The 57,047-nt window shown below is 68.1% G+C and carries 51 protein-coding genes and 3 pseudogenes (2 of these 54 cut by a window edge); 26 read left to right on the top strand and 28 right to left on the bottom strand.

The genetic code is table 11. The features are described from left to right. The 7 genes from ACWGIH_RS09730 to ACWGIH_RS09700 all read left to right on the top strand — a co-directional run. On the top strand, positions 1-255 hold the 3' portion of the coding sequence (locus ACWGIH_RS09730) for a VOC family protein (RefSeq protein ID WP_453446875.1). 123 nt of this gene lie to the left of the window's left edge; 255 of the gene's 378 nt are visible here — the last part of the coding sequence; its start codon lies off the left edge, out of view; it ends in the stop codon at positions 253-255. Next, the gene (locus ACWGIH_RS09725; protein ID WP_453446877.1) at positions 252-413 is read left to right on the top strand and encodes a hypothetical protein; all 162 of its coding nucleotides are present in this window, start codon (positions 252-254) and stop codon (positions 411-413) included. The genes ACWGIH_RS09730 and ACWGIH_RS09725 overlap by 4 nt, the downstream gene beginning before the upstream one ends. 169 nt (positions 414-582) lie before the next feature. Continuing rightward, positions 583-960, top strand: coding sequence for a GNAT family N-acetyltransferase (locus ACWGIH_RS09720; RefSeq protein WP_453446879.1), 378 nt, complete (start codon positions 583-585; stop codon positions 958-960). A 378-nt stretch (positions 961-1,338) separates the two neighbouring features. Further along, the gene (locus ACWGIH_RS09715; RefSeq protein WP_453446880.1) at positions 1,339-1,962 is read left to right on the top strand and encodes a DUF2975 domain-containing protein; all 624 of its coding nucleotides are present in this window, start codon (positions 1,339-1,341) and stop codon (positions 1,960-1,962) included. Further along, positions 1,962-2,189 carry a helix-turn-helix domain-containing protein gene (locus ACWGIH_RS09710; protein WP_453446882.1) on the top strand — a complete coding sequence of 76 codons (228 nt, stop codon included), beginning with the start codon at positions 1,962-1,964 and terminating at the stop codon, positions 2,187-2,189. The genes ACWGIH_RS09715 and ACWGIH_RS09710 overlap by 1 nt, the downstream gene beginning before the upstream one ends. 320 nt (positions 2,190-2,509) lie before the next feature. Beyond that, complete coding sequence (locus ACWGIH_RS09705) at positions 2,510-3,013, top strand: hypothetical protein (RefSeq protein WP_453446884.1); 504 nt, start codon at positions 2,510-2,512, stop codon at positions 3,011-3,013. 191 nt (positions 3,014-3,204) lie between these two features. After that, on the top strand, positions 3,205-4,014 hold the full coding sequence (locus ACWGIH_RS09700) for a leucine-rich repeat domain-containing protein (protein ID WP_453446885.1): 810 nt from the start codon (positions 3,205-3,207) through the stop codon (positions 4,012-4,014). A 139-nt stretch (positions 4,015-4,153) separates the two neighbouring features. Here the strand turns inward: ACWGIH_RS09700 and ACWGIH_RS09695 are convergent, their stop codons facing one another. After that, positions 4,154-4,579, bottom strand: coding sequence for a hypothetical protein (locus ACWGIH_RS09695; protein ID WP_453446886.1), 426 nt, complete (start codon positions 4,577-4,579; stop codon positions 4,154-4,156). Between the two features lie 65 nt (positions 4,580-4,644). Here ACWGIH_RS09695 and ACWGIH_RS09690 point away from each other — a divergent pair. Then, positions 4,645-4,799 (top strand): annotated as a pseudogene (locus ACWGIH_RS09690) (IS5 family transposase); the annotation flags it as partial. A 105-nt stretch (positions 4,800-4,904) separates the two neighbouring features. On the opposite strand, the pseudogene ACWGIH_RS09685 reads toward ACWGIH_RS09690, so the two are convergent. Then, positions 4,905-5,676 (bottom strand): annotated as a pseudogene (locus ACWGIH_RS09685) (transposase). Positions 5,677-5,721: 45 nt separating this feature from the next. Between ACWGIH_RS09685 and ACWGIH_RS09680 the strand changes: the two are divergent. The 3 genes from ACWGIH_RS09680 (at position 5,722) to ACWGIH_RS09670 (ending at position 8,211) form a co-directional block, all read left to right on the top strand. Further along, the gene (locus ACWGIH_RS09680) at positions 5,722-6,039 is read left to right on the top strand and encodes a DUF6221 family protein (RefSeq protein ID WP_453446888.1); all 318 of its coding nucleotides are present in this window, start codon (positions 5,722-5,724) and stop codon (positions 6,037-6,039) included. Between the two features lie 321 nt (positions 6,040-6,360). Continuing rightward, the gene (locus ACWGIH_RS09675) at positions 6,361-6,585 is read left to right on the top strand and encodes a hypothetical protein (protein WP_453446890.1); all 225 of its coding nucleotides are present in this window, start codon (positions 6,361-6,363) and stop codon (positions 6,583-6,585) included. Between the two features lie 165 nt (positions 6,586-6,750). After that, positions 6,751-8,211: an MFS transporter gene (locus tag ACWGIH_RS09670; RefSeq protein WP_453446892.1), complete on the top strand. Its 1,461-nt coding sequence runs from the start codon at positions 6,751-6,753 to the stop codon at positions 8,209-8,211. 37 nt (positions 8,212-8,248) lie between these two features. Here the strand turns inward: ACWGIH_RS09670 and mhpA are convergent, their stop codons facing one another. The 7 genes from mhpA to ACWGIH_RS09635 form a co-directional block, all read right to left on the bottom strand. Further along, positions 8,249-9,865, bottom strand: a complete 1,617-nt coding sequence (mhpA, locus tag ACWGIH_RS09665; RefSeq protein WP_453446893.1) for a bifunctional 3-(3-hydroxy-phenyl)propionate/3-hydroxycinnamic acid hydroxylase MhpA — start codon at positions 9,863-9,865, stop codon at positions 8,249-8,251. Further along, on the bottom strand, positions 9,862-10,998 hold the full coding sequence (locus ACWGIH_RS09660; protein WP_453446894.1) for a VOC family protein: 1,137 nt from the start codon (positions 10,996-10,998) through the stop codon (positions 9,862-9,864). The genes mhpA and ACWGIH_RS09660 overlap by 4 nt, the downstream gene beginning before the upstream one ends. Before the next feature lie 23 nt (positions 10,999-11,021). Then, positions 11,022-12,938, bottom strand: coding sequence for an acyl-CoA synthetase (locus ACWGIH_RS09655; RefSeq protein WP_453446896.1), 1,917 nt, complete (start codon positions 12,936-12,938; stop codon positions 11,022-11,024). Further along, on the bottom strand, positions 12,935-13,894 hold the full coding sequence (locus ACWGIH_RS09650) for a fumarylacetoacetate hydrolase family protein (protein WP_453446897.1): 960 nt from the start codon (positions 13,892-13,894) through the stop codon (positions 12,935-12,937). Before ACWGIH_RS09650 ends, ACWGIH_RS09655 begins: the two co-directional genes overlap by 4 nt. A 147-nt stretch (positions 13,895-14,041) precedes the next feature. Next, positions 14,042-15,454, bottom strand: coding sequence for an AMP-binding protein (locus ACWGIH_RS09645; protein ID WP_453446899.1), 1,413 nt, complete (start codon positions 15,452-15,454; stop codon positions 14,042-14,044). Next, complete coding sequence (locus tag ACWGIH_RS09640) at positions 15,451-17,091, bottom strand: MFS transporter (protein ID WP_453446900.1); 1,641 nt, start codon at positions 17,089-17,091, stop codon at positions 15,451-15,453. Before ACWGIH_RS09640 ends, ACWGIH_RS09645 begins: the two co-directional genes overlap by 4 nt. Positions 17,092-17,396: 305 nt before the next feature. Further along, on the bottom strand, positions 17,397-18,032 hold the full coding sequence (locus ACWGIH_RS09635) for a TetR/AcrR family transcriptional regulator (RefSeq protein WP_453446902.1): 636 nt from the start codon (positions 18,030-18,032) through the stop codon (positions 17,397-17,399). 159 nt (positions 18,033-18,191) lie between these two features. Here ACWGIH_RS09635 and ACWGIH_RS09630 point away from each other — a divergent pair, with 159 nt between their 5' ends. From ACWGIH_RS09630 to ACWGIH_RS09615, 4 genes are all read left to right on the top strand, one after another. After that, the gene (locus tag ACWGIH_RS09630) at positions 18,192-18,908 is read left to right on the top strand and encodes an LmeA family phospholipid-binding protein (RefSeq protein WP_453446904.1); all 717 of its coding nucleotides are present in this window, start codon (positions 18,192-18,194) and stop codon (positions 18,906-18,908) included. A gap of 65 nt (positions 18,909-18,973) precedes the next feature. Continuing rightward, positions 18,974-19,327 (top strand): DoxX family protein, encoded by a 354-nt coding sequence (locus tag ACWGIH_RS09625; protein WP_453446906.1) that lies wholly within the window; start codon positions 18,974-18,976, stop codon positions 19,325-19,327. 129 nt (positions 19,328-19,456) lie between these two features. Further along, positions 19,457-20,464 (top strand): alpha/beta fold hydrolase, encoded by a 1,008-nt coding sequence (locus tag ACWGIH_RS09620; RefSeq protein WP_453446908.1) that lies wholly within the window; start codon positions 19,457-19,459, stop codon positions 20,462-20,464. A gap of 367 nt (positions 20,465-20,831) precedes the next feature. After that, on the top strand, positions 20,832-21,605 hold the full coding sequence (locus tag ACWGIH_RS09615) for an ATP-dependent DNA ligase (protein ID WP_453446909.1): 774 nt from the start codon (positions 20,832-20,834) through the stop codon (positions 21,603-21,605). A gap of 367 nt (positions 21,606-21,972) precedes the next feature. Here ACWGIH_RS09615 and ACWGIH_RS09610 read toward each other — a convergent pair whose 3' ends face one another. Further along, positions 21,973-22,095: a DUF6233 domain-containing protein gene (locus tag ACWGIH_RS09610; protein WP_453446911.1), complete on the bottom strand. Its 123-nt coding sequence runs from the start codon at positions 22,093-22,095 to the stop codon at positions 21,973-21,975. A 485-nt stretch (positions 22,096-22,580) separates the two neighbouring features. Between ACWGIH_RS09610 and ACWGIH_RS09605 the strand changes: the two genes are divergently transcribed. The 4 genes from ACWGIH_RS09605 to ACWGIH_RS09590 all read left to right on the top strand — a co-directional run bounded on the left by ACWGIH_RS09605 (position 22,581) and on the right by ACWGIH_RS09590 (position 26,270). Next, the gene (locus ACWGIH_RS09605) at positions 22,581-22,913 is read left to right on the top strand and encodes a hypothetical protein (RefSeq protein WP_453446913.1); all 333 of its coding nucleotides are present in this window, start codon (positions 22,581-22,583) and stop codon (positions 22,911-22,913) included. Positions 22,914-22,926: 13 nt separating this feature from the next. Beyond that, a complete protein-coding gene (locus ACWGIH_RS09600; protein ID WP_453446915.1) occupies positions 22,927-25,275 on the top strand; it encodes a DnaB-like helicase C-terminal domain-containing protein in 2,349 nt (782 codons plus the stop codon). Next, on the top strand, positions 25,275-25,847 hold the full coding sequence (locus tag ACWGIH_RS09595; RefSeq protein WP_453446917.1) for a hypothetical protein: 573 nt from the start codon (positions 25,275-25,277) through the stop codon (positions 25,845-25,847). The genes ACWGIH_RS09600 and ACWGIH_RS09595 overlap by 1 nt, the downstream gene beginning before the upstream one ends. Positions 25,848-25,949: 102 nt before the next feature. Next, positions 25,950-26,270, top strand: coding sequence for a hypothetical protein (locus tag ACWGIH_RS09590; RefSeq protein ID WP_453446919.1), 321 nt, complete (start codon positions 25,950-25,952; stop codon positions 26,268-26,270). Between the two features lie 214 nt (positions 26,271-26,484). Here ACWGIH_RS09590 and ACWGIH_RS09585 read toward each other — a convergent pair whose 3' ends face one another. Next, entirely contained in the window at positions 26,485-27,648 is a 1,164-nt protein-coding gene (locus ACWGIH_RS09585; protein WP_453446921.1) for an outer membrane protein assembly factor BamB family protein, read from the bottom strand. Between the two features lie 528 nt (positions 27,649-28,176). Beyond that, a complete protein-coding gene (locus tag ACWGIH_RS09580) occupies positions 28,177-28,860 on the bottom strand; it encodes an HNH endonuclease family protein (protein WP_453446942.1) in 684 nt (227 codons plus the stop codon). A 186-nt stretch (positions 28,861-29,046) separates the two neighbouring features. Here ACWGIH_RS09580 and ACWGIH_RS09575 point away from each other — a divergent pair, with 186 nt between their 5' ends. Further along, positions 29,047-29,709, top strand: a complete 663-nt coding sequence (locus ACWGIH_RS09575) for a hypothetical protein (RefSeq protein ID WP_453691621.1) — start codon at positions 29,047-29,049, stop codon at positions 29,707-29,709. A 118-nt stretch (positions 29,710-29,827) separates the two neighbouring features. After that, positions 29,828-30,238 carry an ankyrin repeat domain-containing protein gene (locus tag ACWGIH_RS09570; protein WP_453448198.1) on the top strand — a complete coding sequence of 137 codons (411 nt, stop codon included), beginning with the start codon at positions 29,828-29,830 and terminating at the stop codon, positions 30,236-30,238. A gap of 243 nt (positions 30,239-30,481) precedes the next feature. Here ACWGIH_RS09570 and ACWGIH_RS09565 read toward each other — a convergent pair whose 3' ends face one another. Then, the gene (locus ACWGIH_RS09565) at positions 30,482-31,414 is read right to left on the bottom strand and encodes a hypothetical protein (protein ID WP_453448197.1); all 933 of its coding nucleotides are present in this window, start codon (positions 31,412-31,414) and stop codon (positions 30,482-30,484) included. 452 nt (positions 31,415-31,866) lie between these two features. After that, positions 31,867-32,862 (bottom strand): competence protein CoiA family protein, encoded by a 996-nt coding sequence (locus tag ACWGIH_RS09560; RefSeq protein WP_453448196.1) that lies wholly within the window; start codon positions 32,860-32,862, stop codon positions 31,867-31,869. Between the two features lie 804 nt (positions 32,863-33,666). Here ACWGIH_RS09560 and ACWGIH_RS09555 point away from each other — a divergent pair. The 5 genes and pseudogenes from ACWGIH_RS09555 to ACWGIH_RS09535 form a co-directional block, all read left to right on the top strand. Beyond that, positions 33,667-34,383 (top strand): annotated as a pseudogene (locus ACWGIH_RS09555) (NB-ARC domain-containing protein); the annotation flags it as partial. 69 nt (positions 34,384-34,452) lie between these two features. Beyond that, positions 34,453-36,843 (top strand): tetratricopeptide repeat protein, encoded by a 2,391-nt coding sequence (locus ACWGIH_RS09550; protein ID WP_453448200.1) that lies wholly within the window; start codon positions 34,453-34,455, stop codon positions 36,841-36,843. A gap of 594 nt (positions 36,844-37,437) precedes the next feature. After that, positions 37,438-37,989: a hypothetical protein gene (locus ACWGIH_RS09545; RefSeq protein WP_453448195.1), complete on the top strand. Its 552-nt coding sequence runs from the start codon at positions 37,438-37,440 to the stop codon at positions 37,987-37,989. 11 nt (positions 37,990-38,000) lie between these two features. After that, the gene (locus tag ACWGIH_RS09540; RefSeq protein ID WP_453448194.1) at positions 38,001-38,534 is read left to right on the top strand and encodes a hypothetical protein; all 534 of its coding nucleotides are present in this window, start codon (positions 38,001-38,003) and stop codon (positions 38,532-38,534) included. 857 nt (positions 38,535-39,391) lie between these two features. Continuing rightward, positions 39,392-41,233 (top strand): DUF2637 domain-containing protein, encoded by a 1,842-nt coding sequence (locus ACWGIH_RS09535; protein ID WP_453448193.1) that lies wholly within the window; start codon positions 39,392-39,394, stop codon positions 41,231-41,233. A 1,092-nt stretch (positions 41,234-42,325) separates the two neighbouring features. Here ACWGIH_RS09535 and ACWGIH_RS09530 read toward each other — a convergent pair. The 14 genes from ACWGIH_RS09530 to ACWGIH_RS09465 form a co-directional block, all read right to left on the bottom strand. Beyond that, on the bottom strand, positions 42,326-43,273 hold the full coding sequence (locus ACWGIH_RS09530) for a hypothetical protein (protein ID WP_453448192.1): 948 nt from the start codon (positions 43,271-43,273) through the stop codon (positions 42,326-42,328). A 230-nt stretch (positions 43,274-43,503) separates the two neighbouring features. Further along, positions 43,504-46,968 (bottom strand): LysM peptidoglycan-binding domain-containing protein, encoded by a 3,465-nt coding sequence (locus tag ACWGIH_RS09525; RefSeq protein ID WP_453448191.1) that lies wholly within the window; start codon positions 46,966-46,968, stop codon positions 43,504-43,506. Between the two features lie 2 nt (positions 46,969-46,970). After that, positions 46,971-47,423, bottom strand: a complete 453-nt coding sequence (locus tag ACWGIH_RS09520) for a TadE/TadG family type IV pilus assembly protein (RefSeq protein ID WP_453448190.1) — start codon at positions 47,421-47,423, stop codon at positions 46,971-46,973. After that, positions 47,420-47,956, bottom strand: a complete 537-nt coding sequence (locus ACWGIH_RS09515; protein ID WP_453448189.1) for a hypothetical protein — start codon at positions 47,954-47,956, stop codon at positions 47,420-47,422. Before ACWGIH_RS09515 ends, ACWGIH_RS09520 begins: the two co-directional genes overlap by 4 nt. Further along, positions 47,953-48,354, bottom strand: coding sequence for a TadE/TadG family type IV pilus assembly protein (locus tag ACWGIH_RS09510; protein WP_453448188.1), 402 nt, complete (start codon positions 48,352-48,354; stop codon positions 47,953-47,955). Before ACWGIH_RS09510 ends, ACWGIH_RS09515 begins: the two co-directional genes overlap by 4 nt. A gap of 8 nt (positions 48,355-48,362) precedes the next feature. After that, positions 48,363-48,584 carry a hypothetical protein gene (locus tag ACWGIH_RS09505; protein ID WP_453448187.1) on the bottom strand — a complete coding sequence of 74 codons (222 nt, stop codon included), beginning with the start codon at positions 48,582-48,584 and terminating at the stop codon, positions 48,363-48,365. A 53-nt stretch (positions 48,585-48,637) separates the two neighbouring features. Continuing rightward, positions 48,638-49,552: a hypothetical protein gene (locus ACWGIH_RS09500; protein ID WP_453448186.1), complete on the bottom strand. Its 915-nt coding sequence runs from the start codon at positions 49,550-49,552 to the stop codon at positions 48,638-48,640. Continuing rightward, positions 49,549-50,523 (bottom strand): type II secretion system F family protein, encoded by a 975-nt coding sequence (locus ACWGIH_RS09495; protein WP_453448185.1) that lies wholly within the window; start codon positions 50,521-50,523, stop codon positions 49,549-49,551. Before ACWGIH_RS09495 ends, ACWGIH_RS09500 begins: the two co-directional genes overlap by 4 nt. Continuing rightward, positions 50,520-52,046 (bottom strand): CpaF family protein, encoded by a 1,527-nt coding sequence (locus tag ACWGIH_RS09490; RefSeq protein ID WP_453448184.1) that lies wholly within the window; start codon positions 52,044-52,046, stop codon positions 50,520-50,522. Before ACWGIH_RS09490 ends, ACWGIH_RS09495 begins: the two co-directional genes overlap by 4 nt. Further along, on the bottom strand, positions 52,039-52,959 hold the full coding sequence (locus tag ACWGIH_RS09485) for a hypothetical protein (protein ID WP_453448183.1): 921 nt from the start codon (positions 52,957-52,959) through the stop codon (positions 52,039-52,041). Before ACWGIH_RS09485 ends, ACWGIH_RS09490 begins: the two co-directional genes overlap by 8 nt. 7 nt (positions 52,960-52,966) lie before the next feature. Beyond that, positions 52,967-53,599 (bottom strand): SAF domain-containing protein, encoded by a 633-nt coding sequence (locus ACWGIH_RS09480; protein WP_453510454.1) that lies wholly within the window; start codon positions 53,597-53,599, stop codon positions 52,967-52,969. A 75-nt stretch (positions 53,600-53,674) separates the two neighbouring features. Next, on the bottom strand, positions 53,675-54,331 hold the full coding sequence (locus ACWGIH_RS09475) for an ATP/GTP-binding protein (RefSeq protein WP_453448181.1): 657 nt from the start codon (positions 54,329-54,331) through the stop codon (positions 53,675-53,677). A gap of 245 nt (positions 54,332-54,576) precedes the next feature. Next, positions 54,577-55,032: a hypothetical protein gene (locus tag ACWGIH_RS09470; protein ID WP_453448180.1), complete on the bottom strand. Its 456-nt coding sequence runs from the start codon at positions 55,030-55,032 to the stop codon at positions 54,577-54,579. 1,400 nt (positions 55,033-56,432) lie between these two features. Continuing rightward, positions 56,433-57,047: the 3' portion of a bifunctional class I SAM-dependent methyltransferase/NUDIX hydrolase gene (locus ACWGIH_RS09465; RefSeq protein ID WP_453448179.1), read on the bottom strand. Its footprint extends 588 nt past the window's final position; 615 of the gene's 1,203 nt are visible here — the last part of the coding sequence; its start codon lies beyond the right edge, outside the window — the gene reads right to left on this strand; it ends in the stop codon at positions 56,433-56,435.

Genomic DNA, 57,047 nt, shown 5'->3' with positions numbered 1-57,047 from the left:
TACGCGTGGCTCGACGTCGCCGGCGTCGAGTTCGGCTTCCACCCGCTGGACGAGGAGAACAACCGCCGTGGTGGCAGTCCGGTTCCGTACTGGTCCGTCGACGACGTCGACGCCGTACGCCAACGTCTGCTCGACGCAGGATGCGCTCACCACCGTGGCCCCCTCGACTTTGTCGAGGGCCCTAGTGGACGGACGAGACGGATTGCCCAACTGACCGATCCCTTCGGAAATGTGATCGGAATTGACGGATCATGACCTTCTGGAGGCATCCGGTGCGCCACTGGCCGCTCGCCCAACTCACCCTCACCGCCACCGACCTTGTCCTGCGCGCCCCCGATGATGGCCAGCTCGACGAACTCGCACAGGTGGCGGCCGACGGCGTCGTCCCAGCCGGGGCCGCGTACTTCTCCTAGCCGTGGGCCTCCGGTACCCCCTAGGAGACCGCCCGCAATGTGGTGCAGAACTACTGGTGGGCCCGCGGCGACTGGCGCGAAGACAACTGGCGCCTCCTGCTCGCGGTCTTCCATAACGGGCAGGTGATCGGCCAGCAGAACCTCTCCGCCAGAGCCTTCGCCCTCACCCGTGACGCGGAGCGGACTTCAGCTCGGCCAGCGGTATCAGGGGCGAGGCTTCGGCGCACAGATGCGCGCCGCCGCACTGCACTTGGCCTTCGACTGCCCTGGGGCCCAGCGAGCCATGTCCACCACCTTCGCGGACAGCGCCGCGTCCCGCCGCGTCTCCCAGAAGTTCGGCTACGAACCCAACGGTGTACGTCTCCTCGCTGTGGACCAGCGCCTTGTCGAGGCGCACGACGACGTCCTCACCCCCCCGGCTGGCTTCGCTCGTCTCAGCAGCCCATTACGGTCGATGGCGTTGAGGAGTGTCGGCCCTTGTTTGGAGTCCCTGCCCCGCCCCCGCCTGTCGATGTCCTGCTCGACGTGTAGTGCCGACGGCCGGTAGTTCTGCGGCAGTTGCAGGACCACACCCCGCAACGCTTCGGACTTCCCTGCTCACGCTGGTGGATGCGAAGGGTCACGGCTGTCACCGGGCTAGGGAGCCGGCGGGCAGGAAGCCGCCGATGTGGTTACGGGGGTAGACCACTGTGCCGGGCCCGATCAGGGCGCCCGGCGAGAGCACGGTCCCGAACGCCGGCTGGCCGGTTGAGCGCAGTGGCCGGCGAGCCCGTAGAGCTGGGGTCGAACGGTTGGTAGAAGCCCGATGACCAGGAATTTGTCAACTCACCACTCCAGCTATATCGTTTCTCGATAGCATCGATAAACGATATAGAGCTGACGTGGGGGATCTGTGATGGCGACAACGCGTAGTCCGCTGGGGCCGATGTCGATAGCGGTCAAGTCGATCGTGACGCTGGTGGCGGTACTCATGATCGGGGGACTGTTCGGCCTGCTCTTCACCGACAATGTGTCCGTCCTCGGTGTCGGTGAGCAGTCCGTGTGCGTCACGGATACGACCACAGAAACCAGCACGGGAAATGGCGGTCCGGATGCGGACATCAAGGCCGCGCCCGGGGCCGCGCTCGTCCTGGACGCTCACCCGCAATACTGCACGAAGGACGCACCCAGCGCGATGCAGAGCCTGCTCAACATTCAATCCAAGCTGGCACCCTTCGCCTTCACTGGCGGAGCACTGCTGCTCGTCCTGCGGCTGATCAAAGGTGCGGAACGCGACGGCCTCTACACCACACGAACCGCGGGGCGGCTGCGCGGATTGGGCTGGTGGATGCTGGCCGGCAGCGTGCTCGCCGCGATCCTCACTTCCGTCGCCGAGCGGGCACTGGTCGCCTCACTGAGTGCCGGCAACTGGAGCTCCAACGCCTGGTCCGGACTGCTGCTCTGGGACATCCCCTACATGGCGATCCTCACCGGCCTCGGCATCCTCTCCTTCGCCCGGATCATGCGCATCGGCATCCGCATGCGTGAAGACCTCGATGGAACAGTCTGATGCCTGAGGAGAAGGACGAGCACGCCATCGAGGTCCACCTCGACCGGCTGCTCGAAGAGCGCGGAATGACACTGACCGAACTCGCTGACCGAGTCGGCGTCACCCATGCGAACCTCTCCATCCTCAAGAACGGCAGGGCGCGGGCCATGCGATTCACCACCCTGACCCGTCTGTGTGAAGTCCTTGGCTGCCAGCCCGGCGACCTACTCAGCCACCGCCCCCGCTGAGCACGCCGCCAACGATGCGTGCAGGAAGCGTTTTTGGAGGCCTCCGCGAGCCGGCAGGCCGGCGAGGGCCATCAGGCAGCAGTTGTTGATGCAGAACCTCGCAGTTGCGCTGAATAAGACTGGCAGTGTTGACGGTGCGATTGAGGCCATTGAGGCAGGCCATCCGGCCCGGTCCGAGATCATGATCCGCTGGGCGATGATCGGCATCATGGTCCGTCGACTCACTCGTGGCCGGCCGGCCACACGCCCAGGAGCCTGTCCACTCTCGTCGAAGCCTGGTCTGTGACTGCTCCCGTCTAGGTGTCTGGTTGGATTCGGACATGGGCAACGGCAGCCACGAGGATTCAGGTCTCTCCAAGAGCACCTGGAGCGACGCAGATTTCGAAGGCATGGGGTGGCATGACGCCACCATCCACGGCTTGTCCATCCAGCCGACCAACGACATCCTGCCGCGTCTTCTCCTTGACCTCGACTACATCGTCCGCTGGGTCCACCCAGTTCCGCCCGCAACACACTTTTCGTTCTGGGTCTCTCCGGCGACGCTCGTCTTCGAAGATGTCTTCGACCTTGAGGGCGATCTCGACTTCAAAGGTTTCGCTGTGGACTTGGAGGTCGACAGGGTGCACCGGCTGGTGACGAACGATGCCCGTCCGAACTTTGCACACTGCCCGCTCTGGCATATCGAAGGCCGCGCGTTTGATGTGAAGTTCCGGGCCTCGGGGTTCAATCAGTACTTTCGGCAGGCCCCGAGGCTCGTATCCCGGCAGGCATTGCCCTATGCCGAACGCGGGGGTTGCGCCTTCACCGAACTTGGCTTCAGCTGATTGGCGACCTGCCGAGGAATCGGCCCACAGTGAGCACAGCGAGCGCATCGACACAACCTGGCCAGATCTCGAACGCGGTCTGACAGGACGACGGATCCGTTCTTCTGCCCACCTTGGAGGCGGAGTGGAAAGCGGGTTCCACTGGCCGTTAAGCACTGGGACGGACAGATGACAATCCGTATCTTGGCCACATGGTGGATGAGGGGGAGCCGAGACTCTTTGTGAACCGGTGGGGCGACACACCGGACCCGGCATCGGTAGGACGCGCCTCCTATCGAGATGAGTGTGTGTGCTTCGACCAGGCCAAGCCGCATCCGCGAGCCCGTGTCGGTTTCCACGCCGAGCGCCAGGACACTTTGACCGCTGGCTGGCGACGTCTGCTGGAGTTGGTCGCAGAGGCGGCGGAAGATGGGCGGGAGGAGTTCCGACCTCTAGTCGAACTCAGTGCCGGGGAGCGTCGCCAGGTCATCACCCTGCCGCCGAGCATCGCCAGACTGACGTCGGTCAAGCGCTTTGTGCTCTACGGCAGCAACCTGGTCCGAATACCGCCCGAGATTGGTGCAATGAGCAGCCTGGAGGAGTTCACCCCCTATACCTCGCACCGGCTGCACTGGTTCCCCTACGAGATCACCAGATGCTCAAAGCTGGCCCGGAGCACGGTGAGCACCCGCGCGCTCTTCGGGAACTACAGGGTCCGTCCTCCCTTCCCCCGGCTCCAGCCCTGGCAGAACTCAGTCGCTGATCTCGACCTGACACAGCTCGATGCCCGGCGCTGGGGCACTACCGCCATCCGCGGATGCAGTGTCTGCGACCGGCCGATCGAGCAGGGTGGGCTCCACCAAATGTGGATCTCGCTGCGGGTGGCCACCGATGTCCTGCCTCTCTTGGCCAATGCCTGCTCGGCAGCTTGCGTTTCGGCCCTTCCCTCCGGCGCCGAGGACCACGTGCAGCTGCCGCATACAGGCGGCAGGGTCCAGCGGCCACCGTCCGACTGGGACTGATCTCGTCCATCTGCGCACCGACGCAGTGGCGCACGGCTGCGCGTACTCTCCGGCACTGTGATGCCTGAGCAGCCAGAAGGTCATGAGCCCTAGACGATCAACTCCAAGGGGAGCCTGCGGAGCGTATGGGGGTGGGCGGTCAGGCGCCGGGGTCGACCTCGGGGTGCGTGAACCGCACGGGTTTGCCCAGCGCCCGGGCGTAGGCGATCTCTGCTCGGGTGCTGTCTCCGATGTAGTCGCCGACTACGAGCACCTCATCAGCGAGCCGGATCTTCGCGCGGTGCAGATCGTCGAGTCGAGCCTTCAGCGCCTCGGCCTCGACAGGATCGGACCAAAGTGCGTGTGGCGACTGCATGTCGCAGCCCGGTTTGACGACGATCTTGCCGGCTTTGGTTTCCCGCAGATCGGCCTCGGTCATCTCGCTCATGAAACGGGTGGAGCCGCAGATCACGACGATACGTGGGAGGCTCAGCCGCTTCTTCGCGTCGGCGAGTTTCTCCTCGGGGGTGAGCGGTTGCGGGTATGCCACTGGTTCCTCCTGGTGGTGTGGTCCAACGGGTGCCATCTAGCACGATGGTTGTCGTTAACCTGCCACCCCGACCTGGCCGTTCTCGTGAGGTGCTGGCGGCCGAGCGGAGCATCGGGTGGCTCATGCACCACCGCCGACTCGCCCGCGACTACGAAACCCACCCACACCGGTCCGAAGCCACGGTCCACTCGCGATGATCGACCTCATGGCCCGCCGCCTCACCGGCGAAGCCACCCTCAACTGGCGCGGAACCTGACCCGGTATCAAACACACCCCACAGGGAGAAACGCTCAGTAAGACCTGTCCCGTAAATGATCTCTGAGTCGTGTGGATGTGGTCGGTGACCAACCCGACTGCTCGTCTATCCGGTGAGGTTGAGGTTGTGCAGTCGGAACGATTCCGAGCATGGCGTGGTGGACGCCGTCGCCCTTGAGGCGGCAGTCGCGGAGGATCTTCCAGGTCTTCATGCGGGCGAAGACGTGCTCGACGCGGGCGCGGACCTGTTTGTGGGACTTGTTGTGGGCCTGTTTCCAGTCGGGCAGCTCTTCGCCTTTGCGGCGCCGGTGGGGGATGACGAGCCCGGTGCCCGGGTAGCCGCCGTCGGCGATCGTCATTGTCTTGCCGACGGCGGCTTTCGCGCCGGACTCTTCCCACGCCTTGCAGTCGTTGCGGTTGCCGGGCAGTGGCCGGCCGACCAGCACGACGAGTCGCGTATCAGCGTCGATGACGACCTGGTGGTTGGTGGAGTACCGGTGGTAGTTCTTGGACTGCTCGGCGATGGTCTGGTCGCGGGTGGGCACCAGGGTGCGGTCCACGATGAGCACGGTGTCCTTGCGGAATCGCCGGCGGGGCTGCAGCGCGAGCGACGGGCCGAGGTCATCGATGATGCGGTCGGCCGCGGACTTCGAGATCCCGAAGAGCGGGGCAAGCTGGCGCAAGGTGAGGTTCGTGTGCGAGTACGCCGCGACAAGCAGCACCCGGTCTTCCAGCGGAAGGGACCACGGGCGGCCCTTGCGCACCGGATCCGCACCCTCGCGGCGCAGTTCAGCCACCAACTTGCCGAAGGCACGCGGGCTCAGCCCCGTGAACGGGGTTATCCAGGACGACTCCGACGCCGTGATCACACCAGACACCACAAGATCGTTTCATGGTGCCGACACAACGTCGAGAATGCTCCTATGACTGAAAAGCTGGTGAAGTTTCTCGAGGCGCGGCTCGATGAGGAGGCCGACTTGGCACGACGCTGCGACGGTGACGGATGCGGGGAATGGTCTGCCCACGGACACACGGTCGACTTCTGCCAGATTGACCTCTCCGGATTCCACCCCACGATTGCTCTGCATGTCGCACTGCACGACCCGGCCCGCGTCCTGCGCGAGGTCGAGGCCAAGCGGCGCATCCTGGCCCGTCACGCCCGCGACCCCTGGCCGTGCCACGACCTACGTGACCTTGCCTCGCCTTACGCCGACCATCCTGACTTTCCCGCACGGGGCTGAAGCGGGGCAGTACACGAGCAGAGGACCTAGCAAGGCCGCGTGCTGGACCGCGCCTGCCCCTCTGAAGATCGTTTACGGGACAGCCCTTAAGCGGTGATCGTCTGGGCTTCCATGTGGTGGCTGCAGCGCGACAGTTCGCCAGGTGGGGACGGGGGCAGAAAATCGTGTCCCGATGAACCGCCGCATCAAGGTCTGGGCTACGGGCGACCTGACCAGCTACAGGTCCCTAACTGCCGCAATTGCCTAAGGCGGACCTCATGCGGTAGATCCGTCCGATTCTCCGAACTTCGGTACCTGCATCGGATGTAACTTCGCCCGAATATGGAGGACCCGGACGGGGTGGCGCCAACGCCCCTGGTCGACAGCGGTGTCTCCACTGAACTCGGCGACTACACCCGGTGCGACGAGAGTTACGTCCAAGCGCCGGTTGCTGCCCCATCCAGCGGATTCTCTGTCAAGTACTGCATGTTGAAGATCGGAGGCCAGGAAGACACGCCCACCGATATCGCCCTCCATCTGATCGCCGCCCGCGATACTGACGCCTGACGTCACGCGCCCGACACCCCACTGGCACCGCACCCCACCGAGCGGCCACTCACGAGAAGAACGAAGGCGTCCCGCCTATGAGCGGCACTGTCCCCCCCCACCTCCAGCCCCACCGAGACCGAAGTCGCCACCGGACGTGGCGGGCACCGTGGCGTGTTGTTCGCCATGTGCCTCTCTCTCGTCCTGGTGGTCGCCTCGGTCTCCGCCCTCAACCTGGCGCTGCCCGACCTCGCCCTGGACCTGGACGCCTCCAACACCTCGCTGACCTGGATCGCCGACGCCTACACCGTCGCCCTGGCCGCCCTCGTCCTGCCCCTGGGCGCCATCGGCGACCGCATCGGCCGCCGCAACGTCCTCATCGCCGGCAACATCGTCTTCGGCGCCGCCGCCCTGGCCGCATCCTTCGCCCAATCCACCACCACCCTCATCGTGTGGCGGATCGTCATGGGCGTCGGCGCGGCCATGATCATGCCCGGCACACTGTCCACCATCACCGCCGCCTTCCCGCCCGCCCAGCGCACCAAGGGCGTCGCCACCTGGTCCGGGTTCGCGGCAGCGGGCGCCATCATCGGTATGCTCGCCGCCGGTGCCCTCATGGAACAGTTCTCCTGGCGCTCCATCTTCATCACCAGCGCCATCACCGCGCTCGTCGCCGCGGCAACCGCCCTGTGGCTCGCCCCCAACACCAGGGACAGCCACCCCGCCCGCCCTGACATCTCCGGCGCACTCTGCACGGCCGTCGCCATCGGCGCCCTCGTCTTCGCAATCATCGAAGGCAACGAACGCGGCTGGAGCGAACCAATCGTCCTCGCGGCCATCGCCGTCACCGTCGTCGCGTTCGCCGCCTACGCCGTCCTCGGACTGCGCAACGACCATCCCCTCCTGGACCCGCACCTCTTCGGCAACCGCGGCTTCCGCTCCGGAGCCATCACCGTCCTCGTGCAGTTCATGGCCGTCTTCGGGTTCTTCTTCGTCGGTCTGCAATACCTCCAGCTCATCCTCGGCTACAGCCCCCTCAAAGCCGCCGTCGCCCTCGTACCCGTCGTCGTGGTCGTCCTGCCCACCTCCCAGGCAACCCCCCGCTTCGTCGCCCGCATCGGCATGAAAGCCGTCATGACCGCGGGCCTCCTCCTCCTGGGTGCCGGACTGTTCGCGATTTCCCGCCTCACCGCAGACTCCGGCTACCTGCCATTCCTCGGCGGGCTCATCCTGTGCGGCTTCGGAATCGGCCTGGCCGGCTCCGTCGGCACCGCCGCCATCACCGGTTCGCTCAGCCGCAACCAGCAAGGCGTCGCCTCCGCGATGAACGACACCACCCGCGAGGTCGGCTCCGCCGTCGGTATCGCCCTGATGGGTTCGGTCTACGGCACGCACTACCGTGACGCCCTGCCTCAGTCCCTCAGCCAGCTCCCACCTGACGCCGCCGAATCCGTACGCCAATCCGCCGCGGCCGGCCTTCACGTCGCCGAACGCATGGGCCCTCAGGGCCCGGCCCTGGCCCACAGCGTCAGGGACGCCTTTATGAACGGGCTGTCCGCTTCTCTGATCGCCGTCACCACCGTCGTCGTGGTCGCCGCTGTCGGATGTCTCTTCCGTGCCCCGCGCCAAGCCCCCTCCACCGACTGAAGCCTGAGGCCAGCCGACCTCTCCGGTCGTATCGACGTCATACGGTCAGGTTTTGGGCCCACGTTTGGGCCGACTCCACGAGCGTGCCCTTCTTGCCGTGTTGAGCGGCGAGCACGACCCGGTCCGGCCGGAGCAGGGCCGTTCCGCCGCGGAGCCACGTGCGCAGGGCGCCCGTGGTGTCGATGACGCCAGAGGTGTTCTCGGCGCAGGGGGGTTGGGTGCCGGGCGGGAGCACGGTGAGGATCCGGGCGGGCAGGGCCCCAGCGAGCCGGTCTTCGCTGGGCGTGAGGGGGCGGCAGGCGAGGAGCGCGAAGCTATCGCCGAGCAGGTCATCAAGGCGTGCGGGGCGTCCGTCGGGGGTGCGGAGCGGGGGCTGGGGGCCCAGTTCGCCCGGGTGTGGGCCTCGAGTGGGGATGGGCGGCCGACTGGTGAGTGCTCCTCCCCGCAGGGAGGGGCTGAGGGTGGTCAGCGCGACTCGGGTCAACAGATTGGTGTGCCGCCCGATCGCGAGGCCTGCCCGGCGTGCGATCCGGGCGGCGGGGCGCCCGCTGGTCATGGCCTCGCCGATGAGGACGGCGGTGCGGACCAGGTGGACCGCGTGAGGGCGGCGTTCGCTCTCGTAGGTGTCCAGGAGTGCTTCGCAGCTGTGCCCTTTGAGGACTCTGGCGAGTTTCCAGGCGAGGTTGTGGGCGTCGCGCAATCCGGCGCCGAGCCCTTGGCCGATGAAAGGCGGGGTGAGGTGGGCGGCGTCGCCGAGAAGGAAGACACGGCCTTGGCGCCAACGGTCGGCGACCTGCGCGCGGAAGGTGTAGCGGGCGATGCGGACCACTTCGAGATGGTGCTCGGGGACGGAGCCGGTCCATGGCGTGAGGAGGCGCAGGGCGCGGGAGCGGTCGGTCATGGCCGCCTCGGCGTCATGGTCGGTGAGGCGGAATTCCCAGCGGTATCGGTCCTCGCCGATGCGCATGTAGGTGGCGGGGCGCGCGGGGTCGCACACCTGGTGTACGCCCTCCCAGGCCGGGAGCGGGGTGGGACAACGAACGTCGACCACGAACCAGTTCTGGGGTTTGCCCAGGACTTGGTGGTGGGCGCCGATGGCCTGGCGGGTCAGGCTCGTGGCGCCGTCGCACCCGAGAACAGCGGCCGGGTGCACGGTGCGTTCGGCGCCGGTATGGAGGTCTTTGACACGCAGCGACGCGGGCAAACTGGTGCCGGTGGGCGGGAGGGTGAGCCCCAGGGCCTCGGTGTTCTGGTGCAGGCGGGCCAGGGGCTGTTGCTTGAGCAGGTCGCGCAGGATGTGTTCGAGTTCGGGCTGGTCGAACATGTTGGCCTGGGGGAAGCCGTTGGCGCCCACGGGCTCGTCGCGCAGGAACCGGGCCAGGACTCGGTGGCGGGAGTCCACGAGCTGCATGCCGAGAGCGGGCCGGCTGCGGGTGGCGAAGATGTCGGCCGCCCCGACGGCCTGGAGGATGCGCATGACCTCGTCGTCCATGTGGACGGCGCGGGGCAGAAGGTAGGGGGCCGGGTGCCGCTCGAACACCTCGCAGGGCACGCCGTGTCGCGCCAGCAGGAGGGCCGTGACCAGCCCCACGGGGCCTGCCCCGATGACGGCGACCGGATCTGTCGAGGTGCGTTCACCGGGGAGGGGGGTCATGAGTTCATGGCTTTCATCAGGGCGGACAGACGGGACGGGTCGAGTTCGTTGTCCTCGCGCAGGGCGGTGAGCACGGTGCGCAGGAGTGCGGGTGAGGGGGTGGCACCGAGGAAGTCCCGGGTGGCGGGCGGTCCCCATTGGGCGAGCCCTGAGGCGGACATGGCCGCCCAGCCGGGTTCGAGGGTGTGGTCGAAGAGGTCACCGTCAGTGAAGTGCTCGACGAGGAAGCGGTCGGGGTCGCGCCAGTAGTCGAAGATCTGACTGCCCTGGACGTGGCGGCCGATACCCCAGGAGCGGCGGTAGCCGTGCTGGGCGAGGTAGGTGCCGCCGGCGGCGAGGGCGTCCAGGTCTGCGACCTGGTAGGCGGAGTGGACGTAGCCGGTGTCGGGGCCCAGGTGCATGGCCAGGGTGTGGTGGTCGGCCGGCTGGGCGCCGCGGTCGCAGCGGAGGAACGCCATGGTGGGGCCGCGATCGCGTTGTCCGTCGAGGTAGAGGAAGTCGCTGACGATCAGGCCGAGATGGTGCAGGTACCAGTCCAGGGCGCGTCTGAAGACGCGGGTGGAGAGCACGACGTGGCCCAGGCGCTCGATGCGGGCCGGCTCCAGGGGCGGGCGCTGGGTCGCGTTGATCCGGGTGTGGTTCCCGCCGGTATTGAGCAGCAGCGGCTGCTGAGCGGGCAGGGCGGGGAGTTCGGTGACGCCGTGGACGACCCGGACGGGCAGGCCGGAGGGGTCCAGGAGATCCACCACGTGGCCACCGCCGTACTCGTGCAGAGGGTGGATGCGCCGCCCTGTGGCTGCGGCGAGGCGGCCGAGGTCGGAGTGGTCGGTGGCGAGGAATGCCGGACCCAAGAAGCGGGAGGCGGCGCCTTTGCGGATGACCAGGCAGTGGGGTCCGGCCAGAGTGGCACGCAGGTAGAGGGCGTGGGGAGTGCGGGCGGCAACAGTGAAGCCGAAGTCCCGGGCGAAGGTTTCCGCGCGCTCCAGGTCGGGTTTGACGAACTCCAGCCAGGCCAGGTCGACGGCCTTGATGACGGGCTGCGGGTCCCGTCCGGCCTGTTCGTCGCGCCGTGCCCCGTCCGCGCTGTGCAGGCCGCGGTGCGGGTCTGGCGTGGTGTGGGTGGCGGGGGTCATGGGTGGCTCCAGAGAAGTGGCGCTCAGCGCTCGGTGAAGGACCAGTCGAAGGTGTAGCGGCCGAGGGCCGCGGCGAGGCGGTCTGCGTCGACGGTGTCTGCGGGCCTGGGGACGGTGACCGTCAGGCGTGGTCCCTCGAGGCGGCAGCTCACGCTGCCGGGCGGGGCGGGCAGCCCGATGGCGGCCAGTTCGTTGTGGACGGTCTGTTGGAGGGTGCGCATCCGGAGCGGGACCTTGGTGGGCTTGCCCACGGCGGTGAGCGGCAGGCTGTCGAGGACGATGACGTCCTTGGGTACGGCTGCCATGTCGTGGAGCCGGGTCCGGGCGTGCGCGATGAGCGCGTCGGTGCCGGTCATGGCCTTGGGCGCGTCGGGGGCGAGGGTGACGTAGGCGATGGGGATCTCGCCGGCGTGGGGGTCGGGGCGGCCGACGGCGCTGGCTCCGGTGACGTGGGGGTGCTGCAGGAGGGCGTCCTCGATGGCAGCGGGGTCGATGTTGTGTCCGCCCCTGATGATCAGGTCTTTGGCGCGGCCGAGGAGGTGGATGAAGCCGTCCTTGTCCACCCGGGCGAGGTCGCCGGTGTTGAGCCATCCCTCACGTACCGCAGCCAGGCTCTCCAGGCGCGGGCCGGTCGGGCTGTGGCCGGTGACGTACCCGGCGAAGACGGCGGGGCCCTTGACCAGGAGCACGCCCGGAGTTCCGTCGGGCAGGTTCAGCCAGTTCCCCCGGTTGTCGAGCAGGGCGGTCCGCACCTGCTGGTAGGGCAGGCGTTGTCCGACTGATCCGGCGCGGTGGTCGTGGCCCGTAAAACTGCGGGCCGTCGCGCAGGTCGCTTCGGTCAGTCCGTACCCCTCGCAGAGTTCGATTCCGGTGTTCGCGGTGAAGGCTGTGCGGACGGTGTCGGGCAGGGCCGAGGCGCCGACGGCGGCGAATCGCATGGAGCTGATGTCCGCGTCCACTGGCACGTGTGCCAGGACGGAGTAGACGGTGGGGACCGCGGACATCGCGGAGATCCGGTACCGCTCGATGATCTTCCAGATGTGGGTGTAGAGGGCCGGTTCCCGGTAGCCGAGCGGGCCCGCCCAGACCACATGCTGGCCGCGGAGCATGGGCGCTATGAGGGTGATGATCAGGGCGTTGACATGGAAGAGGGGAAGTCCTGCGAATACGGTGGAGTGTTCGCCCAGGAGGGAGTCTGCCGCGATGCTCCACGCGTTGACGACCTCATTGGTGTGGGTGTGCGCGGCGAGTTTCGGGGCGCCGGTGGTGCCGCCGGTATGGAAGAGGGCCGCGAGGTCGGACGGCGCAGGCGGCTGGGGGTCTGCCTGTGGCGGGTATCCGGCCGCAGCGGTGTGGAGATAGCCGACGACAGTTCCCGGCAGGGGTTCGAGGTCGGGGCCGGGACCACGGGTACCGGTGGGCCTGAGCGCGTACAGGGCGGTCACGTGGAGTTCGGCCGCCACGGCGCGGGCGGTCGCCCATACCTCCGGATCGAGTTCGGGCCCGGCGGCGACGAGGACCCGGGCCCTGGCCAGCTCCAGCAGCCGGGTGATGTGCTCGGCCGGGAGGTGGGGGTTGACCGGGGCCGCAATGCCGGTGGCCTGGGCTGCCAGTAGTACGGAGGGCAGAAGGGCGGTGTTCGGGGACAGCAGTGCCACGGTGACCCCGCGGCTGACAGCGTGGGAGCGGAAGAGAGCGGCGATACGGTCCACTTCGGCCCGCAGCTCGGCGTAGGTGCGGGTCACGCCCGATTCCCAGGTGTCGGCTCCCGGCAGGAACGTCATGGCCGGGCGGTCGGGCCAGAGTCCGGCGGCGCGGTCCAGGACGGCGTAGGTGGAGGCGGGCAGGCACCGGTCGGACAGCGCCACCTGTTCGATCTCGGCGAGCGAGCTCGGGGAGGAGTAATCGGGCCACAGGAGGGGGGCCGAAAGCGTGGTCATGAGCATTCCTTCGAGGTCGCCGCACGGACCGGGGTCCGCTGAGTGCCGAGGTCCAGGGACCCGTCGGGGGTGGCGATGGCAGTCGTCACGATGTCGCCGGGCTTGAGGTAGGCGGGGTTCTTGGCCTGCCGGGCGAAGAAGACCTGCCACTTCTTGGCGGGCGGCAGAAGGGAGCCGATCAGCTCGAGGGCTTTGCCCGGGGAGCGCAGGGCGGTCCCCCCGGGGGTCCCGGTCAGCAAAACGTCTCCGGGCGCCATCGTCTGGAAGCGGGCGAGCGCGGTCAGCGCCCGGTCCGGCTTGACGATCATGTCCGCGGCGGGGCCGTCCTGGCGGACCTCGCCGTTGACGGTGCAGACCAGGCGCAGCCGCTCCAGCAAGGCAAGGTCGTGATCATCGACGAGGAGGAGGCGCGGGCCGAGCGGGGTGAACGTGGGATAGGACTTGCTCTCGTAGAACTGGGTCTTGGGCAGCTGCAGGTCCCGGGCGCTGATGTCGTTGGCCACGACCAGGGCCGCCACGTAACGGCCGAGCGTGGCGGAGGTGACATCGGCATCGAGCGGCAGAGGGGCACCGAAGACGAGGCCGAGCTCGACTTCGTAGTCCAGCAGCCGTACATGACCCGGCCTGACGATCCCCGTCGTCGGGCCCGTCACCGATCCGGAGGCCTTGCGGAAGAAGGCGGTGGGGACCAGATCGGGGTCGAGCCCGGAGTCGATCGCGTGCGAGCGGTAGTTCACCATCTGGGCAACCACCCGGCACGGCGAGGTGACCGGGGAGAGCAGCTCACGCGTGCCGAGCTCCTCCCAGCCGCCCTCGGCGCGGTAGGCCTCCTCGACCGACGGCCGGTCGGCCAGGAGCTCGGCGGTGGTACCGGCGTGGGTCTCGACCGGACGGATGCGGCCATCGGCGCGCTGGACCCACCAGCCCTCACTTGTGCGGACAACGGCTGTGCTCATGGGATTCTCCTGCTCCAGATGGCTGGGGGCCCCGGACGGGACCCGGCGAGAGATCACGCACGCGACAGGAGGAAGGGACGCCCTCCGTCGGCGGTCAACGGATTCCCGCATATTTGATAAAAGCATCAGTCTTGAGTGCTCGATCTGTCAACGGTTGGCGAGGTGGATGAACCCGCCGGGGTCGATGCGTGCGAGATCGCCGGTGTTGAGCCATCCGTCGCGCAGCTTCCCGAGGCTGTCCAGTCGGGGGCCGTCGCCGTCGGCGCCGGTGACGTAGCCGGGGAACACGCTCGGTCCCCGGATGGCCAGGATGCCGGGGGTGTGGTCGGGCAGGTCGTGCCAGGTGCCGGCCTGGTCGACTCGGATGGTTTTGGCCTGCTGGTATGGGAGGCGCTGGCCGACGGCGAGGGGGTGCCGGTTGCGGCCGGTGAAGTTCCGGGCGATCACGGACGTGGCCTCCGCCAGTCCGTAGCCCTCACACGGGTCGACGCCGGTGCGCGCGGTGAAGGCAGCCCGGACGGCGCCCGGAGGGCCTGCGGCACCGGCAACGGCTGCGATGCGCAGGGAGCTGACGTCGGCGTCGAGAGGGAGCTGTCCCAGACTGGAGTATGTCGCGGGTGTGGCGAGCAGGGCGGCGATCCGGTGGCGCTGGATGATCTTCCAGAAGTTCACGTACAGGGCCGGGTCGCGGAAACCGCGCGGGCCGGCCCAGAGGACGTGCTGGCCGCGTAGCAGAGGCCCGAGCAGCGTGATCATGAGGGCATCGGGCTGGAAGAGCGGCAGGCCGGCGAAGAGGACCGACTCTCCATCCAGGTTCGAGTCGGCCGCCGTGCTCCAGGCGTTCGTGATCTGGTTGGAGTGGGTGTGCGCAGCCACTTTCGGGCTGCCGGGACGGTGGCCGGTGGGGAAGAGGGCTGCCAGGTCGTCCGGGCGGGGCGGCACGGGCGCAAGTGTCCGGCTCATGGTGCGCACAACGCAGGTGAGGTGGGCAACCTCCCTGCCGGGTATCGGCTCCAGGGCAGGTGCTCGGTGAACGGAGCCGGCGGGACGCAGTGAGTACAGGGCGTCCAGGTTCAGCCGGCCGGCGAGGGCATGAGCGGTGTGCCAGGTGCCGGGGTCGAGTTCAGGGCCCGCAGCCACCAGGACGCGGGCGCCCGTCTGGGTGAGGAGTCGTGCGATCTCCGGGGCCGCCAGGCGGGGATGGAGTGGCAGGGCCACCCCAGCGCTCTGAGCGGCGAGCAGGAGAGCGGGGGTCAGGTGGGTGTTGGGGGCGAGAATCGCCACCGCGGAACTCCGGCGGACGCCGCGGGCATGGAAGAGGTTGGCGATTTTGTGCACGTCGTCGCGCAGGCCGGCGAAGGTACAGGTGACGGTCTCCCTGGGATCGTGCGGGTTGGACAGGACGCTCACGGCCGGGCGGTCGGGCCACAGGGTGGCGGCGCGGTCGAGAGCGGCGTAGGTCGAGGCGGGCAGTCCTCGGCCGCTCAGTGGTACACCCTCGATCCGCCCCAGGTCGGCGGGCCCCAGGTAGGTCGGCCACAGCAGGTCGGGCAAGGTCATGCGGACCCGCCCGAGCCGGGAACGGTTGCCGACACGTTGTCCGCGCCGGTGGGGGCGTCTTCGCCGCTGGAGGAGCCCGCTTGCGGGGACTGCTCGGCCGGGTCTGTGGCGCCCCGGGAGCGGGCCGGGGCGAAAACGAGGCAGGCTACCGCGGCGGCCGCCAGGATCACGGCGATGACGCCCATGGCGTCCGTGAAACCGCTCATGAAGGCGTCGCGCACCCCATCGGCGAGCTGCAGTCCGCGCTGCCCGAGGTGGGAGGCGACCTGGAGCCCCCCGGCAGCGGAGTGGCGCACCGTTTCGGCCGCGTCAGCGGGCAGCTGATGCAGGAGAGGGCCCGGCAGGGCGGAGCGGTACTGGGCGGAGAAGACAGAACCCATGATGGCGATGCCGATGGCGGATCCGACCTCGCGGGTGGTGTCGTTCATCGCGGAGGCCACGCCCTGGCGGTCCGGCCCGAGGGAGTCAACGATCGAGCTGGTGCCGGCGGAGCCGACCAGGCCGATGCCGAAGCCTCCGACGAGGAGCGCCACAAGGAAGGCGGGGTAACCCGCCCCGGCGTCCAGGAAGGTCAGCCAGAACATGCCGCCGGCCAGGCACAGCAGGCCCGCAGGCAGCACCGCCTTGTAGCCGAGTCGGCGGACCAGCCGGGGAGCGAGCTGCGAAGTGGGCAGGACCACGGCCGCGACTGGGATGAGCGCGGCGGCACTCTTGAGAGGGCTGTATCCCAAGATGAGCTGGAGGAACTGCAGGCCGACGAAGAAGAACCCGAAGACGGCCGCGAACTGGGTCATGATCGCGACAGTTCCTGAGCGGAATCCACGCAGGAGGAACAGGCGCGGGTCCAGGATCGGCTGGCGGGTACGCAGCCCGGACACGACGTAGCAGGCCAGGGAGAGCGCGGAGACACCGAAGGCGATGAGGGTCTCGGGCCGGGCCCAGCCGCGGTCACTGCCCTCGATGATGCCGTAGACCAGGGTGCCCACCATGAGCGCGGTGCTCAGGGAGCCGCGCCAGTCGAAGGGCTCGGGCTTCGAGCTCCTGGTTTCCGGGGCCAGGAACAGAGCGGCCAGAGCGCAGAAGAGGGACGTGACCGCACTGACGATGAAGATCGACTTCCAGGTCCACTGCTCCAGGAGGCCGCCGGCGATGAGCATGCCGATGATGGCGCCGGAGGCGGCGAACCCGGACCAGGTGGCCACCCCGCGATCCTTCTTGTCGGCTGGGAAGACGGCGGTGATCGTGGACAGCGTGCCCGGCATGATCATGGCCGCGCCGACGCCCATCAGGACTCGCCAGACGATCAGGTGGGCAGTGGAGTCGGCGAAGGCGGCGAACAGGGCAGCCGCACCGAAGACGAGGTTGCCGAGCACGAGTATCTTGCGGCGGCCGAAGAGGTCGCCGAGCGCGCCGATGGGCAGGACGAGGGCGGCCAGCGCCACGGTGTAGCCGTCGGCTATCCAGGTCAGGGACGAGTTGGAGGCATCCAGATCCAGGGCGAGATCGGGCAGGGCCAGATTGAGCGCGGAGACCGACGCGACGACCAGGACCAGCGAGAGGCACATGGCGAAGAGGACGCCGCGGGTGCCGGCGCGGCCCACGCCGGCCGGGGTGTCGCCGATTGCAGGCTTGTTCATACTGACGATCGTAACTGATGTTTTCATCAGTTACGATTTAGGTGTTCATTCATGGCGGTTTCGGTGACGTGGTCGCCACGCAGTCGTGGATGAACCCGGCGGGCTGGGACACCCCGCCGGCGGGACGAAGAGTTCACGGACCCTTCGTCCGGCGGCCGCTGACGGGACGCGGCGGGCGCCCCCCTTGGGCCGCGGTTGGGGAATCCCGGGCCCGGGGCACGATGAGCGGGCGGAGCACGCTCCGCCCGCTCATCGCTTTGTCTCGTACTGGGCGCCGGCGCCGGATGGTCGGCTTTTGCCCCGGCCTACTGATCCAGGGCCGGCAGGGGCCCGGTCGCCAGCGCGCGGGCCTCGTCGGCGGGCACGCCGAGCATCCGCAGGATCATCTCGGCGGTCTGCTCGCCCGCCGCTTCGTCGAGCTCGGTGGTGGCGCCCAGCTGGATCAACCCGAGGACTGCTCCGCCGACGACGCTCAGGGCAACCTGCGCGTCAGGGATCTCAAACCGCCCCGAGGCCCTGCCGACCTCCAAGTCACGCAGGACCCTGGGGCCTAGTCCGGTTCCGCTGTGCACGTGCTGCAGGCCGCGAAAGCGGAGGATCCCGGTGATCTCCGGGTGGCTGGCCGCCAGCCGCAGCGCGAGCCGGACGCTGGTGGCGAAGATCTCGGCGGGATCGTCGATCTGCCCCGTCGCGGCGTCGAGCAGCTGCCCGTATTCCTCCAGGGCGTCGGCGACCGCCGCGTCGAAGAGAGCTTCCTTGGTCTCGAAGTGGTTGTAGAAGGTACCGAAACCCACGTCGGCGCGTTCGGCGATGACCTGGATGCTGACCTCGGTGTTACCCCGCTCGGAAAGAATGGCGCGGGCCGCCCCGATAAGGGCATGGCGGGTCTGGGCCCGGCGGCGCTCGAAGCGGTTGACGGGCTGGGCGGGCGACGGCTGCATGGGTCGACTCTAACCGATACCACAATTGATGAAAACATCAGAATGCGCTCCAGTCAAAGCCTTTGAGACATCACTCATAGATGATAAAACCTTCAGACTTGATTCAATCGGAGTGTCAACGTCGTGCCGGCCCCGTCCGGCCTGAACACAGGAGGCCCCATGTTTTCGCCGCGCATCCGTCGGCGGCGCGCCACGATCACCGTGGTCGCCGTCATCTCGGGCACCGCGCTCGCAGCGACCTCACTCGACCTGGCTGTCGCCGAAGGCGCCGAACGGGAGATCGCAACAGCGTTTCGGCAGGCGACTGGCGCACAGGAGGAACCGCACGTGCGCGTAGAGGGATTTCCCGTGCTCGCACAGGTTGCCGCCGGCAGCTTCGATCACGTCGACGTTTCCGCCCGGGGAATACCCGCCGACACCGGCAGGGCCCTTCCCATCACCCGCCTCGACGCCCAGATGGAGGGCCTGACCGCCCCCGGAGAGGCCCAAGGTGCCCGCTCCCGTCGCGCCACGGCCACCGCCTTCCTCTCCTATGCGGACCTGTCCGACGCCCTGGGGCTGGAAGTACGCTCCGCCGGGCGCGCCGGCCGTGTCGGGGCACACATCCAGACTCCGCTTGGCGAGTCCGTGAACATGACCGCGGCCGTCAAGGCCGGTCCGGACAACACGATCATGTTCGAGGGTCCGCAGATCGCGGGCACCCAAGTCCCGGACGTCGCACGCAAACTCCTGACCGGGATCTTCGAACGGCCCATCCCCCTTCGCAATGTGCCCCGCGGGCTGAGCCTGACTGCGCTGCACGCAGGAGCGGATGGCCTGAAAGGCCACTTCGACGGCCAGGACGTGTCCTTCCAGCCCGGCAGCGGCACAGCTTGAACGCGGAGCCGGCCCGGAACCCCGCCACCCGCTCCGACAGCTCACTCATCCTGAAACGGGTACCCGTGTACACAACAACCACAGCCCTCTCGCTCCTGCTCGCCGCCCTGTTCATGGTGCTGGGTATGGCCAAGATTCTCGCCCTGGACCACATGCGGGCGCTCGCCGAGAAGGACGGATTCTCCGCCACCGGCTTCCGCCTCATAGGCGCCCTGGAGGTTGCGGGCGCACTGGGGCTACTGGCAGGACTGACCGTGCCACCCCTCGGAGCCGCAGCCCTGTGCGGGCTCCTGCTGCTCTTGGGCGGCGCACTCATCGTCCACCTGCGCCGAGGGCACGGGCTGGGGGAGCTCGCTCCCGCGCTGCTGTGCGCGGTGCTCGCGGGAACCGATCTCGCCCTGCTGCTCCTCCGGCGCTGAGCGCAGCGCAGCAAGCAAGCGATGCCGGCGCGCCTGCCGGGTACCGCATGAAGGTCTTGACGCCTTCGCATCATGATGTTTATGTCAGGGCTGATGAAAACATCAATACGGAACGAGAGAGGACTGACCGTGCCGCACGACGCGATTCAGTACGACTACGCACCGCTTCCGCAGAGGGTCCTCGCGGGGCTGGAGGCGGGCTTCGCCAAACTCTCCAAGGTCGATGAGCTCATGGGCGCACTGCCGCAGACCCCTCCCCGCCCTCTCGACAAGGAAGGAGACGAGGAACGCCTGGGAAATGTCACCGCCACCCACCACTTCGTAGAGGCTCCCGGCGACGGCGAGAGCGTGCTCTGGCACTACGTCGAGGCAGGCCCTTCAAACGGACCTGTCGTGGTGTTCCTCCACGGCGTGCCCGACTCCTGGTGGCAGTGGCACTACGCGCTCGAGGCCTTCGGCTCCGAATACCGCTGCCTGGCCATCGACCTGAAGGGCTACGGCCAGTCGGAGAAGGGCACCGGCGACTTCCGGCAAGAGGGCGTCGCCATCCAGCTCGAAGCTCTCCTGGAGCAGCTGCAGATCGAGCGGTTCAGCCTGATCACGCACGACAGGGGCACCCCGGTCGGAGACCACCTCGTGGCCCGCACGGGAGACCGGGTCATCCGCTACGGCCGCGGACAGCAGCACCTCTGGCACCTGAGCCCTGATCTGCACCCCCAGCAGGCGATGTTCACCTCACCCGACGCTCCGTCGATGCTGGCCGACGCCGGCCGGTTCGTGGCCACCGCCTACCTCCTGCTCACCGAGCGCGAAGTGAAGGCCTCGGACCTCGCACGGACCGTGCAGGAGTTCAGCTACGACGGAATCAGCACCGCCGTGCCCCGCTACTTCAACTCTTCGTCATTCCGCCAGGAATGGATCGAGCGGCGCACCCGTCTCATCCCTCAGTGGAAGTGCCCGGTCCTGCTCCTGCAGGGAGCCAACGACCCCCTCCAGCCCCGCGAGTTCTACACCGACCCCGACGTCCTGGCGCACCTCCCGCAGGGAAGCGGCGTGCATCTCTTCGACTCAGGCCATTTCTGGCCGTTCGAAGCCCCAGAGGAAATGATCACTGTCCTGCGAGACTTCCTCAAGTAGCACCGGGCCCCGGCCCCTTCGCGACGCCGCCCCGCACGCCCGCCGCTCGTAGGGTTCCGCTGCCTCCTCGTTTCCCCTGCCAACACAGGAGCCGAAGCGAACAGGTGCCGAGGTCCCTCGTCGGTCGGGGTCGGGGTGTCGGGGGCGGGCCCGGTGAAGCAGTACACGGCGAGCCGGTAGCCGAGATTGGCCTTGACCGGGCGGGCTGGCGTGGGCTCAGCGCGGTTCTATCGGACCGTGGCAGCGGCGCCCGGTTGCACATACGCCCTTGGGCTGTCGAGGTGAGCGTCTCGTTCCGTACAGCGGCGGACAGGTAGAGTCTGACGTGCAGCCCAGCGGCCTGGATAGAGCGGGGTATGGCTTACTCATGACGTCCCTTGCACTTCCGGTCCCGTTGGCACTGTGCCGTCCTGTCGAACAGGTGCGCAGCGGCACGGGCCTGAGCCTGGAGCCGAAGTTCGACGGATGGCGCTGCCAGGTCCTCGCCCGTGCGGGCCGCCTCTGGAGCCGCCATGGCACCGACCTGACCACTCCCTTTGCCGACGTCGCGCGGGCTGCCCAGGCTCTGCCGGAGTGCGTGCTGGACGGCGAGCTGGTCGCGGTCCTGAAGGGCGGAAGGGTGGCCTTCTCACGGCTGCAGTCCCGCTTTGGACGCGAACCGCGGCCCGGGGGACGTGGACACTGCGCTGCAGTGGGTGGGCGGCCTGGTGGCCCGAACCTGCCCTACATCGCGGGCCGTTCCTCAGGCTGGCTGAAGTGGCGGCGCACGCACACCAGCGAGGCCGCCGTCCTTGGCGTCAGTGGCCGGACCCCGGCCACCCAGTGCCTGGTCCTCGGCCTTGTGCGCGCCGACGGACGGATGCGGGCCGTGGGAGTGAGCCTGCCGCTAGCCCAGACCCTGCGCCGTGAGCTGGCGCCCGTGCTGCAGCCCACCGGCGCGGACCTGGCCGAACTTCCGGGAACGGTGGGCGGGCTGCCAGGTGCCCCGCCGGTCAGATACCTGCCGGTCGTCCCGAGCGTGGTGGTGGAGATCGAAGCCGACCAAGAGCGCCCGGAAGAGTTCGGCCGGTTCCGCCACCGACCCAGTGTGCTGCGGGTCCGCGGCGACCTGACGGTCGACCTGCTGCCACCCCTGCCGTGACGGCACGGTCAGATACCCTCACCGGCGACCCCAACGCCCGCAGGAGCCACCCCACCGTTCCTGGGCCAGAACTCGTCGCCTGCAGGTGCTGCCCCGCCACCCTTGGGCCAGTACTCGTCGCCGAAGGCGCCGGTGAGCGGATAGTCCGGGTCAACGCCGTCAGTGGCCGGAGCCACCCCTGGGCCAGAACTCGTCGTCTGCGGTGGCGGTTGCCGCGGTGAGTGCAATCGCGCCGCCGGTGAGGACGGCGACGACGGCGCAGCGAACGGTGTTGCGCATAACTTTCCCCGCGATGCTCGCCGGTGTGCGCCAGAACATACGACCGGAGCCAGCCCTTCAGAACCTCTGATGTCCGAGGGTCCCCGGGTTACTCCAGCACGCCGAGCTCGGTGTCTGGCCGGCAGTACGGGCACGCATCGACACCCTCATGCAGGGCGCGGCGCGCCTGCTCCACGGTGATCCCCTTCGCCCGCGGGGCCTTCGGCGCCATGTCGCAGTGCCCCGCGTGCACGTACGCCGCGGGCGCCCCTGGCCGATGCCCTGCTCGATGAGCCAGTCCGGCGTCGGCGGCCGTGTCTGCGCGCCGCGGATCCGCTCTGCCTCGCGCCGCTCCTCGTCCGCGATCCACCCGCGGGTATGCGCGAGGTCCTGTTCCTGGACGCGTTCCAGGAAGCGCAGCAGGTCGAGGCGATTAAGCGGAGCGGAGCCGTTCGCATGTTCGAGTGTATTTCCATGGCCACACCGACACCACGGCCACCGGTGTATCCCCGCAGCACCGACGCCCATGGGCGGGCGGCACCGACCGAGGGGAGCCATCTCTCATGGCACAGCGTCAACGCGAGGGTCTGTCAGCTGGTGCTTCTCGTAGCTGACTTGGATCGGCGATGCGCAAGAATAACTTTCTAACTTGTTGCAAAGTTATGTCGAATGTGGTAGCTTGCCAACAAGTTGCAAAGTATCTGGAGGGGGTGTCGGGTGCTGCAGATCCAGATCGGTGCCGAGCGCGCCGCGGATGCGGGCGACCTGCTGGGGCGGGCTACTTTGGGCTGGCGTCCTGGCATGAGTGAGGCCGAGGCCTGGGAAGCGGGCCGCGGTATCTGGAAGTTCAACGCCGACCGGGCCCTGACGCAGGACGAGGTGCAGATCATCAACACCGAAGGGACGGTCCTGGCCGTCGCCAAGGTCACCGGGATCAGCAAGCACGGCGGCCGCTATGCCCTCGAAGGCAAGCTCCTGCTCGGCGACCCGCGTGTGGGCCGACCCACCGAGAGCCCCCATCTGTCCCGCAATCCCGTCACCTACATCTGAACGGACCGGCCCCGTGAGCGACGACGCCCTCGGCCCGCAGACTCCATCCCTCGAGGGAGAAGGCACGGTGGACAGCGAGAACACCCCAGCCCGCCCCGCACCCCGCAAACTGGCCTCCCTGGGTGACCTGGTCGGCGACGCCCTCGCCCCCGCCACGCACGGCCTGCACTTTGGCCTGCGGGACCTGGACGCGGCCACCGGCGGACTGCAGCCGGGCAGGCTGACCCTGGTGGCCGCAGACCCCGGCGCGGGCGGCAGCCTCCTCGCGCTGGCTGCGGCCCGCCATACGGCGCTCGCCGCTCGCCGCCCCGTGCTGTATGCGGCCGCGGGACTGACGACCGACGTCGTCACCCGGTGGATCATCGCGGCCGAGGCCGGAGTTGACGTGCGCAGGCTCCGCGCCGGAGCGCTCTCCGGGCCGGAGCACGAAGCCACCCAGGCGGCCGCCGAGCGCGTCAGCCAGGCCCGGGACCGGGTGCTCTTCGACGACGGCACCGGCCTGACCGCTCAGGCCATCGCGGAGACCGCACCCTACGTCGACGGGCTCGCTCTGGTCGTCGTGGACCGCCTACACCACGCGCACGATCCGCACGTCCCGCTCTCCGGGGCCCAGGTGCCGCCCGCGGTACGCACCCTGGCGCACCTGGCCCGGGAGCTGAACGTCCCGGTCCTGGCCGTCCTCAACACCGCCGCCCCCGATGCCGTGCGCAGCCTGGCCGCGGACGTGACGCTCACCCTGGCCCCCGCCGACGACTCCCTGATCGCCCAAGTCACCGTCGTCGAGCGGGACCTCGGACAGACCACGATCCCTCTGCGGGCAGACCTCGACCGGGCCCGCTTCACCGATGCCGCCTCGAAGCCCGCCCCCGCGCTGCCGGGATCCGCCGCATCGCCGACGGCCGACACGAGCCCGGCCGACACCAGTGCTCTGCTCGCGGCCGAGCGGGACCTGGTTGAGGCTGCCCTGCCCTTCACCTCCGGCGCCATCAGGGGCCTGCCCGCCGGGCCCCTGCAGGTCCTGGCCGACCACCGCCAGGCGGTACTCAGTGGAGCCACCAAGGACCTGCCCGGCCTGCGCGGCTACTCCGCCGCCCTGGCCTCCGCAGCCGGTCTCATCCTCCCCGACACCCCAGAAGGGCAGCAGCTGCGAGCCGCCCTGAACGCCTTCGCCACGGCCTACCGCGCCACCGCAGCCCCGATCACCGGCGCTGCGCCTGCTCCCGAAGACGGCGCAGCAACGGGCACCGTGCACGAGGGCAGCGAGGCCCCCACAGGGGAAACCGGATCCGGTAGCCCGGCCATCGCCGACCCACCGGCGGAAACACCCGCACAAATCCAACACGAGGACCAAGACGAGGACGAGGACCGGGAGCAGGACCTGCAGCCCGGCGATGAAGAAGACGAGCCCGACGACGCGGTCTTCCCGGCGCTGCGCCTGCTCAAGGAAGCCGTCGGCCGGTCGAAGATGCACCCGATCTCGGTCATCCGCACGGAGGAGCGGGACAGCGGCCCGTGGCCGCTGATCAGCGAGGACATGGACGGTGAACCTCGCTGGGTCCATCCCGAGGTCACCAGCGAACGCGTTGCTCACATCAATGCGAACGGCAAGCGTGTCAGGCGTGACCAACTCCTGGTGCCCGACTCGTTCGGCGACGGCGTGATGTGTCTGATCGACCGCAACGGCTCCTATCCCTCGGCTTGTTCGGCCGTCCCGCTGGCGCCGAACAAGCTCCTGCACACCGGTCCGCTCGACGCGTTCGACAAGACCCAGGCCGGGATTTATCTCATCGACGTCCCGGAGTGGACCCGCACCGATATGCCGCACCCCCTGGGCCGGATCATCGACCGCCCCGACGAGGACGGCCGGGTGTGGGTCACCACCCCCCACATCAAGCAGCTGGAGAAACTCGTCCGGGACAACCACCTCGGCGCCATGCCGACCATCTACGACTCCTGGACCGGGAAGTACAACGAGTCCCTCTTCAAGCCCTTCTACGAGGCCACCCGCAAGGCACGCACCGAGCTCGTCCAGGCCGGCGGCGACCCCTACAAGGCGTACAAGACCCGGCTGTCCATCGCGCTGCGGCTGCTGTGGCCCAAACGCCCCTCCCAGCGCTCCCCGTTCTGGCGGCCGGACTGGCGCATGAGCATGGTCGCCGAGGCATCCGTCCGCCACTGGAGCGTGGCCTTCAGGGCCGTCGAGCAAGGCCACCAGCTCCTCGCGCTGCGCAACGTCGACGCGGCCGTCTTCTGGGCGCCGGACGCCACCGCGCCCGCCACCTACCGCATCGGGAACGGCTTCGGCGAAGTGAAGGCCAAATTCGTCAAGCCCGGCGAGATCATCCCCGAAGGTGAGGACTGATGGCCGGCCCCACAGGCCGCGGTGACTGTCTGGGCGCCGCCCTGGGCGACCTCCTGCGCTCCCAGGTCACCCCCCGCCACCGGCTGTCGTCCTACACCGCCAAGCACTGGCACGCCCAGCTCAGCCAGCTCACCGCGACCCACCGCGGGCAGCAAGCCCTGACGGACGCCGGACTCCACGTGACGACCAAAACGCTGCTCAACTGGCTGTCCGACTCCGAGTACAACGTCCGCCGCAGCTACCTGGACATCATCCACACCGCATACGAAAACGTCGCCATCGTCCCCGCCGACCCGATCCCCGACCCCATCAAGCAGGGCCAGTTCGAGATCAGCGGCGACGTCAAAACCGGCGACGACGAACGTACGCGCGGCACCCGGGCCGCCGCGCCCCTGCGCATCGACGGCAGCCGCGGCAACTGGGACACCATCGAGGAACTCTGGCTCGCCGGGGAACTCACCGACGACGAGTTCGAGGACCACTTCATCGACGACGTCATCGTCGAGGACATCGGCGAAGGCACCGACGGCTGGGAGTTCCCCGGCGCCTCGTACTCCGTCGAAGTCCGGTAGCAGTACGCCACGGCCGGCCCGGGCGCTCCTGCCTCGTTAGTCTTGCCGCGTCAGGGGAGGGGCTGCCTCGCGACACCGGGACACGGACGGAGAGCCGGCTAGATGGGTTTCGAGGGCGAAGTCTGGCGACTGATGCGGCAGGAGGAACTGCTCGGTGAGATCGTCATCGACGAGGCCGGTTTTCCCTGGTTGAACGGGCGCTTCGTTCCAACCCCGATGTTCATAGAGGTAAAGCCGTGGTTCGACGAGTCACTGGCTCTCCTAGAGGCCGAGGAGTACGAGCAGTTCGACCGCGCCTACGACCGGATCGCGGACACCCTGTCGCTCGTGGCCCCGCCAGGTCCGGTCGCGGAGTTCCTTCTGCACATCAGTGACGATCGCGCCTGGTTCAGGTGGAGTGACGAACCATTCGAGGATGGCTGACCCCGACCCCTCGAGGAGTTACGTGACCACGGCCCCTGGAGAATCGCGCCGTCGTCGACACCCGTCCGCATCAGCCGAGTCGAGGGGTGGACTTTATGGTGCGTGCCGGGCGAAGTCGACGACCTCTGCCCAGTGGCCGGCGCCGTCCACGACGGCGCCGCGGTGGAGGGCACGGTCGCCCCTGTGCTCTGCGTTCACAGGGGCTGGGCGCCGGTCAGTTCTCGGTGCGGTAGGCCGTCACCGTGTGGTCGGAATCCGTGAGGCCGATGCCGACATACCCGTCGCTGAAGTACGGTGCGATGCCGGGCTGGTCTTCTTTGTCTGCGCCGGAGGTGGAGTCCAGGACGACGGGGCCGTTTTCCGTGGTCCCGTAGACCAGGCCCGCGCGCACCAGCGTGACCTCGGGGGCCACCCGGTTGCCCGACTTGTCGGGGAGCCTCCACTGCTCCTTGCCGGTCTGGGTGTGGTAGGCGGCCACCGCGTCCGAGCCGGCACAGATCGTCGTGGAGCGGCCGTCATAGTCGCAGCTGTCGGCGGCCATAATTCCGTCGTAGGTTTCGATGCGCTTGCTGCTCGCAGCGTCGAGCAGGACTGACCCCTCCCTGCTGTCCTCACTGCTCAGATACCCGCCCACGATGACGGTGCCCGGGCCCGCCGCGTTCAGGGTCTCGGCGGAAATGTCGTCGATGGCCCACTTCTGGCTCCCGTTGGCCGGATTTAGACCCACCGGGCGCCTGTCGCCGTCCGCGTCGTCTCGCAGGGCCACCAACTTCCCCCCGGCCAGGACCGCCCCTGCGGCGTATGTCCCCGGCGCCGTCCACGCCTTCTGATGGCTGTCCACGTTCACGCCAAAGAGCCTTCCCTGCGCGTACAGCGCCACGGTGTCCCCGTAGATGCCGACGACCTCGGTGTCCTCCTCCTCCACGTCCAGGGCGTACTCCATCTCTGGCAAGGGGATCCGCGCAGACCATGCCTTGGCAGTTGTGTCCGTGTCTGCCACGAGGAGCTCGACCTCGTGGTGTCCCTTGGTGGTGCCCGCGCCGGGCACCTTGGTGACCACGCTGCTCAGGGCCAAGGTCTTGCCCTTGGACTCCGCGATGACCGGTCGCCGCGCAGGGTTCGAGCCGACCGTCACTCCCAAGTCATCCATGGTCATGAGGGGTTCGTGCTTGGGCGTCAGCAGCACGGGGTCTGTCTTCCGGACGCCGCTGGCGATCTCCATGCCGTCGGGGCGGGCGATGTAGGCCATGCCCCTGTGCAGGGCGAGGGGCAGCGGATGCTGTAGCCCTCCGATGGAAATGTTGCCGGCCCCTGCGGACTCGGGCAGGGCGACGGCCTTCCCCGTCGCGAAGTGCACCGGTGCCTTCACTTCACGCATCGCGGGGCCCCGGGGGCCGACCGGGTCGCGCCGATCCCCGCCGTGCGCAGGTCCCTTGCCATCTCCGTCCGAGCCGCCGCACCCTGCCACGAGCATGAGGGCGACTGCAGCAGCCAGTCCCCCCGTTCGCATGGACCTGCGCTTCATACGGTCCCCCCTTTAGTGATCATCGCGGAACGAGGATAGCCACTCGTGCGCACGCAGGACTGCGGAACCGGACCGCTGTTGGCCGGACTTGGGCGCCCAGCGCAGCTGGTGCTCGGGTGGACAAGGGCACCTTCCCCCAAGCGGTCGGCATCGGCCGCCAGCTCCCGGGCCGTAGGGAAGAAGGGATGTTATCGGCCCGGGGGTAGGGCGTATTGGTGGCCAGGACGCCGGCCAGGAGTCGGCGATGCCGGTCGGCTGGTTCACGTGGCCGCGGCAGCCCAGATATAGCCGCGCCCGTTCGCGACGTCGTGAGCACGGCCCGGGGCGGCAGCCCATCGGATCCTGGCCTGCCGCTCCGGCATCACACCTGCCCCCGGCCGGTTACCGCGCGAGCTTCACTGTGATCGGGGAGTTGGGGCAGCGGGAGGCGTTCTCGGAGAGGGCGGATCCTTCGCTGGGGTCGATGGTGAGCTGCCAGCGGGTCTTGATAGCCACCCACTGGTTCACGTAGTCGTAGCGGTTGCCTTCGGATGGCGGCATCCAGGTGGCGGGGTCCTGGTCGGCCTTGCTGCGGTTGGACTTTGCCGTGACGGCGATCAGCGCCCGCTCATCGCCCAGATCGTTGGCATAAGCCTGGCGCTCGGCCGCGCTCCAGTGTTGGGCTCCGGAGTCCCAGGACTCCGCGAGTGGAACCCGGTGGTCGATGTCGAGACCGGAGGGGCCTTCGACGTACTGGTCGTCGTACTCGGAGAACCAGCGGCCGCCGCTCAGCTTGCACTTGGCGCCCTGCTTTGGGGTGGTGAGCGCTTCGGCCTTGAGGACCTCGGCGCGCGTGGTGCAGCCGTCCTTGTCGGCATCCACCCAGTGCTTGAATGAGGTCCGCTGGTAGCCGGTGCGGTCCTCCTCCCTCACGGGCAGTGCTTTGAGCGCGGCCATGAGCGGTTTCGTGACGGTTTCACCGGCCCGTGGTGCCGCCTCGGGGCTGCCAGCGGGTGTGGCGTGCGCGGTGGCGGCCGGGACGGCCATTGCGACGGCGGCGGTGAGCAGGACGGCGGTGCGGGTGATGGCGGGCACGGGACTCCTCGAAGATTCACGAACTGGTCGTGGCCTTCGTAGCGAGTCGGCGCTTGTCGCCGGGCCGTAGAAGGTGTTCGTGTCACCCGCACGACGGTAAGTCTGATCGTTACGGGGGTTTCTCCGCGCAACGACCCCGTTGTAGGCGGGCCGTTACTGGCGGCTACTGTGCTGGTCATGCACAATTCACGGGGATCACTGATAGCTGCCGTCGCCATTTCCTGCCTCATGCTCACGAGTTGCAGCAGCGCCGACAACGGGAAGAACGACGGTACGGCTGAGCCGTCGGTGATCGGCTCGCCGGTGGGCAAGTCGATCGAGTCGCCGAAGGCGATGCCGCAGAGGCTGAGCGACACCGTTCCGGAGCCGGATCCGGATGCCCCGTTCATCGAGCACGTCAAGCACGAACTGCGCACGCGCACGGTGACGATGGCCGGGGCTCCGGGCAAGACCAGCGCCCGCTGCGACAAGGATTCCGTCCGGCCGGTGACAGGCGCCCGCGTCACCTGCACCGTCACCTATGAAGGTATCGAGGTGACCTGGCCGGTGAAGTTCGCGGGCAAGCCGGGGTTCGGCGGCATGGGCGATGGATACGAAGCCCAGCCCAGCACCGGTCTGCTCACCCGGGAGGGCGCCCTCACATACTTCTGGGGCAACAACAGCGATACTGGGACGGACCTGCGTTGCGACACGCTGCCCCGGGTCACGAAGGTCCCACTCGGCCGGAAGTCCAAGTTCCAGTGCTCCTATTTCGCCGCCAAAGCGTCCACGGACGGCAGTGACATGTGGATCACTCAGAGCTTCTACAGCACCACAGCCGGCGTCCGCGCCCGGGGATAACGATCACAGGCGTCGTCTTCTGAGGACCTGCAGCCACGCCGGGGGGGGGCAAAGCGACAGGGGCGCACCGGTCGGGGTGCCCCTATCTGTTTGGTCAAGCCGGGTGAGGATGGTTGGCATGACAGATCGGGATCGGTTGGGGCGGACGGCGGCGCACTATGCCGTGGTTGATGGGAATGCGGCTCGGTTGAGGGCGCTGCTGGCTGGCGGGGCCGACCCTGAGGCGGTTGACGCTTGTGGCTGGACGCCGCTGCACTTCGCCGCGCAGGCCCAGGATCCTGCGGCCGCCGAGGTCCTTCTGGCCGCAGGGGCGTCGGTCGACGCAGTGGATCGCCAGGGGAACACGCCGTTGTGGAAGGCTGTGTTCAATTCCCGGGGCGAGGGAGCAACGATTCGAGTACTGGTGGAAGCTGGCGCCGATCCGGATCTGGTGAACGTGCATGGAGTGAGTCCGCGGTCGCTGGCGGACCGGATCGCCAGCTATGACGTGGCTGTCCACCTGCCGGGCGGTGAAAGCATCGCTTCCTAAGCCCTTCCTGCTGTCCGGGCGGGTTGGGGTTCGTATTCCGTGGCTGAGCATGGCGAAGAGGACGTCGGCCGGGCACCAGACGGCTGGGGTCGTGCGCATCGCGAAGCTCATGGGGCACTCCCGCACCAGTCCGGGGAGCACAGGGAGAGACAGCCTCGCGCCTCCGCGGCCCATGACGAGAGCGGAGACGGAGGCGGCCTTGCTACCGAAGGTCGCAGAGAGGAACGCCGCGACCTTCAATGATCACCAGGGCTGTGATCTGAGCGCGAGGCTGGCGTCATTGAGGTGGATGTCCCAGCCGCGGTGAACTCGCACTGCCTCAGCCCCGGGGATGCCAGCCTGGGGATCAGTGAGCGCGGCCACGACGTCCTGCTCCCTGGGAAAGTCGCTGACCCACTCAAGTTCCCACCGCGGCCCATAGCCCCACAGGCGCCGGTCAGGCGAGCTGCGCTGTGGCATGGGGCGGTCCAACGGGTGGGTGTCCCAGGCACGCAGCGCCCACCCGCCCTGGGGGTCACGCAGGTTGAGTCGCACCAGCAGCCCTGCCAGCAGCACCTCGGCGGCCTTGGCCAGTGGCGGAATCTCGGCGAGCGACGCCCCTTCGCTCTCGCTCAGCGGCACATCGGTGCCCTGCAGACGGCGGGCGCGGTGCGCATCCTCTCCGAGGGGGAGACGAGTGGTTGCTTCCTCGGTGACGGACATCTGCGCACCCGTCGGAAGATGGTGCAGCAGGAAGGTATCGCCGACCTGGGCTTCAACGCGCAGCCCCGGAACCCGGCACATCGCGCTTTCGCCCTCGCGGGAGCGCGGAACGAGGTAGCGGACGGCGTTGAAGGCCGCGCCCACCACAACGGCGAGATGTGCGGGCTGGGCGGAGAGGGCGGGGCTGTAACTGGTCAGGCCTCGCACAGCCCAACTGCCGGGCACGGGGTGCTGCAAGGTCCCGGCGTTGAACATCGCCAGGGCGAGCAAGACCCGCAGCCGGCGCTGTTCGGCTGTGCATTCATCCAGCCCCAGGCCGGGGCGGCCCGCGGCCCCCTGCGCCGCAGCGTCGAGGTGTTCCCCGGTGTAGCTGGCCCGTACCGAGTGCTGCGCGGCAAGAGCGGCGGCGTACGACTGGCCGGTCTGCTGGGCGCGGGCGCGGACATCCTTCTTGCGGGCGTGGTTGCTGTGCATCGCGGTGTCCTTACTGGCGGCTTGGGCCCGTGAACCTTCCGCCTCACACTGCGAGAACAGACGAAGCACCGCGCTGAGCGGCTACCGAACAGGACCAACCGGATGCTGCGGAGCCGCTTTCGCCAGTTATCCCGATCACGGGTCAGGAGACGGACGGGGCTGTCCCGACAGCCCATGCCGTTCAGTTCAGCACCGGTGACCACGGCATACCGCCTCGACACGCCGATGTGCTCGTCGAACACCCCTACTTGGACTTATCCGCGGAGAACGGCGGTCCGCGCACTGCTGGCCGTTCCTTGAGGACTTCCGTACGCGTCGTTCATTCCCCAAGACAAAAAGTGTCCAGTAGCTGAGTGAGTTGCTCGTTGATGCCGAGCGACTGATCGTTCTGATCCTGCCGCGGACGGATTCGCACCACCCGTCGCCGGCACCCCCTCACACCACGGGCCGACTCAGCACATGATGTGCCGTCCGTAGCGCACCAGGGGTTCGGCGAGCGGGCGTCGGCAGACTTCGCAGACCGGCTCGCCGCCGGTCGGCTGCGGGAGCGGCTTCACGGCCGGAAGCGGTTCGGGTGTCCACGGACGGGTGGGCTGGCGGGCACCGCCGGTGGAGTTCCTCAGCTGCTGGACCTGCTCGTGTCGGCGACGGGCCTCGCCGGCCTCGGCCGTCAGTGCGGCCAAGCGCTCGTTGAGCGCGGGCGGGAACGTCACGCCATGCGCGTCCAGGCCCAGTTCCGCGAGGGGAAAGCGTTCGGCGAAGACCGCGTCGCGGGGACACGGGGGATGGTGCGGGGCGAACAGGCGCAGGTCTTGTTCCCACCACACCCGGCCTCGTTCGTGGGGACGTCCGAAACGGGCTTCGGCCGATCCTTCCCGGTGGTAAAGCGTCCAGGCGGGTGTCTTCTCCGCGAACAGCACGTGCGGGATCCGCGTGTCCGGCCGCATAAACCACACATCCCGCACCCTTGCGGCGGCGTAGTCACGGTGGCGGGCCTGCCACAACTCATCCGTGATCAGCTCACGCTGGGCCTCCAGGGCAAGGCGCGATCCGTCCAAGAGCACGACGTGGACGTCGGCCCGGCGGTTGCGCTCCTCCGTCCACTGCTCCATCCGCACGTGCGCGACATTGTGCCGAGAGCGGGCCCACCGGGCCAGCCGGTGTTTGGCGTTGATGTGCCAGACCGTCTCGCCGCTGTGCCCGCCGGGCGGCGCCATCCCCGACGGGTGCGCGGGGTGGGGCCGCACCAGGCCGCCTATGCGCCCGCGGGGCACTAACGGCACCCTGGTTCCCGCCGGGTCATCGATGCCCTGCCAGCAGTAGAAACAGACCACCTGCTCCCCGCGCCCGTACCCCAGGGCCCGCCACTGCTCCAGCGGGCGATCCCCGATGTGGACCTCGATTTGTGCTTTCAGGTCGAACCCGACGACGAGCAGATCGTCCTGCACGTGCCCCCCTCTCGATCACCAACGTGTGAACAGAGCATCGCAACGTGGACTGACATTGCCCAGGGAGGCCTTGATCATCCAAGGACGCAGTTCATTCGCGAGCCTCGCCGGTCGGCGATGGGTGCAGGGCCGAAGTGCACATCGCGTTGCGTCCCCGGTGTCGGACATGGTGACGGTATGTCACCCGACGATCTCTTCCACAACGATGAGTCTGTGCTGATCGATGAGCACGGTCGTGGGCGGCGGAGACGGTGGCGTGTACCTCCACTCCGCAGGCGGTGCAATGGCTGGCTCGGCCCAGGCGAAGCGGCCGGGGGCTTGCGATCAGTGACATCCCAAGGTGAGTCTTGTTTGACTTTAGCCGACGGATAATGCTAGGGGGGGAACCGTGTTGCCAGGTTGGAAGATCTCGGTCATTGCGGTCGCGACCACAGGGGTCGTGTCGACGCCTTTGATCTGGTTGCTGGACAGCCCTGATACAGGGCAGTTGGTCGGCGCGTCACTACAAGCCGCCACAGGCATCGCTGCCTTGGTCTGGGCGTTGCTTCAAGGATCGGCCTCTCGAACGGGCCCTCCTGGCCCCGAGGACGTGGCCATCGACACGGGGAGGGCTGACGGTTCGGAAGGAGGCACAGCGCAGGCGGGGGTGAGGCGCCCGGGCGGCGCAGGAGGAGGGTCCGCAAGGGCAGAGCGGACAGGGGACGCCACGGCTCGAGGGACCGGAAGCCGTGCCAACACCGGCATCGACTACTCGTAACGCGTCAGCCGTCGTCTACCCCGGACTGCGAAAGGAACCGTTCCACAGTGCCAAGTCGGAAACGCCCCAGTGACAAGCTCGCTCCTCCAACGGGACACGAGAACACGCGGGTGCCACTGACGGTCTCGGATACGGGAGATGCCGAGGCGCTCGGAGGGGGAACTGCACTGACGGGCTTTCGCGGACCGGCCCCCGGGGCTGCAGCTGGAGGGCCTGTACACATTTCAGGCACGGGCGATGCTGTCGCATCCGGTGGGGGGACCGCTGTCTCCGGGTATGTCCATACTCTCGTCCACCAGGCTGCTCCGCGCGAACGTGCGTCCTGGCCGCACCAAGTGGGGGTGATTCCGCCCCGGGCGCAGTCCTTCCAGCGCCGGGTTGACGTTGAGCAGTTACTGCCCGCGGACGGCGCAGCAGCGCGGTGTTTAGTGCTGACCGGAATGGGCGGCGTGGGCAAGACCCAGTTCGCCGCAGACTACGCTCACACCGCCTGGGAGACCGATTCGGTCGACGTAGTCGTATGGATCACGGCGAGCAGTAGATCCGCGATCGTGAACGGGTACGCACAGGCCAGCGTTGAACTCCTGGGGAGCGATCCGCAGGACCCGGACCAAGCTGCAAGGTCCTTCCTTGCCTGGCTCCACCCCAAGCCGAACCAATCAGCGTGCCGATGGCTGGTTGTGCTGGATGACCTTGTCAACCCAGCCGGCCTCCGAGGTTTATGGCCCCCTGTCAACGCATCAGGCCGTACCCTCGTGACCACCCGGCACCGAGGCTCGTCCCTGACTGGCACAGGCCGGCAGCCAGTCGCCATCGACGTCTACACCTCCCTATTGGCTACCACCTACCTCTCGGCTGTCCTGACTGCTCACCAACGAGATGAGCCGGCCGACGAGCTCTCTCGCCTCGCGGCCGACCTCGGGCACCTTCCACTTGCTCTGTCGCAGGCTGTCGCGTACATCATCGACGCAGATACTGACTGTGCTGCCTACCGGCGGCTCCTGGCGGACCGAGCGCGTACTCTCACGGATGTACTGCCTGAGCGGGACGAGCTCCCTGACGACCAAGCCGTCACAGTTGCTGCCGCATGGTCGATGTCCATTGAACGAGCCGATCGCATGCGTCCCGCGGGGCTCGCCCGTCGTATGCTGCAGCTCGCGGCACTCCTTGCACCGAACGGCATGCCGGTGTGGGTTCTCTCTGGCCCTGCCTGTCGTATGGAGTTGGCCGCCGCTCGTGCGGAATCACCCCGCCGAGACACGCAGGCGCTGGATGATGTGTCCCTGGAAGATGCTGTGAGCACGCTTCAGGCGTTGCACCGGCTCAGTCTGGTCGATCTGTCCATGGAGGGGCCACGCAAGCGGGTGCGAGTGCACCAACTCGTCCAGCGTGCCGCCCGTGAGGCCGCATCAGCCAAGGACCGACCACGACTGGTTCGTGCGATTGCGGACGACCTGCTGACGGCCTGGCCCGAACACGAGCGGGACTTCGAATTCACCCAGCTCCTCAGGGCAAACACAGAATCGCTGCTCTCTCAGACAGACGAAGAAACTCTGTTCCGGCCTTATGTTCACGCTGTGCTCCACCAACTGGGTACGAGCCTGGGAGAGTCCGGGCAGTACGCCCGTGCCGCAACGCACTTCAGGTGGCTGGCCGACAAGAGCACTGAGTACCTTGGCCCCGACCATGACGACACCATCGCAGCTCACTTCCACCACGCCCGATGGCTCGGCGAGGACAGAGCGACAGCCGAATGCATACGCGTGAGCGAGTCGCTGCTGGATCAGTTGCTGCGCGTACACGGCCCCGAACATCACTACACGCTCGCCCTGCGGAATAATATCGCGCGCTGGCGCGGCGAATCGGGAGATCCGCAAGGCGCTGTCGCGGAGTTCAAAGAGCTCATCCCAATCCTTGAGCGGGCTTTGGGCGCCGATGCCCCACCAACGTTGCTGGCCCGCTCCAACTTGGCCGACTGGCGCGGCTACGCGGGTGATGTGGAACGTGCAGTGGCGGAACTAACGCTTCTGATTCCAAGCCTCGAGCGCGAACTATCTGCGGACGACCCCACGCTGCTAGGCGCCCGTCATGCCCTCATCCACTGGAGGTCTGAAGCCGGGGACACGGCTGATGAGCCCGCCGCCCTTCTCGAGCTGTTCACGGCACAGGTCGAGATGTGTGGACGGAAGCATCCCACCACCCTCGCCACCGGCATGAGTCTTGCCATCGCCTATGGCGAGGCCGGAGACGCAGACACCGCCGTGGCAGTGCTGCAGGACCTACTCCCTCAGTACGTGGAAGCGCTGGGTTGGGATGACCCTGAGACTCTCAAACTGCGTGGCCACCTGGCCTACTGGCAGGGCAGCGCCGGCTACCCGCAAGTGGCGGCCGTAAACTACGGAAGGCTGCTCCCGGCGGTCGAACGAGTCCTCGGAGCCGACCATTCCGAGACACTCGCCTTGCGGAGCCTACTGGCGTATTGGCTGTGGCGATCTGGAGATCCGCTTGGTGCGGCGGAACACTACTCCGCGCTGCTGGAGTCCACCCAGAGCGCGATGGGCACCTACAGCTCCGAAGCCCTCGATGTCTGTCACTCCCTCGCGGCATGCCTTAGGGAAACAGACGATGCCCCTCGAACTGCCATGGCTTGTGAAGAGCTTGAACGCCTCCTGCCCCATTTCGAAGCCCAGCTGGGCCCGGACCATCACCACATCATCAACAGCAGGCTCACTCTCGCCCAATGGCGGACCCAATCCGGCGACTGGGAGTCGGCGGCGGGCCACTACGGCTCACTCCTGAGCCCCCTGCTGCAGGTGCTGGGCCCCGACCACGAGAACACTCTGGCGGTTCGGCACAACCATGCCGCATGCCTGGAGAAGGCCGGAAACCTCACCGCAGCAGCAGACGCCTTCCAGAAGTTGCTACGGGTTAAGGAGCAACTCCTCGACCCGGCTGATCCAGAAATGCTGGTCACCCAGACGGACCTCGCCAACTGCCTGGAGCATCTGGGAGATGCATCCCGGGCCGAGCACGCCTATGCAGCACTTCTCCTAACTCAGAAGCGTTTGCTCGGCCGCTTGCACGAGCGCACCCTCACAACCCGGTACCGTCTCGACTACTGGCGGCGAGTGAACAACCCACTGAGACGCGGCCCCGACGGAGGAGGACCAATTCGTGTTTTCGGCGCCCAGCGTCAGCCTGCGGAGGCTGCCGACGGTCGCTGAGACCGTCGGCGCGGCTCGTCCAGCCGGGGGTGCTGTGCGCGGGATGCTCGGACGGCCCCGGACCTGTCCGGGGCGCGGGGCGTCTGCCGTCATTGCGCGGGCCGCGGCGGTGAGCAGGATGGCGGTGCGGGGGATGGCGGGCACAAGTCTCCCTCGAAGATCACGACATGTTCGTGATCTTCATAGCGAGTCGGTGTGGGGCGACGTGCCGTCAAGGGCGTTCGTGTCACCCGCGCGAGCGGTAAGTCAGACCGGCGGGAAGGCGCTTGCCTCGCGGCCCCCAGTTGCAGGAAGCCCCCCACGATCTCGCTGCCGCAGTTACTTCCTGCGAGGCTGCTGTTCACGATGAACGCCGTTGCCTACCGCGGCGGTTCGTGGCGGGGCTGTTTCCTCTTCTGGGTGAGAGAGTGCGTGCCGCAGCGCGACGGCTGGCTTGGCCGTGCACGCTACGAAGACCCTCCCCTCCCGTGTGAACGGATCCCTGTGTGTCCTTGTCCCTCCCGCCTGGTCATCAGCTCTTCCACCTGCCTCAAGGGGGCTGAGCATTATGCGCGCGACACGCGGCGTCTTCGGGGCGGGCCGCACTGGGCGCTTTTGTTCGCCACCCTGCTTGCCCTGTCCCTGGTCAGCGCTCCTGCCTCGGCAGCCCAGGCGATGGCGCCCGCCACGTGCATGGGCGGACATAAGGATTCACGGGCACGCTCCTCCGTCGACAGCGGCGAGGTCGCGTGGGAGGACGAGAGCCGGTTCGACGACGCGCGCCGCCACGCCCATCGGGTGTGGTTTCACAGAGGCCTCGATCGGGTGAGGTTTCCTGCGGATGACGCCTCCCGGATCGCCGATCTGGAATGGTCAGATGTCGCCACGACACGGCCCCCGTGGAGGGGCGTTCTGGGGCGCTGGAAGGGCCTGCACGGCACTGACACCCTGAAACTCAACAAGGCCTACCTCGGAGCGGGAAAGCCGTATGGAGACACCTCGTCCCGGCGCGTGATCGCCGCGCACGAGCTCGGTCACGCCCTGGGGTTCTGTCACAAAAACCCCGCAACTTACCGGTCGTTGATGGCTCCGAACACCTTCGACATGCCCTCCAACGGTGCCCCGACCTCGCGCGACCGCAAGAACTACCACGCACTGTGGGGCTGAAAGGCAGACCAATGATCGCTACTCGCCGGGGACTGCCGCTCGCTGCGGCCGGACTGACGGTGCTGGCGAGTGTCTTTTGGGGCGCATACCGCCTCACTGACACCGCGGAAACCACCAGCGCGGGTGAGGCGGTGACGCTCTACGACGCGCGGGACGCCCGGCAGGTCGCCGGGACCGCGGATGACGTGTTCGCCGGTACGGTCGTGGACCGTGCCGGGCGGCGGGACATCGCGGGCGTCTTCTCTGACCTGTATGAGGTGCGCGTCGACCGGAGTTTCAAGGGCGGCCTGCGCGGCACGATCACCGTCAGCTACGAGCAGGGCGCAAGACCGCTGTCCGCAGGGGAGTCATACGTCTTCGCGACGGGACGCGTACCGGACCAGCGCACCCACGCCATTCTGCTGGAAACCAGCCCGGCCCCGTTCACCAGCCTCACCGCTCCGATCGGATCCCGTGCCGCAGGTGCCGTCACTGCGGGCCAGACGGTGGCCGAGTACTGGACCTGGGCCGTCGAGCATGAGGTCGACCTCTCCTCCGGCCGATAGCACAGCGTGTCAGGGCGCGGGGGAGGGGTGTCGCTGGTGTGGTTGGGGAGTTGGTGGATGAGCTGTTCGGTTTCGATCTCCGTCGGCAGGCCTAGTAAGCGGCTGACGTGGTCCTGGCGCGAGGTCGCGGCGGTCAGTCCGTTGCGGTTGCCTGCGGCGGCTTCGATCTGGAACCAGTCGCGGTAGAGGAGTTCGGTGCTGTCGTCAACCTCGAGCAACGCCTCGAGGCTCTGCACGGAGTCAGTGGGGAACTTACTTCCCCCCTCGAGCTGGATCACAGACTCGATGCCACCCCAAAAGTCATAGGCGGCCTCGGTTCGGCCCTGAATGACTTCTCCGGTGGACTCGATCCGCAACGTCATGCTCCTGCCCTCCGCGAGTCCCCACACCCGGAGTGATCAATCAACGTCTGCCTGCCTCGGCCGGTCGCTTCAGGATCTCGTCCAACCCCGGGAACGTCGGCATCAGCCCCTTCGCGTGACAGTGCCGCATCATCCGGCTCAGTGTGCGTCGTAGCGCGAGCCTGAGCGACCGCGCGCGGGCGGGGCCGCCGTGCTGCGGGACTTGGTCGAGCGGATCGCGGCTGCCGGACGCCGCGAGCGCCGTATCATTGCGTTCGTGACTGATAGATCTGAGGCAGGTGTGCACTTGAGCTGTGTAAGGTTGCCCGTCAAAAGAATTGTGGTCAGGCGGGGTTGAGTGCTGTGAGGGTGTTCTGTCGTTGCAGGGTACTTACTCATAGTGTGCGGGTGTGATTTGCTTTGATGGGGGAGCGGTGAGGCAGGGGCGTCGTATGTGAGTGGGGGCGGGAAGAGGTGCCTGTTGTCTTAAGTAGGACGCAGCGGATCCTGGTCGGCGTGGTCGTCGCCGGTGCGGTCGTCATCGCCGGCATCGGTTTCGCGGGGTCGTACGCGGCCGTGCGCGAACTGGCCGAGAAGAAGGGCTTCGGCAGCTTCTCGGTGGTCTTCCCGATCGGCATCGACGCGGGCATCTGCGTCCTGCTGGCGCTCGACCTCCTGTTGACGTGGATCCGCATTCCCTTCCCGCTCCTTCGCCAGACGGCCTGGCTCCTCACGGCGGCCACGATCGCCTTCAACGGCGCCGCGGCCTGGCCGGACCCGCTGGGCGTGGGCATGCACGCCGTCATCCCGGTCCTGTTCGTGGTCGCCGTGGAGGCGGCGCGGCACGCGGTGGGCCGGATCGCCGACATCACGGCCGACAAGCACATGGAGGGCGTACGCCTCACCCGCTGGCTCCTGTCCCCCGTGCCCACCTTCAAGCTGTGGCGCCGGATGAAGCTGTGGGAGCTGCGCTCCTACGAGCAGGTCATCAAGCTGGAGCAGGACCGCCTCATCTACCAGGCCCGCCTCCAGGCCCGCTTCGGCCGCAACTGGCGCCGCAAGGCCCCGGTGGAGTCACTGATGCCGCTGCGCCTCGCACGGTTCGGCGTGCCCCTGGCGGAGACCGCCCCCGCGGGCCTCGCGGCAGCAGGCATCGACACCTCGGGACGGCAGCACGCGACGCAGGAGACGACTGCTGTCGAAGTGCAGCGGCTCTCTGTACAGCAGAGCCCGGCAGCGGGCCCGGATGCGGGGGAGGAGCGCATCCCGCTCGGCCCACCGCAGGAGCCTCATGTACTCCTCGTCGTAGACGAGCATGGGGGAGCACTCTCGGACCTGAGCGATGAAGACGGGAGCTACCCCGAGGCCTACTTCCGGGCGTACCTCGGGTTCGTGGCGCAGATTGGCGAGTATCCCACTGCCCACCAGTTTGCGTACTACCTGATGGACACGCACGGGATCACACAGCACAGCGGGGCCCCGTTCGCGGACGAGCAGCTGCGTCCTATGACCCTCGCGTTCGAGCAGCGCGACGCAGGCCGGTCCCTACCGCCGGCCGGCGCGGCGGAAGTTTTTGAAGACGATCACGATGATCGCGCGGATGAGTGGGCGCAGTTCTACCGTGATGCTGCCCGCCAGTACGCCGCCGAGGATGGGCAGCTCTCCGATGTGACGGCCTTCGCTTCCTTCCTCGCCGAGCGCTTTGGCCTCACCGCGGGGGACGATGCCCTCGACGTGGAGCCGTTGGCCGCACATCTCGGCGCCATCGCGGCTGAAGCCTCCGTCGGAACTGAGGAGCAGCCGGATCCTGCAGCGGCGTCGAACGCGGACACGTCTACGGCGGAGCAGGACGACCGCCAGGCGCCGGTCCCCGAACAGCAGGTGCGCTCGCGACGTGTCAACGCGCCGCTTCCCGATGACGATGACGAGACGGAACCGCCCGCGTCAGCTGGTCCGGCCACTGCGCAGCTCACCACCGTGGACCGCTACTACCTGGCCTGGCTCGACTACCACAACACCCACGGAATTGAACCCTCGGACAAGGAGCTGTCGGCCTTCCTGGCCGAAAGCGGCGTGACGGGGCGCAATGGAGCCCCGGTCGATCCCAGCACGCTGCGCCGCTATCTGCCGCAGTTCCGCATCTACGCCGTCTGGGACGCCGAAAGGCAGCACACCGAACAGCCGCGGATCGCGGACGTAGTGCAGCAACTCGCGCAACAAGGCGTGCGGAAGCGTCATATCAAGGATCCCGCGAAGGCAGCCTGGCGGGAGGACGAAGTCCGGGCGATGGTCCAACAGGCCGACTTTGAGCGGCGCTACCAGGCGGTCATCGCCAACAACGCCAGCGTCGCTTCCTGACAATCGCCGACTGCGCATCATCACGACGCGCACCTAGCTAGGCAAAGCAAGATCCCCCCGGCATCGGCCAGGGGGATCGGGTGTCGGAACCAGCGTGTTTATCGGCCAGCAAGGCTTCATCAAGGTCTGCACTGCAGGATCGCAGATGTCATCTGTCCTACGAAACGGGGAGGTCCTATGATGCGAGCCCGAGCGAAGTACGTGATCGGCTTGACCGCCGCCACGCTGGGCGCAACGGTCTTGGTTGCCGCACCGGCGTCCGCTTCCGACAGCCACACGTGGAAGCGTGATTGTTCCGACGACCGCACCTACGTGGCGTACGTCGACGATCACAAAGCGACAACCACGAGGAAGTCCGACGGTAATTGTGCGGGGCACGCCTACGTGCGCATCAAGGTAGAGGGAGGCTCGTGGGGGCCCTGGGGAAGCAACACTTCAACGGCGACAAAGCTCAGCCCCGTGTACAAGATTGTGGCGTCCCAGCACAAAGACTGCGACTGCAGTTCAGCTAACGTCCACACCCTCTATCCGTAGCAGCCGCTGACGGGTTCAACGCTATGAGCTCGTAACAGGATCATGATCCCGTTACGAGCTCATAGGGCGTCCGTCGATAGAAACCGAAGGAGCCCAGCCGGTGCCTCCTACTAAACGTGGTCGTTGTCAACGGGATCGCGGGTTTGCTAATCGGCTGCTAGCGAGCCGCCGTCATTGCTGACGAAGATGCGGATCCTAGATCTGTTTGGTGGGTCTGACCTGCTCGAGGAGGCGGCGCACGAGCTGTTCAGTCTCGATCTCCATGTGTATTTGCAGTGACCAGTTGACTTGGTCCAAGCGGGCATCCACTGAGTGACTGCGCAGCTGTCCGTTTTGCCCTCGCTGGGGCTGCGCAGCCGGTCGTGCGCCGAGTCTGATGGGATCAGGCGAGCGATGGCGGAGGTCCCCTGCCGAGGTCGTTGTCCCGCGACTGCGCAGCGATGAGCGATGAAGTGCTCGTCAAGGGCGATGAGGCGACCGATGTAGCTGGCGCGACGGTGGGGGAGCCTCCTTGTGGGAGGCCATCGGGCAAGTAAACGACGAAGGGCTGCTCATCGTTTACGTGTCACTCTCCCTTACAGAGGGGGTTGCAGACGGCAGGGCGTGCGCGGCGGCCTTCTTCGTGGCGATCAATGCTGTGGTGAGGTGGTCGGCTACGGCTGCTGCTTCGTTGGACATCTGCTCCAGGTCCTGGACTGCGATGTCGGCGCGCGCGGTGGAGGCGAGGAAATCGATCACCTCGCTGCTGTTCTTCTCGAGTTGTTCGACCTGGTGCAGTTCGTGGAGGCGGGCGTCGGCTTCGGCGGTCTGCGCCGCGTAGGCCTCAACCGCTTCGACCTGGCGCTTGAGGGCGTCGAAACCGGTGCTGAGCGCCCTCTGATGGGCTTTGAGGGGGCTAGCTGCCTGCGTGCTCCGCGCGCTGGGTGTCTCGTCGACCAGTCGGCTGTAGGTGGCCAGGGAGTGGGCGACCTCCCAGACGTGGGCGGGGAGTTGGAGCTGCGCGTGCTGCCGGTCGATCAGATCGCGGGCATGGACCTCGGAGTCGAGGATCTGACGCGCAGCGGTGCGCGCCCGCCGCAGGAGGACGCATGCATCCTCGGTGAGCTGAGAGGGCAGCACATACCGGTCGTGTGCCGCGCGGACTTCCCGCCAGATCCGGGTCCAGTCGTGGGCGATCATGCCCGCGATGACGATGTAGGCGCCAGCCACACCAGCAGCCAACGGCAGGATGTCTCCCAGGAAATCGGCAGCGCGACTGACCATGTAGTGCCAGGCACCGGTGTTGCTGGCGTATTCGGCCGATGCGGTCTGCTCCGCGCTCCTGTTCAGCAACCACCACAGGCCCGTTCCCGCGCCCAGCGGAACGCCGGCACGGATCAGAGAGGGCACCGCATCCCACACGGCAGACGGCGTCGGCAGCGCGGGATCGCCGTGGCTCTGCAGATCCGAAGGCGAGGCCTTGTACAAGAACTTCCGCACATGGGAGGGAAGACCGGGATCGACCACAGGCGATGTATCGCGGGACCTGAGCAACGCCTCAGCGTCCTGCACAGTTTCTTTGCCTCTCCGCGTCATGCTCCGCATTGTGCCCCTCTCGGTGAAGGCCACGCCACCAGTCCCCTGCCCGGTGCCAGCGGCAGGAGTTCTGCTGCTCGCCCGGCGCCACTCTTGTGCGCTGTGGGGCGATCACGATGACGAACAACGCAGTGGCGTGGACCGCCCTGGGCCGGCTTTGGTCACCTCTGTGGGGTGGGGCTGACCTGCTCGAGGAGGCGGCGCACGAGCTGTTCAGTCTCGATCTCCATGTGTAGTTGCAGTGACCGGTTGACCTGGTCCAAGCGGGCGATCGCCGCGTTCAGGCCGCTGCGGTTGCCCGCGGCAGTTTCGATCTGGAACCAGTCGCGGTAGAGGAGTTCGGCGGTCTCGTCGACTTCCAGTCCGGTGGCGACGGCTCGGCGGGCAAGGGTGAGGTCATGGTGGCCGCCGGGGGCTAGGCGGTAGGTGGACACGGTGTGCGCGACGCTGACGATGCGCATCACCATTTCCTGCTGCAGGGGCTCGCTCCAGGGCAGCGGCTGCGGGCCGAAGGGGCGTCCGCGGACCTGGTCCAGGGCCTTCTCCAGCTGGGCGAGCCCATCAGGACCGTGCGGCAGGGCGGCTTCGACGGCCTTTTGGAAGCGGTGCCAGTCGCAGCAGATCTTCTCGGACAGTTCGTAGGGGTCGGACTTGATGGCGCGGCGCGGTACGTAGGAGGCGCCGTCCTCGTCCTTGCCCAGGCTGCGCCGCAGCCCACCCATCCGTGCATTGAGAGTGTCGCTCGACCAGGGGCTGGCCGGGCCCATGTCTGCGCACAGGGTGTCCGCACCGCGGCCCGGTTTCAGATGCAGCAGCGCGGCCAGTTGAGCCTCGCGGGTGCCGTGCCGGGAGGCCGTGACACCGGAGATGGTGACCGGCCCCAGAACGCGGATGAAGGGTACGCCGGGGTCAGCGTGAGTGGCGGGGACCCGCGATGCTACCTCATGAGGGGCGGGCCCTGGTGCTGTCGGCGCCTGGGGAGCAGCCTCCAGCCGGGAGGGGGAGCCGGCGGCTGCTTGTTCACCGCCGCCGGGCGCAGCCGGGTGCATCGCTTCGGGCGAAGCCGGAGGGTCCGGCAGGCTGATGGCAGCGGGGGAGGGGGAAGCAGCCAGCAACGCCGGAAAGACGCCCAGGCCTTCACCACCGTCCCCAGCGCTCTGCCCGCCGTCGCCTTTCGGAGCTGGTTTGGCGGCGGGGGCACGATGGGCGGGCCCAGGGACACCGGCGGCTTCGCCGGCCTGGTCCAAATGTCGTGCTGCGGCCGCGTCCCGGGCCGCATGCGAGGTCTGGGATTCGGAGGGCACATGCTGCCAGGCGCCGTCAGCGGGGAGAGCGTCCTGGCCGGAGACGGCCAGCGCAGCGGTGATTTCATCGACGGCCTGGCGCTGAAGGCGCTGCAGGGTGATGTCGGCTCCCAGGATGTCGACGCGCTGCGGCTGATCACTCGCCGCATCGATCACCTCGGTCTGCTCGAAAAGCAAGTTGGCGGATGAGGCCGGGGCGAGCAGCGCCACCTCCAGCACCCCGGACGCCTTGTCGAGAGTCTCGGCGAGCTGCCAGGCACTATCCGCCGTGAGTGCGGACGCGCACAGGATGAGGTAGGGGGCCCGAGCCTCTTCCCGCTCTTGGTGGGCTTCCAGGAGCCGCTCGGCGAAGTCCCGTGCGGCGTGGGCGCTTTCGCGCATGTACGCGATGCGGGAGGTGGGCAGGAGATGATTCAGGCCTTCCCCGAAGCCGACCATCACGACCTCGACGTCGGTGGCCCAGGGGCTCATGCCCACCTCCAGGGCCAGGGAGATGAGGACTTCCTCGACCTGCTCTGGCTCGCCGTCCAGGAGGACGACGCCGGCGTGCGGCAGATTGAGCAGAACCAGGTGACCCGACTCGTCCGCTCCGATCGTCACCATCCCCGGGTAGGGGGCATCGACCTGCGATGCGGCCTGCTCGTCAAGGAGCTCGACGGCGTCCTCGCACACCCACCAGCCGCCGACCCCCGCAGCGAAGGGGGTGGCCGGGGCGGCGTGCAGATCCTCGGGCAGCACCTGCACGCCGGAGCTGGTGAGGCGCGCGCCGCGCAACGCGGGCAGCGGCTGCCCCTCACGGGCGGAGTGATCGGCCAACGTCCGCAGAGCCCGGTCCAGGCGCAGCGGACCCGCAGAGTCGGCGGCCTGCGCCATCTGCGCCTCGGTGGGGGAGACATCCTCGGGCATGGCGATGAGCTCGCCTGGCTTGGTGCGACGGCGCTGCAGGATGCGGCGCATCGCCAGGGCCAACGTCACCGCGGCCGCCAGCGACACCAGGACCCCGGCCATGCGGGTGGTCAGCACACTCGATGAGTCCTCGGCACCGGCCTCAGCTGGGCGCTGGGTGGACGGTGCAGGGCTCGACGGCGTCCTCGGGGTGGCCGAGGGAATGTCGCCCTCCCGGTCGGACGGCGGCGCCGGTGGATGCTGGCCCGTGCGGTCCGGGGCAGGGGAGGGAGTGGGCTTGGCCGATCCGGTGGGCTTGTCGGCACCGCCTGCGGCCCCGCTGCCGTCCTTCCCGCGGTCCTTCTTCTCGTCCTGGTCCTGGCCGGTGTCCTTCTTCGGATCGTCCTTCTCGCCTCCGGACGTGTCACCGGGCGCGTTGGGCCGGTCCTCCTGGTGCGGGTCGGCGGGAGCATCGGTCGCCGGGATGGTGATCTTCTGGCCGGGGAAGATCAGGTTGGGGTCGCTCACGCGAGGCGTATCGCCCGGCTGGTCGGTGTCCTTGCTCGCCTCATACAGTTCTCCCCACCGTGCGGCATCCCCCGTCTCGTCCTGGGCGATAGCGGAGAGGGACTCGCCCGGCCTGACGATGTGGGTGCGCTTCGCGCCGGGCACATCGTCGTCGGTAGTGCCGATCGGCTGTTCGCCGGCGGCGAGTTGCACCTGCGGCGCAGGCATCTCCGGTGTATCCGAAGCGGGTTCTGCCTGTGCCATCTTGGCGTTGGCGGGCAGCCGTACTGACAGGCCGGACGGCAACAGTGCCGTGTCGGGCAGATGTGGATTGAGGGTGCGGATTTCGTGGGCGCGAGAACCGGAGCCGAGATACTCCACGGCCAAATCCCATACGGTCTCGCCGGTCTCACCCACCACATGCACCGGCCCAGCAGCGATATCCGGGGCACGGGAGGCCGCACGCCCGGCGTCTTCGGTGGTGCCTGCCTCGTCGGTGTGTACAGCGGGCTGCATGGGCGCCGTGGCGGCGAGTGCTGGAGCCGGTGCAGCCATCGCCGTCCCCGCGGGCAGCACCAGCAGCCCGCCCAGAAGGAGCCCGGCCAGCCGCTGCGGCGCACCCAGCACACGGCGCCTGCGCGCCGGACGACGCCGTACCAGGCCGGGCAGTTCCGCGAGCACACCCACGGCGAACCAGATCCACAAAGCCCAGGCCACCAGGGTCAGCACCGTCATCAAGACGTGCCCGTCGTCGGGGGACATCAGCGCTTCGGTGATGTCCGAACCGCTGGGCATGCCGCCGGGCAGGGTCCCGGCGGCGGCCAGGATCCAGGGCACGCCCACCAGCAGCAGTGCGAGCGCGGCGAGGCTGCCCGCCGCGCGCAGCAAGCGCCGGGCGAGAGCCGGGTGGTCGGGGGAGGGCTGGGACATTCTCAGGCTCCGGGGTCGGTGCGTTCGAGCGTGACATCGGCGTGTGCGGTGACCTGCATGCTGGAGTAGCCGAATCCGCCCAGCAGCAGCGTCTGGTAGGTGTCCTTCACGGTGATGTCGATGCTCTGACCGTCCTCGGCGATGGTCACGGTGCCCTGCACCCCGGCATCGGCCAGGAAGGCCTGCGCGGTCGCGACGGCCTTTTGCGGGTCGGCGCGGGTGCCTTCACCGGTGATCGCATCCGGGCCGTTGATCTCCTGGCCTGCGCTGCGGGCCGTCTCGGCGGCGATGTCCTCGGCATCGGCGGAGGCCATCAAGAGGCGCCCGCCGTCCACGAGCAGCGCCAACAGGCCGATCATGACGATGGCGAAGCCGAGGAAGTACAGCGTCACCGAACCCCGCTCACCCGCCCGCCGGGCGCGGCACCGGGCCAACAGATGCTCCTTGAGGCTCACTGCTCGCCCCCCTCACCGGTCCGGTCGACGTACCGGTCCACGGCGCTGTGCCGCGTTGCGGTGAGCGTCTTGGAGCCGGGCAGGCCCGGAACCGCCAGTTCGGCCAGGGGGATCGTGCAGTCCACCCGCACGGTAACGGTGCCCGGCTGGCCGGGCTGGGAGGGAAAGCCACTGGTGTCGACGACGATGTCCGAACTCGCGCACGTGCGCTGCGCCTGCCCGAGCGACTTCAACGCCGCTTGTCGGCCGCGGGCTTGGGCCGTGTCGGGATCATCCGATGCGCTGGCCGCGCGGGCAGCGGCGGCCGCCGCGTTCGCCGCGGTGCTGTCACCCAACCCGGCCAGGCCAAAGGCCGCGATAATGCCCAAGATCGGCACCAGCACCGTCAGACACAGCACCGCCTCCAGCGTGTAGGAACCCCGCTCACCGCCACCACGCGCACGCACTGCTCGCGCCAGGGCGGCACGCAGGGCGCCGACCGGTACGGCAACGCCGGCCTCCCCGAATGGGCTTGGGGTCTGGTGCACGCTCACCCGTTCTTCTCCACGGTGTCCTCGGCGCTGCGCTCGATCCGCAGATCCCACGGCAGAAAGTTCATGACCCGGCCGGTCACCGTCACCCGCACCCGCTCGCCTGTCGAACCCGCAGTGCTGACCCGTGACTCCTGGACCACCCCGACCTGGCTCAGCCAGGACTGCGCACGCGCAGCGCCTTGCCCAGGGGAGGACTGGAATTCGGCGCCGGTCTGCGCGCCCTTGCGGGCCGCGGTGTGAGCGGCGGTGCTGGCCAGGAAGAAAACGCCCAGCTGCAGGACGAGGCAAGAGATGACCAGCAGGACGGGCGCGATGATCAAAAACTCCAGGGTGGCGATGCCGCCATCCCCGCGGCGGCCGCGCCCGGCTTGCAGGCGGCTGTGCCACCACTGCCGCATCCGGGGTCTCATGCTCCGACTGCGGCCTTGAACCGGTCGATCAACGTCGTCGACGTGCTCTTGAAGACCGTGCCGAACGCCACGGCGACCCCCAGCACGACCGCCCCCAGGATCAACTTCTCCAAGGTCTCCATCCCGGCATCCCGGCGGGCGCCGGACATCTTCTCCACCCGGGTCAGCCAGACGGTGTGCAGCCGGACCAAGGCCTGGTCAAAAGCGTTGAACCTCATGATCTCTTGTCCCCTCGTTTCCACCACGCTTACCGCGTCGCGGTTGTTGATGGTCAGATGTTGGTCAGGGCGCTGAAAGCGGGATAGGCGAACATCACCAGCACGACGGTGAACAGCACCGTGCCGGGCACCACCAGGCGCTCAGAGGCAGAGTTGGCCTCGGCCTCGCGGTCGGTCAGCAGCCGCTGGCGCAGCAGCAGCGCCTGGGTCGCCAGGGTCTTTTGGATGGAGGCGCCGGCCCCGGCCAGGGAGAAACTCTCGGCGGGTGCGGCCAGTTCGGGAATCTCCAGCTGCTCGCCGAGCTGCTTGAGCGCTTCCCACTGCGGGATCCCCGCGAGTTCGGCGCGTTTGAGGGCGGCGCTGATCCGGGTCAGGATCCAGTGATCGCCGACCTCGGCGGTGCGCTGTACCGCCGCCTCCGGTCCCACGTTCGCGCCGCGCTCTAGCTGGGCGCGCTCGAGGAAGGAGGCGATGGCGTAGCGGACTTCCAGGCGGGCGGCCTTCGCCTTGCGGCGCACGGTGGCGTCCGCGTCGAACCAGATGTAGGCGGCGAACGCAATCGACACCAGAAACGGCGGCGCCCAGGACAGGCCGAATCCCGCCAGAGTGAGGAACAGTCCGGCGACGTGCACCATCACCAGCGCCAGCAGTGACCCCAAGACCTTGGTTCCCACGTGGTAGGCCACCGACTTGCCGAGCAGTTCCAGGTCGGCGCGCGGCACGCTCAGCCGGTGGCCGTGGGAGGCCAGGATCTGTTCCCCGGCTCGCTCCCACACCGAACCGTCCGGCCGGCGACGTCGCCCGCCCGACGCGGAGATCGTGGCGGTGTGGCCCGGTCGTGGTGTGGTGTTCTCCAGCCGGTCCAGGACGGCGTCCATGTCGGGGCGGGAGGGCAGCAGTTCCCGCACCAGCAGGAAAAGCCCTCCGCCGACGACGGCGCCGCACGCGAGTGCTCCGGGTGAGATCACAGCAGGGCCCCCTTCGTCTTCTGGATCGTGGGCTTGGTTGTGCAGTTGCCTACCGCGCTGGGGGTGCCGTCGCCGAGCCCGGCGGCGGTGGCCAGCGGGGCCAGCAGCCGCGGCGCGGGCCGGGACTGGGCGAGTTTGCGCATGCCGATCAGTGCACCGGTGAACATCGCCCCGAGCAGCAGCATCACCAGCTGGCCCGAAGCGGTGCGGTAAATCTCGCCCCAGGACGGGTTGGTGAGGATGTATGCGGCGATGGCCAGGGAGATGATCGATACCCAGCGGGTTCCGGTGCGGACCTGGGCGCGCTTGGCATCCAGGCTGCGCAGCGAGATTGCCTCCTGTTCGGTGAGCGTGGCCATGGACTGCAGGGCCCGGCTCAGGCCGGGTCCGTGGTCCTGGGCGTGGGTGAGGAAGAGCATTACCGCGTTGTCCACGGCGCCGTCGACGAACGCATCGGCGAATTGCCGGTAGGCGTGGGAGGGGTTGGCGCCCACCCGCAAGCGGGCGGCCAGCAGCCGCACCTGCGGACGGATCACCTGCGGGGCGCGGGTCGCGGAGGCGGTGATGGCGCTGTCCAGGGTGCCGCCGGTCTCGTGCACCCCGGCCAGCTGCTGCATCCACTCGGCCAGGGCTTCCAAGCGTACGATCTGGCGGCTGCTGGTCCCGGCCGGATTCCAGATCCACGGGATGCCCACGACCGCCACCCCCGCCAGCAGGCCGTGCACGGGGCGGGCCCAGATCAGCCACGCCCCCACCGTGGCCAGGGCCGCGGTGATGACGATGAACCGATAGCGCCGCGCCCAAGCCTCGGGCAGCGAGGCCTGCGCGGCCTGCCACCGCACCACCCAGCGGGAGGATGGTCGGCCGGTGGCCACCGCGACCCGGGTGGCGCCGCGACCGCCGATCAGGAGCCCGCCAACGATGAGCGCGCCGCACAGTGCGGCGAGCAGACTCCACTGGTCACTGCTCATGTGGCACTCCCCGATCCGCCCACTAGCCCCAGCGGTGCGGGCCAGGCCCCGTACTGGGGCACGGTCAGCCAGCGCCGGTCGAGCCCGGCCAGGCCCTCCAGCTCGGTGATGCAGGACGGGGCCAGCTGCGGCACTCCGCGCGGATCGGACCCGTTCGGCGCGAAGATCTCCTGGATGGAGGGGTGGCCGCCCTCACCGGGCTGCACTTCCAGGACATGCGAGATGAAGCGATGACGGCGCCCGCCGATCCGGGTCTGGTTGATCTGCTTCAAATAGACGATGAAGTTGATGGATGTGCCCACGAGTTCATGGACGTCGTCGCGGTGCATGCCCCGGCACAAGGTGACCAGACGGGGCAGCACCAGATTGGGGTAGGCAGCGTGCAGGGTGCACATGGATCCGGCGCCGCCCGCGCTCATCGCCTGCAGCATCGCGATCGCCTCACGGTCGCGGACCTCGCCGACGATGACGCGGGTGGAGAGCATGCGCAGGGCATGGGGGAACATCTCCTCGACGCTGATCTGGCCGACTTGATGTCCGTCGACGACCTCGCCGTTGGACTCGCGGGACTCCATCGCCAGAAACTGGGCGCCGCCCTGATGCTGGTCCAGGAACAGTTCGCGGTCGGACTCCAGGGTGACGACGCGTTCCTCCGGGGGGATCTTGTGGGCCAGGGCGCGCAGCAGGGATGTCTTGCCGGTGCCCATGTCCCCGGCGAACAGGATGTTCTTCTTCGCCAGGACCAGAGAGTGCAAGAACGCGGACAGGGCGGGGGAGAGGGTGCCCCACTCCTGGAGCTGCTCCAGGCTGGAGGTCAGTACTCGGTGGCGGCGCACGCCCAAAAACGGCACCGGGGTCAGCGTGGTGGCCTCGGCGCGTGATCCGTCGGGCAGACGGAAGCTGACCATCGGTGAGGAGGCGGACAGGCGCCGTTCGCGGTGACCGGAGTTGGAGGCCAGCCGGTTGATCAGCGCGATCAGTTCGTCGTCGCTCTGCGCGACCGGCTGGACTTTCGCGGTGGGCCGGTTGAAGTAGTCGACCTGGACGTCATCGCCCAGCACGACGACGTTCTCCACGTCCGGGTCATCCAGGTACTTCTGCAGCGGACCGGCGTGGAACAGCGCGTCGTAGACGGCCTGCGCGAGTGCCTCGACCTGCGCCGGGGTCAGCGCAGCCTGGCGGCGGGCCTGGTCGACGGCCCACCGTGAGACGCGCTCGGCCACCAGCGAGCGCGCCCGCTCCCGGCGCGCGGACTCGTTGGGCAGCGGGTCTTTCTCGTCGGCCGCCACGATGTCGTCACTGACCGCATCGCGCAGTGCGGCGATGTCCTGCGGCGAGGCGGGCAAAGCCCCCTGCCCGGTGACCTCTACGGCAGCCGGCGATGACAAGGCCACCGAGCGCAGCTTTGCGGCTCCCGGGGCGGCCGGCGCCGCGGGCCGCAGGGCCTGGCTCAGCACATCCTGCAACCGTGCCGGTGCGGGTGTCCCGTTCGCCAGGGGCGGCTCGATCCGGAGGTCAGCCATGGGTGCTCGCCCCCAGACGCGGGTCCCGGGCCGGCGGCGGTGCCTGCCTGCTCGAGGACAGCCGCTGCAGCACCCCGGCCACGACGGGCGAACTCACCGGCGCCGCAGGCATATCCAAAGCGCGTCGCCGGGTGTGCACGGCCACCGCGACGGACAGGACCGTCTTGCGCGCCTGCTTGATCAGGCCGAGCTTCATCAGTCTCGGCGGGCGCTGCGAACCGTGCGTGAACAGCGTGCCTGCTGTCGTATCCCAGGGCAGCATGTCGACCACCGGTACGGCGAAGCGCCGGGCGATCGCGTCGGTGCGCAACCCGCCCGCAGCGGCGGGCAGTTCCTGGATGACCAGCAGTCGCAGCGCATCCGCGCCGCTGCCACGCTGTTCCAGTTCGCCCTGCAGTAGCCGCGCCACCGGCAACGTCTGCGCCACCGACGTCAAGGAGTTGCGCACCACCAGCAGCACCACATCGGCCCGGTGCGCCAGCACCGCGGGAAACAGATTCGGGTGCAGCCCGCCGCCGTCGACGACTACCTGACCGGCATCGACCACCACGTCATACCCGGCGTGCTGGTCCATCGCCTGCAACAGCAGCGACAGCGGCTCCCACGTCCCGGCCAGCGCAGATGCCTGGGTCGGATCGGTCAGCCCCGGCAGCAGCAACCGGTTGCCTTCCGCGTCCAGCGGCCGCAGATGCGCCTCGAAAGCCTCGGCCAGCTGGTTTTGTAGGTGAGCCTGCGCCAGATGCCACAGCCCCACCTCCCCGCCCCACGCGCCCTGCCGGTAGCCGGAGCGAATCGAGGCCTGCTTCGCCGCCGCCTCCACCAGCAGGGAAGGGCGGGCACTGGAAAGGGCCAGAGCCAGCGAAGACACGGTGACACCGCAACCGTGGCCGCCGGCCAGCACCATCACGGACATCGCGGCCTCAGCCCCCGGCCTTCAGGACGATCGCCACCCGGCCCGCGCTCGCGTCGGAGGCCACCACACCACTGTCCGCATCCCGCACGGCGGTCTGCACCACCACATCACCACTGCTGGACGGTGCACCGACCTTGACAACACGCCCTGCCACCTCGGCGAGTTCAGGCTGCTCCTTGCCGACGACCTCGCCCTCCTTCGGCCGGGTCACCAGGCTCACGATGGCGCCGGGCCGCAGCGCGTCGACCGGCGCCATGCCCCGCTTCACCTCGACCGCCACCAGTGCCTCACCAGGCTGCAGCCCGCCCTTCCCGGTCAATTGCCGCGGAGTGAGCAGCGTCCCCTGGGACAGCGCGGCCACGGTCCGCCGCCCCACGACGGTGTCCTTCTTCGTTGCCGCCACCGGCTTGAGCCCGGGATCCTTCGGCAGCGCGACCACGCGCAGATCCGCAGCCGTGACCTTCTGCCCGGCGGGCACGTCCCGGGCCAGCGCCAGCACATCGGAGCGCTCCCCGGAGGCGTTCAATAACCCCGCGAACCCCAGCGCGCCGGCCAGCACCATCACCGCGCCGATCACCATGAACGACCGGCGTCGCCTGCGCGGCGGTTCCGGGTCGATGATGTCGAGATCCGGGCGCATCACGTCCCCGGCCGGCGGGGCGGGCACCGTCGCTCTGCTCTTCGTACCGCTCTTCAACACGTGCTGCCATCCCGCCTAATCGAGGACTCTCATCTCGCCCACGGACACCTCAAAGTCGCTCTCGCGTACCTCGGTGAACGCGCCCTGCTCCCCGGCACCCCCGGTGACCTGCCAGTTGACGGCCCATGTCGCGGTCGCGGTGCCCTTGAACTTGCCGCCTGCCTGGTCCTTGGACGACGTGCGGTAGAAGTAGCCGCAGTCAGGCGACTTGGCCATGCCGTAGGAGGCCTTGTACTTCGTGCCCGCGCCCTGACAAGTGACGGACTTCTCATCACCCATCGCCCAGCGGATCGAGGACACCTTCGCCGTCGCCGACACCGTCACCCCCGCCAACGTCGCGGAGGCCGTGTTGGGGCCAAACGTGGTGGGGGAGGGCTCCACCCACATCCACATCGGCACACCCACCGTGTACTTCCCCGCCGGACGCGGACTGGCGATCTTCGGACCGGTCAGCAGCATCCTGTCCACGGCCTCGCGTGCCAGCTGCTCCGGATCGACGTCGATGGCCGGGGCTTCAGCGGCCCAGAACACCTGTGGCAGAGCGCCCAAGGCGCCCGCGCCAATGGCAGCACCACCCTGCCCGAGACAGACCCGGGTGTAGATGGCGCCGTCACCCTCGTGGCCCTCCCAGACGGGGTCACTCTTGGGCGGCTGGGGTTCCAAACGCTCCACAGTGCACAACTGCGCGGGCGGCTTCCCCTTGCCTTGCCCCTTGCCGTTTCCCTGGTCTCTTCCCGCAGGGCGAGCGCTGCCTTGGTCTCGGCCGCCGCCACCTCCCGGCACCTGACGACATGTGGTGACCCACTTGCTGGTTCCCGGGCAGTTCCCGCCTACGACCGGGCCGGGATCTGCCTGCGCTACACCGGGCAGTGCGCCCCCGACCACGGCAGCGACGGTGAGCAGTAAGCCAGTGCGCTTCAGCAGACCTTGTCGCCGTGGGGCGTGAGCTTTGTGATCATCCACCGATTCTTCCCCCATCGCTCCGCGTCGGCCGTCGTCTCGTAGCGCAGTTCTTGCTCGGTCGGGAACGGCTGGACCTTTCCCGTCTTCTTGTTGACCGTCTGCCACTTGGAGATGTCCAGGCAGTCCGTGATCTGGGCCGTAGGCACTTCCCGGTCCAAATTCATCGCGGTGACCTCGATGTCCGAGTGAGTCGGCGTGCCCTTGGTTGCCGTCCCGGCCTGCTTCATGCTCAGGAGGTCTCCGAGCACTCCGCCGAGGGCTTCCTTAGTGGAGTACTTCTTCAGGTCAGTGCCCTCGTGGTCGCCCTTCGCGTACGCCTTGACCTGCTCCTCCCACATCCGGCCATAGACCTCGATGACTGCCTTCTTCTCCTTGGCCTGCGGATCAGCGCTCTTCGTGGGCTGGTCCACGGCTGGTTTGCTCGGCGGGGCTGAGGACTTGTCATCGGACGCGTCGGAGTCGCCGCTGCAGGCGGTGAGCGCGGCCCCCGCGCACAGGGCAAGGACCAGGGCTAGTGCCGCCTGCTGCGTTTTCCTGGTGCGAACGGCGGAATATGCCTTTTGGCTAGCTGCTCGAGTCACTATGTCTCCCAGTGCAGCGCGACGCTGAGCCGGTGATCTCCCGAGGGCTAAAACCACTGCGCTTGGGAGGCCACGGGTGGTGGCACCTGCGGTGATGTGTCTGCGTAGCGGTCAGGCTACGGCGCAGGGTGCTCACAGGTCACGCTGATCTCCCCAAGCGGGTAAGGGAGGTAGCGGATATTCAGTCACACCACGTTACCCGGATCGTTAGGCAGCGATGCTGCAGCGGTGACGGATCATGCAAGGGGAAAGACCCTCCGATGCAATGGCAAATTTTGGCATGGAGAGCGAATCCGGAACGTGGCACGCCGTGTTGACCTGTAACGGGTGCCCTATCGGTGAGACAGAACGGCAGGGTGGGGCGTACCGCTCGGCGACGGGGCGGAGAGTGTGAAGGTGAGGTAAATGGTGTGTCTGCCGGGGTGTTGGCGCCTGCCAATTTGGTCGTGGCGTGAGGAAGGGAAGGCGATCAACGCCCGGGAGGCTTTCAGAGTTCCACCTGTTCAGAGGAGGGTGGATGAAGGAGCTCGCGCGTGATGGATGCGGTGAGAATCCGACCGCATCAGTATGGCGGGCTGATCCTCGGGGGTACGACGACCAAGAGCAGGGCGCCGATGCGGTCCCTCCAGGGAACCTGTGCCGTGGGACGTTAGCCGGCCGGGCCGTAACGGCGAACGCGGAGCGGCTGCCACAGTGTCGGAAGCGGAAGCTCGTCTCGCTCATTCTGGCGTTTCAAGTGGCGACTGCGTGCGCGTGTGGTCGACCCGGGTGGCACCCGGGGTACCGCGCCGATTCGCGAACAATGCGACGGCTGCTGCTTGGGGGTGTGCGCGAAAATATGGCGTGAACCTGATGTGCGTGAGGCGGGAGAGCCAGTGCGATGCACATTGACGGCCGATCCCTCTCGCCGATCAGTACCGGCGGCGAAGCATGCAGCGGGAGGCAGGCTGGGGGCGTCCGTCCGGTCAAGGCGCAGTGCTGTGCAATGTGGAGCGCATTGGATGAGTCAAGTCTTGTCTTGGTGTGATCAGGCTGCAGGCCATGCAATTCTCGATCTTTTGGTTGCCCCTAGGGCGAGGGCGGCACCACCCTCACGCCGGTGGCGAATATGTCGGCTTTAGCGAAGGGTAGTTGGCAGTCGGACAGTGGTGCATCGGGTTCTCCGAGTGGGCCGCATCCGGCGGTCGACGGCGAGCAAATGCGCGACAGCCTTGCGTCCGTGCGGCCTGTCATGCCAGGCCGTCTACTGTCGTTACGGCCGGAGTGCTGGGTGCGAATGGGGTGAAGTGCGCCGGGGTGTGGTCGATGGGCAGCTCAGGGTGCCAGGCTGTGAGAATCTGGGCGCTGCACACAAAGAGGCCATCGGGAAGCTGATCGAGAGGGTGCCAGGTCCAATCGCCGACGCTCTCGTTTGGCTGCGTGGCTGGCTGCCCCCACCAAGTGGGGACGAGTGCACCGACGGTGACCCGCAGGACGCCTTCAACGTGGTCGACGAGAGTGCCCAGGAGTCTGACGTCTGCTGGGCGGGCGATCAGGCCGGTCTCCTCACCGAGCTCTCGGACCGCTGCGGCTTCAAAGGACTCCCCGGCCTCCACGGTTCCGCCCGGTAGTTCGAGGGTGCCGCGACGATGGCGGCCCAGCAGGATTCCGTGCTCGCTGAGGAGGATTGCTCCGACACCTACGGCCGCGTGCGCCACTGGCGGTCTGGTGCTCCGGGGGCGGCTGGAAGCCCGTGCTGGCCGGTCTGCCAGGCGGCGGGCGCGGACGAGCTGCTGGATGACCGGCGTGTTCCTATCGGGATGGCTCAGCAGGTCGATGGCCTCGACGCGGAAGCCGTACTTGGT

The sequence above is a fragment of the Streptomyces sp. NPDC054872 genome (assembly GCF_053610705.1).
Note: the sequence above shows the minus strand (reverse complement) of the source record. Positions and strands in the feature narration are given on the sequence as shown.

Bases quoted from the DNA above. Each gene is read 5' to 3' on its own strand.
- ACWGIH_RS09485 (WP_453448183.1), bottom strand. From the start codon at position 52,959: ATGTCCGTGATGGTGCTGGCCGGCGGCCACGGTTGCGGTGTCACCGTG.
- ACWGIH_RS09570 (WP_453448198.1), top strand. From the start codon at position 29,828: ATGACAGATCGGGATCGGTTGGGGCGGACGGCGGCGCACTATGCCGTG.
- mhpA (WP_453446893.1), bottom strand. From the start codon at position 9,865: ATGACCCCCCTCCCCGGTGAACGCACCTCGACAGATCCGGTCGCCGTC.
- ACWGIH_RS09525 (WP_453448191.1), bottom strand. From the start codon at position 46,968: ATGTCCCAGCCCTCCCCCGACCACCCGGCTCTCGCCCGGCGCTTGCTG.
- ACWGIH_RS09585 (WP_453446921.1), bottom strand. From the start codon at position 27,648: ATGCGTGAAGTGAAGGCACCGGTGCACTTCGCGACGGGGAAGGCCGTC.
- ACWGIH_RS09610 (WP_453446911.1), bottom strand. From the start codon at position 22,095: ATGGCGCCGAAGGCCCCGCGGGCGAAGGGGATCACCGTGGAGCAGGCG.
- ACWGIH_RS09575 (WP_453691621.1), top strand. From the start codon at position 29,047: ATGCACAATTCACGGGGATCACTGATAGCTGCCGTCGCCATTTCCTGC.
- ACWGIH_RS09645 (WP_453446899.1), bottom strand. From the start codon at position 15,454: ATGACCTTGCCCGACCTGCTGTGGCCGACCTACCTGGGGCCCGCCGAC.
- ACWGIH_RS09615 (WP_453446909.1), top strand. From the start codon at position 20,832: ATGACGTCCCTTGCACTTCCGGTCCCGTTGGCACTGTGCCGTCCTGTC.
- ACWGIH_RS09630 (WP_453446904.1), top strand. From the start codon at position 18,192: ATGTTTTCGCCGCGCATCCGTCGGCGGCGCGCCACGATCACCGTGGTC.
- ACWGIH_RS09705 (WP_453446884.1), top strand. From the start codon at position 2,510: ATGGGCAACGGCAGCCACGAGGATTCAGGTCTCTCCAAGAGCACCTGG.
- ACWGIH_RS09680 (WP_453446888.1), top strand. From the start codon at position 5,722: ATGACTGAAAAGCTGGTGAAGTTTCTCGAGGCGCGGCTCGATGAGGAG.
- ACWGIH_RS09595 (WP_453446917.1), top strand. From the start codon at position 25,275: ATGGCCGGCCCCACAGGCCGCGGTGACTGTCTGGGCGCCGCCCTGGGC.
- ACWGIH_RS09650 (WP_453446897.1), bottom strand. From the start codon at position 13,894: ATGAGCACAGCCGTTGTCCGCACAAGTGAGGGCTGGTGGGTCCAGCGC.
- ACWGIH_RS09590 (WP_453446919.1), top strand. From the start codon at position 25,950: ATGGGTTTCGAGGGCGAAGTCTGGCGACTGATGCGGCAGGAGGAACTG.
- ACWGIH_RS09715 (WP_453446880.1), top strand. From the start codon at position 1,339: ATGTCGATAGCGGTCAAGTCGATCGTGACGCTGGTGGCGGTACTCATG.
- ACWGIH_RS09655 (WP_453446896.1), bottom strand. From the start codon at position 12,938: ATGACCACGCTTTCGGCCCCCCTCCTGTGGCCCGATTACTCCTCCCCG.
- ACWGIH_RS09660 (WP_453446894.1), bottom strand. From the start codon at position 10,998: ATGACCCCCGCCACCCACACCACGCCAGACCCGCACCGCGGCCTGCAC.
- ACWGIH_RS09480 (WP_453510454.1), bottom strand. From the start codon at position 53,599: ATGCGCCCGGATCTCGACATCATCGACCCGGAACCGCCGCGCAGGCGA.
- ACWGIH_RS09505 (WP_453448187.1), bottom strand. From the start codon at position 48,584: ATGAGGTTCAACGCTTTTGACCAGGCCTTGGTCCGGCTGCACACCGTC.
- ACWGIH_RS09725 (WP_453446877.1), top strand. From the start codon at position 252: ATGACCTTCTGGAGGCATCCGGTGCGCCACTGGCCGCTCGCCCAACTC.
- ACWGIH_RS09635 (WP_453446902.1), bottom strand. From the start codon at position 18,032: ATGCAGCCGTCGCCCGCCCAGCCCGTCAACCGCTTCGAGCGCCGCCGG.
- ACWGIH_RS09695 (WP_453446886.1), bottom strand. From the start codon at position 4,579: ATGGCACCCGTTGGACCACACCACCAGGAGGAACCAGTGGCATACCCG.
- ACWGIH_RS09490 (WP_453448184.1), bottom strand. From the start codon at position 52,046: ATGGCTGACCTCCGGATCGAGCCGCCCCTGGCGAACGGGACACCCGCA.
- ACWGIH_RS09675 (WP_453446890.1), top strand. From the start codon at position 6,361: ATGGAGGACCCGGACGGGGTGGCGCCAACGCCCCTGGTCGACAGCGGT.
- ACWGIH_RS09510 (WP_453448188.1), bottom strand. From the start codon at position 48,354: ATGCGGCAGTGGTGGCACAGCCGCCTGCAAGCCGGGCGCGGCCGCCGC.
- ACWGIH_RS09640 (WP_453446900.1), bottom strand. From the start codon at position 17,091: ATGAACAAGCCTGCAATCGGCGACACCCCGGCCGGCGTGGGCCGCGCC.
- ACWGIH_RS09710 (WP_453446882.1), top strand. From the start codon at position 1,962: ATGCCTGAGGAGAAGGACGAGCACGCCATCGAGGTCCACCTCGACCGG.
- ACWGIH_RS09495 (WP_453448185.1), bottom strand. From the start codon at position 50,523: ATGAGCAGTGACCAGTGGAGTCTGCTCGCCGCACTGTGCGGCGCGCTC.
- ACWGIH_RS09670 (WP_453446892.1), top strand. From the start codon at position 6,751: ATGTGCCTCTCTCTCGTCCTGGTGGTCGCCTCGGTCTCCGCCCTCAAC.
- ACWGIH_RS09700 (WP_453446885.1), top strand. From the start codon at position 3,205: ATGGTGGATGAGGGGGAGCCGAGACTCTTTGTGAACCGGTGGGGCGAC.
- ACWGIH_RS09565 (WP_453448197.1), bottom strand. From the start codon at position 31,414: ATGCACAGCAACCACGCCCGCAAGAAGGATGTCCGCGCCCGCGCCCAG.
- ACWGIH_RS09540 (WP_453448194.1), top strand. From the start codon at position 38,001: ATGATCGCTACTCGCCGGGGACTGCCGCTCGCTGCGGCCGGACTGACG.